Source organism: Bradyrhizobium sp. RD5-C2 (assembly GCF_019972155.1).
Classification (GTDB): Bacteria; Pseudomonadota; Alphaproteobacteria; order Rhizobiales; family Xanthobacteraceae; genus Bradyrhizobium.
Genome location: NZ_BOVL01000008.1, coordinates 358,958 through 411,467, shown reverse-complemented (window position 1 = coordinate 411,467; position 52,510 = coordinate 358,958). Strand labels below are relative to the sequence as shown.

Sequence of the window (52,510 nt, the reverse complement as noted above, 5' to 3'; positions counted from 1 at the left end):
TCACGGCGTCAAGCGCCAAGGACCCAACGGCTTCCCGCCCACCCCATCATGACAGACTTCCAAGACACAGGGACCCATAACCACAAATGCTGATTGCTGTGCACCGCTGGGACGACGAGTCCCGTCAACAAGATCTGCTGCGGCGTATGGGTCCCGGCCTTCGCCGGGACGACGGCGTGGTTGGGGTTCACGCCCGGAAAACATATCGATCACTTCAGCACGACCCACGCCGGCGCATGATCACTCGCGCCTTCCTCGCCACGAACATCCCGGTCGACGCCGGCTTTCGCGAGCCGCGTCGCCACGTCGGGGCTGAGCAGCAGATGATCGAGCCGGAGGCCTGCATCGCGCGGCCAGCGCTGGCGCTTGTAGTCCCAGAAGGTGAACATCTGACGATCCGGATGCAGCGTGCGGAGCGCATCGCACCAACCCTGATCGACCAGCGCCTTGAACGCGGCGCGGCTCTTCGGCTGGATCAGCGCATCCTTGTCCCAGGAGCGGGTCGGATAGATGTCGAGAGGCGTCGGCGCGACGTTGTAGTCGCCGGCCAGCACCACGGGCACCTGCTGCTTGAGCAGCTTGGCGGCATGGGCGCGCAGCCGCTTGAACCAGGCGAGCTTGTAATCGAATTTGGGCCCGGGCTGCGGATTGCCGTTCGGAAGGTAAAGGCTGGTGACGACGATGCCGCGCACCGCGGCCTCGATGTAGCGCGCCTCATGATCGTCGCGGTCGCCGGGCAGGGCGGTACGGATCAGGACCGGCTCGGCCTTGCGCGCGAGGATGGCAACGCCGTTCCAGGTCTTCTGGCCCTGCCACACCGCACCGTAACCGGCCTTATCGAGCGCGGCCGCGGGAAACTCGGCGTCGCTGGCCTTGAGCTCCTGCAGGCTGACGACGTCGGGCTTCGCGGTTTTCAGCCAGCGCAGCAGGTTCGGCAGCCGGCGGTTGACGTTGTTGATGTTGAAGGTCGCGATCTTCATCGGCAATCGCGAACCCCGATCGGGTCAGGTGGACGGTGCCGTTGGCGCGGCGGCAGGCAATGGCGGCGGCGCCGGCGCTGCCGATGGCAAAGCAGGAGGCGCTGCTTGCGCGGCGGCCGGCTCGCTCTTCTCGGCGACGGCCTCGCTCTTCTCGGCGGCTGAGTCGTTGCTCGCGGCGACCGCATCGCCGCCCTTGTAGATGCGCACGAAGCGGCGGCCGAGGCTGGTCAGCACCTCGTAGCCGATGGTGCCGAAATGATGCGCGACCTCGTCGACCGTGATGCCTTCGCCGATCAGCGTCACCATGTGGCCGCGCCGCACGGCATTCTTGTCGAGATCGGTGACGTCGACCGCGATCAGATCCATCGAGACGCGGCCGGCGATCGGGCAGCGCTTGCCGGCGACCACGACCTCGGCGCCGCGGGTGCCGTCATTGGCGCTGGCGGCGCGGAAATACCCGTCGGCATAGCCCGCGGAGACGATCGCAAGCCGGGTCGGCCGCCGCGCGGTCCAGGTGCCGCCATAGCCGACGGTCTCGCCGCGATCGATGTTGCGGATCTGCACGATGCGCGCCTTGAGGTCGACCACCTGCTGCATCGGGTTGTCGGCCTCCGGCGTCGGATTGACGCCATAGAGCGCGCAGCCCGGCCGCACCATCTCGAATTGGAATTGCGCGCCGAGGAACACGCCGGAGGAGTTCGCCAGCGAGGCCGGCACGCCGGTGAACAGGCTCGCGATCTCGCGGAAGCTCGCAAGCTGCCTGGCGTTGGCGGGATTGTTGAGCAATTCGGCAGAGACGAGGTGGCTCATGACCAGCGTGATGCCGTGGTCGCCGGCATTGATCCGCGGGATGATGCCTTGCGCTTCGCTGACCGTCAGCCCTAGCCGGTTCATGCCGGTGTCGATATGGATGGCGGCGCCGCCGGACCAGCCGGAGCGGCGGCAGAACACGTCCCATTCGGCGAGCTCGTTGAGATCGCCGATCACAGGCTTGCAGTCGATCTTGGCGTAGGCATCGCCGGTCTGCTGGAAGAAGCCGCCGAGCGCATAGACGGTCGCCTGCGGAACGGCCGCGCGCACCACGGCGGCCTCCTCGACGGTGGCGACGAAGAAGGTCTTGCAGCCGGCCTTGGCGAGCGCCCGCGACACCTGCTCGGCGCCGCAGCCATAGGCGTTGGCCTTGACCACGGCGGCGCATTCCGCCGGGACCGCGGTCTTCTCGAGCTTGCGCCAGTTGGCGATGATGGCGTCGAGGTCGACGGTGAGGATGCCGGTGGCTGCCGGATGGGCCGCAAGCAAACTGGCTTCGGGCGTCAGCTGCGATTTCGCGTCGGTCACGATGTTCATGGCTCAGTTGTACAAGCGGGACCAGCGGCCTTCAACCGTGCCTCTCCATTAGTAGGAGGGCGGGCGATCCGGGACCAGTCCGTCCGTTGCGAGATCGCCGAACCGGGTGACGCTGGCTTCGAAGTGCAGTTCGACGGTGCCGGTCGGACCGTGGCGCTGCTTGCCGATGATGACTTCGGCCTTGCCGAGCGCGCGCTCCATTTCGGCTTGCCAGGTCGCGTGCTCCGGGGTGCCGGGCCGTGGTTCCTTGTTCGCGAGATAGTATTCCTCGCGGTACACGAACATCACGACGTCGGCGTCCTGCTCGATCGAGCCGGATTCACGCAGGTCCGAAAGCTGCGGCCGCTTGTCCTCGCGGTTCTCGACCTGACGCGAGAGCTGCGACAGCGCGATCACGGGGACGTTGAGCTCCTTCGCCAGCGCCTTCAGATTGGTGGTGATCTCGGTGATTTCCTGCACCCGGTTGTCGTTGCCCTTCTTGCCCGAGCCCTGCAACAGCTGGATGTAGTCGATCACGATCAGGTCGAGGCCCTTCTGCCGCTTGAGGCGGCGGGCGCGCGCGGTGAGCTGCGAGATCGAGAGACCACCGGTTTCGTCGACGTAGAACGGCAGCGACTGCAACTCGATCGAGCAGTCGCGGATCTTCTCGAAATCGAGCTCGGTGATACCGCCGCGCCGGATGTGGCTGGAGGGAATGCCGGTGCGTTCGGCGAGAATACGGGTGGCGAGCTGTTCGCCGCTCATTTCGCAGGAGAAGAAGCCGACCGCGCCGCCGTTCACCGCCTTGGTGGTGCCGTCAGCCTGCACCTCGGGGACATAGGCCCTGGCAATGTTGTAGGCGATGTTGGTGGCGAGCGAGGTCTTGCCCATGCCGGGACGCCCGGCGAGCACGATCAGGTCGCTTGGTTGCAATCCGCCCATCTTGGCGTCGAGGTCGCGCAGCCCCGTCGAAATGCCGGACAGTTTGCCGTCGCGCTGGAACGCCTTTGCGGCCATGTCGACGGCGACCGTGAGCGCATCGGCAAAGCGCTGGAAACCACCATCGTAGCGGCCGGTTTCGGCGAGGCCGTAGAGCTGCCGTTCGGCGTCCTCGATCTGCGCGCGCGGGGCAAAATCGACCGGTGCGTCGTAGGCGACGTTGACGATCTCCTCGCCGATCTGGATCAGGTTGCGGCGCAGGCTGAGATCATAGACGGTACGCCCGTAGTCCTGCGCGTTGATGATGGTGGTGGCTTCGGCGGCGAGTCGGGCGAGGTATTGGCTGACCGTCATGCCGCCCAGGTCAAGCTCGGCAGGCAGGAACGTCTTCAAGGTCACGGGATTCGCGACCTTGCCCATCCGGATCAGACTGCCGGCCGTTTCAAAGATCTGCTGGTGGATGGCTTCGAAGAAGTGCTTCGACTCCAGGAAATCGGAGACCCGGTAGAAGGCGTCGTTGTTGACCAGGATCGCGCCGAGCAGCCCCTGTTCCGCTTCGATGTTGTGCGGCGCGCTCCGATAGGTCGCGGACGCGGCGTCGGGCGCGAGCTTGTGGACGTTCGAATCAATCAAGGCCATGGACGAGCTTATTCTTCTGATTTCGTCGTTACTGAGATTTTCGGCTGTGGGGCCGCGATCAAGCGCCAGCCCGGCACGAAGCGAAAGGACGGATGTTTCTTATGCACGATTCACACAACGCGATGTGTGAATCCACCACAGCCGGATGCATTCCGCTTGACGGGGTTTCGCTCGAAAATCGGCGGAGTCCGGCCGGTCAGCGATGGCGTTGGCAAAAATCCGACGCGGCCTGAACCTTTTGCCAGGCTGCCGCGCCCAACCAGCAGCGAGGTCGGTGCTGGCTTCGGTTCCTCAGACCAGGATGAGGAAAGCCAGCGCGATCAAGGCGGCCGCCACGCCGGTTGCGATCAGGGCGTAGTCGGTCACGAGGTCGCGTTGCGGGTCCAACATCGTCTGGTGCGGTTCTCGGGTCATTCCGGACCACTACGACAGCCCGGAACAGACCTCTGTGAAGCAGATCACACCTGGCGCATTTTCTTTGCGACAGGCTCGCGGAACGACCCGGCGGATTCCGGGTTGTCTTCGCTCAGGGGAAGATACGGCGACGATGGCTCGAGAGTTTCAGAAAGCGCGACTAAGGATCAGCCGGGCAGGCGGCACGGACCGCCGCTGGCTGGCGTCGCTTGTCGATGCCATGGAGCAGGCGGCGCGTCCGGAGGTCCGAAACGTTCCCTGCGACATCAACCTGATTTCGGCGGCCGCGGCCCACCTTGCGCGCCCGGCACCGACCTTCGCCCATTGCGGCTCGGCCTACAGCCTGCGCAACTAGCGGTATCCGCGCTTTCAGACCTATTCGCCGGCGAGTTGCAGCCGGGGTTTCGCGGCGCCGGCTTCCTTGTGCCGGAGGCGGCCTTCCTCGCGGCCGATATAGTCGCGGGTCATCGGCACGATGCCCTGGCGCTTGGTCAGCTGCAGCTGGAAGTTCATCATGTTCTGCACCCGGAACGACATCTCCGAGGCCGCCAGATAGAATTCCCACATCCGCGCAAAGGTCTCGTCGTAGAGCCGCACGGCCTCCTCGCGCCGCGCCATGAAGCGGTCGCGCCACGCCTTCAGGGTCTCGGCGTAGTGCAGGCGCAGGATCTCCATGTCGCAGATCAGCAATCCGGCCTTCTCGATCGCCGGCATGACCTCGGAGAGCGCCGGAATGTAGCCGCCCGGGAAGATGTATTTCCGGATCCAGGGGCTGGTGACGTCAGGACCGGTCGAGCGGCCGATCGAATGCAGCAGCATGACCCCGTCATCGCTGAGGAGCTCGGCGCAGCGCTTGAAGAAGGTTTCGTAAAACGCGACCCCGACATGCTCGAACATGCCGACCGAGACGATGCGGTCGAACGGGCCGGGGATGTCGCGGTAATCCTGCAGCAGGAAGCGCGCCGAATACGCCAGGTTCTTCTCCGCCGCCCGGGCGTTGGCGATCTGCAGCTGCTCGGTCGACAGCGTGACGCCGGTGACGTCGGCGCCGCTCATCTCGGCGAGATAGAGCCCGAGTCCGCCCCAGCCGGAACCGATGTCGAGGACGCGGTCGCCGGGCTTGATCAGGAGTTTTGCGGCGAGGTGGCGCTTCTTGGCGAGTTGGGCGTCGTCCAGCGTCGAGTCCGGCGTCTCGAAATAGGCGCAGCTGTATTGCTTGTCCGCGTCGAGGAAGAGGGAATAGAGGCGGCCGTCGAGGTCGTAATGGCGGGCGACATTGCTCCTGGAACGGCCGCGCACATTGAGCTGCTGGGCGCGCCGCCCGAGGAACCGCACCCAGGCTTGCAGCCTGGCAAAGTTCGGCAGCATGGCCGCTTGGCCCATCAGGACAGCCAGCACGTCGGCGATGCTGCCTTGCTCCACCACGAACGTGCCGTCCATGAAGGCTTCGCCGAGGTAAAGCTCGGGATCGACCAGAATGCGCAGTTCGGCGGCGCTGGTCATGAACCGTGCGGCGACGGGAGTGCCCGTGCCGTCACCACAGGTGAATTTGGCGCCGCTTGCGGTCGTGAACGTGATCGAACCGCGGCGGATGAAGCGCCCCAAGAAAAATCGCAACAATCGGTCCATCGAAGCACCAACGGAACGGCAAGCTGCACACTGACACCACCGGAGCTGATCACTCCAATGTGTCCCCGACCCAAAGATAGGCAGGGAATTGGATCGCGCTATTGCGTTGTGCTCAAAGCCGATATTCCAAAATGTGACAATTGCGTGGATGCGGCACGCGCGCGCTTCCATTCGCGCGATAATCGGATAAAAGGTGACCGCCGCGGCCGATCCATCAGGCGCAGGCGGCGATTTTTCCGGAATCTGGAGACTTAAGGAATGTTGAGCCGAGCCCTCAGTCTGGCGACGGTGGCGCTTCTGATTGGCTGTCTGTCAGCCGTATCGGCGCAAGCGCAAAACCTCGAGGCCGGCAAAAGCCCCTCCCAGATTTTCGCCAACACCTGCACGGCCTGCCACAAGAGCCCGCGGGGTCTCTTGAAGACCGTACCGGCCGGCTCGCTGCCGGGCTTCCTGCGCCAGCACTACACAACGTCGAGCGACATGGCCGGCGTGCTTTCGTCCTATCTGATCTCGAACGGCGCCAACGACCCGCGCTACCAGGCCAAGGATCAGCCCAAGGGGGCCAAGGGCGGCCGAGACGGCCGCCAGGAGGCGAACCAGTCCCCGGAGCAGCCGGCCGAGCGCCCGTCTCGCCGGCAGCACCAGGGTGCGGCGCCGCAGGAAGGGGCCAAGGAAGGTTCCAAGGAAGCCGCGAAGCCCGACGCCGACGGTTTGAATCCCGAGGCACGTCCTCATCACCGCGGCCGGCGCATGGCACGTCCGAGCGAGACGCCGGATGGTGCCAAGCCGGACGACGGCCAGATCCCGCAGGCCGCCGGCGAGGGCAGGCCATCGCGCCAGAAGCACGGTCGTCGCGGCAAGCCGGTCGAGGAGCCGAAGTCCGACGAGATGCCCAAGGGCGAGACGTCGGGCGACGAGCCCAAATCCCAGACGGCGATCAAGCCCGAAGACAAGGGTGAGGCCGAGAAGCCGGCGAAGCCTGCCAGCCAGCCCGATACGGCCAAGGTCGATGCGCCCAAAGCCAACACGGGCAGCGAGCCGGCTGCCGTGCGATCGGACCCGGTCCCGCAGGTCACTCCCGCGGCTCCCGCCGCTTCCCCTGCGCCCGAGCCAGCCGCTGCCGCATCTCCGGCGCCGGCGCCCGCCGCGCCGCCGGTAACCGCGGCCGCGCCGCCTCCGCCGCCACCCCCGACGACGCCAGGCTCCGGTCCGCCGGAAGCGCCGAGCTCGAAGTAATCGCCAACGCCGGGCCGTGAGGTCCGGCGTTATCATTTGACTGCGACTAGAGCAAAGCTCTAGAGTTTTGATCTAGTCAGCAGGGAGCAGAGGTGAGTACGGCGCGCGAAGACCTCTTGGCAGCGGGACTGGCGGTGTTCGACCGCGACGGTTTCGAGGGTGCGACGGTGGCCGAGATCCGCTCCCGCGCCCGCGCGTCCAACGGCAGCTTCTTCCACTTCTTCACCTCGAAGAAGGAGCTCGCTGGAACCCTGTTCCTGTAGATCCTGCAGACCTATCACGCCGCGATCATCACCGCGGTCAACGACACGCACGGCGCCGGCGAGGGCGTTGCGCGGCTGATCCGCGCCCATCTCGATTGGGTCGTGACCAACAGGCGCGAGGCGCGCTTCCTGTTCGAGATTTCGCGCAGCGAGTGGGGCGAGGAGGTGCGCGGCGCGCAACGCACCGAGAATTCGCGGCTCACTGACGGCATCGACCGCTGGCGCGCGCCGCTGCTCGCGCGCGGCGAGTTGCTGCCGATGAGCGCTGTGCTGTTCTTCAGCCAGATCATCGGGCCGGCGCAGATCTTTTGCCGCGCCTATCTGTCGGGCCGCCATCACGGCGACCCGCGCGAACAGGTCGAGACGCTGATCGCCTGCGCGATCCGCGCGGTGGTGGCGCCGGGTGCGCCGGAGCGAGCGGGAGGGACGTCATGAACGAGGCCGATCCGGACTTTGCGCCGATTGCGACGCGGATTCGCGACAATGTCGGCCGTCAGGGCTTCATGGGTCTTGTCGGTGCTGAGGTGGCCGAGCTGTCACGCGGCGCGTGCACGCTCGCGGTCGACCGCCGGCCTGAACTGTTGCAGCAGCACGGCTTGTTTCACGGCGGGGTGACGGCGTTTTTGGTCGACAACGCCACCACGATCGCGGCCGCGACGTCGCGTGGCCAGCCGGCGCTGACGGCCGAGTACAAGCTCAACCTGCTGTCGCCGGCGTCGGGCGATCGCCTGATCTGCCGGGCGCGCGTGATCAAGCCCGGGCGTCAGGTCGCCGTCGTCGCAGCCGACGTGTTCTGCATCATCGACGGCAAGGAGAAGCATACCGCGACGGCGCTCGCGTCGATCGCCATGCTCGATGATCAGGCGGCGGCACGAATCCAAAGCCCGGCCTGATGGGGCCGGGCTTCAGTCGGTGGAGCGAAGAAGAGAAGCTTACTTCTCTTCTTCGGCGGCCGGAGCCGGCGCGGCCTCGTCGTCGTGCTGCGCTTCTGGATCGAAGAATTCGCCGGCGGCGGCGAGCGCTTCGGCGGCAGCGTCCTGATCTTCCTGGCGGGTCGAGATGTCCTCGCCTCGCTTGATCCGCTCGGCCTCTTCGGCGGAGCGGGCGACCGTCACGGTGACGCTGGTCTCGACCTCGGGGTGAACTGCGATCGTCACCTTCTGCGCACCGATCACCTTGATCGGCGAGTCGAGCCAGACCTGCGGGCGCGCAACCGTGATGCCGTCGGCGGCCAGCGCAACGACGATGTCGCGCACCGTGACCGAGCCGAACAGCTGGCCGGACTCGGAAGCCTGTCGGATGATGATGATGTCGCGGCCGTCGATCTTCTCGGCGACCACGGAGGCTTCGCCCTTGGCCTTGATGTTGTTGGCCTCGAGCTCGGCCTTCATGCCGTCATACTTGGCGCGGTTCGCCTCGGTGGCGCGCAGCGCCTTGCCGCGCTTCAGCAAGAAGTTGCGGGCGAACCCGTCCTTGACGCGCACGACCTCGCCCATCTGACCAAGCTTGGCAACGCGTTCCAGCAGAATGACTTCCATTTTCGTTCTCCTTTAGAGGCTAAGTATCGGGTTGAGTGGTTGGATCGAATGTCAGGCCGCAGGCAAAGGCGGCGGTCTGGTTTGCAGATAGCGCTGGCGCAGTCCGAACACGGCGTCCGCAATGCCGAGCGCGAAGATTGCCACGATCGGCCAGCCGAACATGACGACGACGGCATAGATGCCGGCGAGCCAGAAGCCGCGATTGGCGAGCGACAGCGTCAGGGTGTGCAGCATGGCGAAGCCGACCAGCGCATAGGCGATCACGAGCGCTGTGGTGACGATCTGCGCCAGCAGCGCAAGCATGCCACCGACGAAGCTGAAGGCGACCGCCACCAGCAACGCGACCAGCGCCATGGCGGGGAGCGCGGTGCTGCGGAACTCCGGCCACGGCCGGTTCAGCCGCCCCGAGGTTTGTGTGATCTTGCCGGCGAGCCACAGGTTGAGCGTAAGCGTGACCATCGCGATGACCGTTGCCGCGAGTGGCGCGAAGATCACCAACGCGTCGACGAAGCGTTCGATGTCACTGCCGGGTTGCGTTTCGCCGGCGCTGAGCATCTTGAGCAGGCCGCGCCGCAACGTGCCGGTGATCGTGTCGGTATCCGTGCCGAGCGTCAGCAGCGCGGCGGTCGTGGTGATGATGGCGAAGGCCGCGATCCAGAGCAGGATACGGCCGACGGGATACCATTCGAGCGCGGGCGGCTGCTGGGCAGCGCTATCGCCGGCTGCGCCTGCGATCGGCCGTCCGAGCAAAGCGAGATGGCCGAGCCACCAGCCGGGCAGGGCGACCATCATGGCAAAGGCGATGCAATAGGGAAGTCCGAAGAGCGCGCCGAGCACGGACGCTGCAGCGGTACCGCCGATGGCGGCGGCGAGCGGGCCCCAGCCGAGCGCCGTCACCATCAGAGGCAGCGGCGCGAGATAGAACAGCAATATCGAGATTGCCGCGCCCGAGACGATCGAGGCGAACATCAGCGCCGATGCTGCGCCGGCGGCAAGTGCAATAATGAGGATCGCGATCATCAGCTGTCCCGCTCCTTTCGAGCGGTTAGAGGTACTCTGTCGAGAACCCCAACCATCGGCGACCGGACGACCCGGAAGCCTTATGAGAATTAGCGGCCGGCGGCGCGTGCCGCCGGCCAGAAACGGTTAGCGAATAACGTAGGGCAGCAGGCCGAGGAATCGCGCACGCTTGATGGCGCGGGCGAGCTCACGCTGCTTCTTGGCGGACACGGCCGTGATGCGGCTCGGCACGATCTTGCCGCGCTCGGAGACGTAACGCATCAGCAGCTTGGAATCCTTGTAGTCGATCTTCGGCGCATTCGCGCCCGTGAACGGGCAGGACTTGCGACGACGGAAAAACGGACGGCGGGCACCAGCATCAGCCATGATTCATTACTCCTCGGTCGCAGCTTCTTCTTCGCGCGGACGGCGCGGGCCACGATCGCCGCGGAAGCCGCCGCCATCGCGATCACCACGGAAGCCGCCTTCGCGGTCGCCGCGGAAGCCACCGCCACGGTCATCGCGCTCGCGGTCACGATCGGCCTTGCGCATCATCGCGGACGGGCCTTCCTCGTGCTCTTCGACGCGCACGGTGAGATAGCGGATGACGTCTTCGCTGATCCGCTCCTGGCGCTCGATCTCGGTGACGACAGCCGACGGTGCGTCGATGTTCATCAGCACGAAATGCGCCTTGCGATTCTTGTTCATGCGGTAGGTGAGGGAGCGCACGCCCCAGCTCTCGGTCTTGGTGACCTTGCCGCCGCCCTGTTCGACGATACCCGTCATCTGGGCCGTCAGTTCATCCACCTGCTGGGTGCTCGCATCCTGACGCGCGAGAAAAACATGCTCATAAAGAGGCATGGTTGTCCTTTCCTGTGTTGGCGTGGTTTCCGGCGACAAGCCCTTCGAGACCTTCGGAAAGGACTCGAGCTGCTCAGAAGGCGGAAGCACGGGACGACGGGCCGACTGGCCCTGCCACATCAAAATCAACGGGTGAATTTGCTGAGACCGTCCGTTCAGCTCCCGGCCGGAGCCCACGAATGGGGCGCGTTATACGGATTTTGGCCGCGAAGGCAAGGGTCCGCGGAGGGTTCTTGGCCCCCAGAGTGACGAGAGGTCGTAGCCGCGCCGGTCGCCCAGCGCAACTTTCGGCCGGTTCCTGTTGATTTCTTTGTTTGTATGTCATACAAATATGTTCCGGGAGGACGATCGATGGGTTCGGAGACCGCCAGCGGCATGCCTGCGCCCGATCCGAAGCACGCGGTCCGCGCGACGCGGTCGGCGGGGCGCAAGATGCGCTCGCTGCTGCTCGATGCCGCCAGCCGCCTGTTCAAGGAGCGCGGGCTCTCGGGCACGTCGATCTCCGACATTGCCGCCGCCGCAGACGCCTTTCCGAGCCAGATCACCTATTACTTCCGCACCAAGGAAGCGCTGTTCGTCGAAGCCGCCAGCCGCGACATGCTTTACCTCGCGCGCGCGACCGAGCAGGCCGCCCTGCACGCCCACACGCCGCGGGATTACACCCACGCCTTGGCCGAGACCGTGACCGCGACCGACACGGTCGCCTTCTTCGCCGAGGCCCTGACCTTGACACGGCGCCGGCAGGACCTCGCGCCTTTGGTCGAGCGCACCATCGAGCGACTGCACAGTGAAGGCGCACGCGCCTACGCCGGCCAGGTCGAGCGGCATGGCTGGCGCTCGCTGCGCGCGCCCGAAGAGAGCTCGCGGCGCTTCTGGGCGATTGCGATCGGCGTGATCGTCGAGGGTTTTGCGATGGGGCGCGGAGGCGAGGAGATGTGCCGCGAATTGCTGCGCGCACTCGGCGAGCAGGCGACATCGACGAATGATGGATCGCGGCTGCGCCTGGTCGGCGATCGCGACACTTCATCCTCAACGGACGGGGAGACCAGCTCATGACCGCACTACGCATGCGTGCCCGAGATTTCCTCACCGAGGATGAACTGGTCACGGTCCGGCAACGCACGACGTGGAAGGGCGCAGGCCTGATCGTCCACGCCTGGGCGCTGATCCTGGGCGCGATCGCGCTGGTCGCGTGCTGGCCCAATCCGCTGACCTATCTGCTCGCGGTCGCGATCATCGGCTCGCGCCAGCTTGGGCTCGCAATCCTGATGCACGACGGTGCGCATGGCTGTCTCTCCGCAAACGAGAACACCAATCTCACGCTGAGCCAGTGGTTCTGCGCCTATCCGATCTTCGCCGAGACCCGCGGCTATCGCCGCTATCATCTGCAGCACCATGCGCGGACGCAGCAGGAGGATGATCCGGATCTGGTGCTGTCGGCGCCGTTTCCGATCACGAAAATGAGCTACCGCCGGAAATTCCTCCGCGATATCACCGGACAGACCGGCTACCAGCAGCGCAAGGCGCAACTGCTCAATGCGATCGGACCGAAGGAATGGCCGCTATCGCAGCGCGCCGCCAACTTCTGGCAGAAGCTCGGGCCACAATGCGTCACCAACGCGTTGCTGTTCGCAGGGCTCGCCGCTGCGGGCGTGTGGTGGGCCTATCCGCTGTTGTGGCTGGTGCCGCTGCTGACCTGGATGATGGTGATCACGCGGATCCGCAACATCGCCGAACATGCCGTCGTGCCCGACAGCGCCGATCCCTTGCGCAACACGCGCACCACGCGCGCCAACGTGCTCGAGCGTCTCTTCATCGCGCCGTACTACGTGAACTACCACCTCGAGCATCATCTGCTGTTCTACGTGCCCTGCTACAACCTGCCGCGCGTCCACCGCATCCTGAGCGGAAGCCGCTACGCCGACCGGATGGAAGTCCAGCCGGGCTACGCCGCCGTGCTGCGGCTGGCGACCGCCAAGCCCAATCGGGAAGACCGCCCGGGCCAACTGGTCAACAGCGCGCGCCGGGCGAGGGCGGGCGCCGAGGTTAACGCCGACCAGAATGCCGGTGGATTCTAGGCCGGGCCGGCCCCGGCATCCCCAGGGTTCCGCGCGCGCGGCTTGACATCGCGCCCCCCATCAGTGTCTTACGGCCCGGTCCGAGGCCGGTTGCAAGATTTGGTTGCAGGGAATTGGTCCGGACCCGCTGTGGCGCGTTTCGCGCGACGGGATACCGTTTTCCCCTGCGGCAGGCGCGGCGCTTGCGCGGGGATCACGCGCAACAAGGTAGGGAGCGCCGATGACGGCAGCATTCACATTTCCCGGGCAGGGCTCGCAGGCGGTTGGCATGGGCAAGGCCCTGGCCGACGCCTTTCCAGTCGCGAAGGCCGTGTTCGATGAGGTCGATTCCGCGCTCGGCGAGAAGCTGACCGCGATCATCTGGGATGGTCCGGGCGAGACGTTGCAACTGACGGAAAATGCCCAGCCGGCGCTGATGGCGGTCTCGATCGCCACCTTGCGCGTGCTCGAGAGCGAGGCCGGCTTCTCGGTCGGCCGCAACGCGGCCTTCGTTGCCGGGCACTCGCTCGGCGAGTATTCGGCGCTGGCCGCTGCCGGCAGCCTGACCGTCAGCGACACCGCGCGGCTCTTACGCACCCGCGGGCTCGCCATGCAGAAGGCGGTGCCGGTCGGCGTCGGCGCGATGGCCGCGCTGCTCGGCCTCGACTACGAGGCGGCGGTCGCGGTCGCCAATGAGGCGGCGCAGGGCCAGGTCTGCCAGGCCGCCAACGACAATGGCGGCGGCCAGGTGGTGGTCTCCGGCGACAAGACCGCCGTCGATCGCGCGGTCGAGATCGCCAAGACCAAGGGCGCCAAGCGCGCCATGCTGCTGCCGGTGTCGGCACCGTTCCACTGCAAGCTGATGCAGCCGGCGGCCGATGCGATGGCGCAAGCGCTGGCCGGCGTCACCATCAAGGCGCCCGCCGCGCCGCTGGTGTCCAACGTGCTGGCGTGCGCCATCACCGATCCCGACGAGATCCGCCGCCGCCTGGTCGAGCAGGTCACGGGGACGGTTCGCTGGCGCGAGTCGGTTGCCTATATGGCAGGCCAGGGCGTGACGCGGTTCTTCGAGATCGGCGCCGGCAAGGTGCTGACCGGCCTCGTCAAGCGCATCGCCGACGGCGCGGTCGGCGTATCCGTCGGCGGCCCGAACGATATCGCTGCAGCCAAGGATGCGCTGGCAGCATCGGCCTGAAGCAGCCGGAAGGAGAATTCGATGTTTGATCTGACTGGCAAGACGGCGCTCGTGACGGGCGCAACCGGCGGCATCGGCGGCGCGATCGCGCAGTCGCTGCATGCGCAGGGCGCGACGGTCGCGATTTCGGGGACGCGGCGCGAGGTGTTGGACGGCTTCGCGGCCAAGCTCGGCGAGCGCGTTCATGTGCTGCCGTGCAATCTCTCCAGCAAGGATGACGTCGAGGCGCTGGTGCCGGCGGCGGAAGCTGCGATGGGGCAGGTCGACATCCTGATTGCGAACGCCGGCATCACCCGCGACAACCTGTTCGTGCAGCTGCGCGACGAGGATTGGGACGACGTGATCGCGGTCAACCTGACCGCGACATTCCGCCTGGCGCGCGCGGCGACCAAATTGATGATGCGAAAGCGCTTCGGCCGCATCATTGCGATCACCTCGATCGTCGGCGTCACCGGCAATCCGGGGCAGGGCAACTACACCGCGTCGAAGGCCGGCATCATCGGCCTGATCAAGACGCTGGGCGCCGAATACGCCAAGCGCGGCGTGACCGCGAACTGCATCGCACCGGGCTTCATCAAGACGCCGATGACCGATGCGCTCAACGACAAGCAGCGCGAAACCATCCTGGCGAAGGTTCCTGCGGCGCGGCTCGGAACGCCCGAGGATATCGCTGCGGCAGCCGTCTATCTGGCCTCGAACGAGGCCGCCTATGTCACCGGCCAGACGATTCACGTCAACGGCGGGATGGCTATGATTTGAGTTGGTTGCTGGCTCTCGCAATGCGGCGAAAAGCCGTTTTCGGGAGCCGGTTCAGGCGTGTAGTCAAGGCTTGGGAAGTATGATAGCTGAACCCCCTATGGATGGGCAAAGAACGCCATTGCAGGATTTTGAAACCCTGTATATTGGCGTGGCGACGCCTGCCGTTCGCCGGGGCTTTAATCGGCTACGACCGGGCCGAATCAAGACTATGCGCGACTGAGTAATCGAGACGACCACGATGGCTCGTATCGTCTTGGGGTCGGGTCCAATGGAACAACGAGGTTGAACGATGAGTGAGATTGGCGAGCGGGTTAAGAAGATTGTGGTCGAGCACCTTGGTGTCGAACCCGAGAAGGTGGTCGATGGCGCGAGCTTCATCGATGACCTCGGCGCCGACAGCCTCGACACGGTCGAGCTCGTGATGGCTTTCGAAGAAGAGTTCGGTTGCGAGATTCCCGACGACGCCGCGGAGACGATTTTGACCGTGGGCGACGCGACCAAGTTTCTTGAGAAGAACGCGAAGAGCTGACGCCGATCGCGAAGTTGACGGGGCCGGACGGACCGTGATCAAGCGGTCCCCCGGCTTCTTACTATCAGCCGCGCATTGCTGGCCGGAGACGTTGAAATGAGACGGGTTGTCGTCACGGGGCTGGGCATGGTTACTCCGCTCGGCTGCGGCGTTGACGCAACTTGGGCGCGTATCCTCGCCGGCGACAGCGGCGGCAAGAAGATCGACACCTTCGAAGTGTCCGACCTGCCGAGCCAGGTCGCCTGCTACATTCCGCGCGGCGACGGCTCCAACGGCACCTTCAATCCCGATCAGTGGATGGAGCCGAAGGACCAGCGCAAGGTCGACGACTTCATCCTCTATGCGATGTGCGCGGCCAGGCAGGCGCTCGACGATGCCGACTGGCATCCGAAGTCCGATGAAGACCAGTTCGCGACCGGCACGATGATCGGCTCCGGCATCGGCGGCCTCACCGGCATTGCCGAGACCGCGGTGCTGCTGAAGGAGCGTGGACCGCGCCGGATCTCTCCCTTCTTCATTCCGGGCCGCCTGATCAATCTGGCGTCCGGCTACGTCTCGATCGAGCACGGTCTGAAGGGGCCCAATCATGCGGTCGTCACGGCGTGCTCGACCGGCGCGCACGCGGTCGGTGACGCGGCGCGGCTGATCGCGCTCGGCGACGCCGAGGTGATGCTCGCAGGTGGCGCCGAATCGCCGATCTCCCGCATCGGCATTGCCGGCTTCTGTGCGGCGCGCGCACTGTCCACCGGCTTCAACGACACACCGGAAAAGGCATCGCGGCCTTACGACAAGGATCGCGACGGCTTCGTGATGGGTGAGGGCGCCGGCATTCTGGTGCTCGAGGAATACGAGCACGCCAAACAGCGTGGCGCGAAGATCTATGCCGAGGTCACCGGCTACGGCCTGTCGGGCGATGCCTTCCACATCACCTCGCCGCCGCCGGACGGCAATGGCGGCTTCCGCAGCATGAGCATGGCGCTGAAGCGCGCCGGCCTCGTTGCATCGGATCTCGACTACATCAATGCGCACGGCACCTCGACGCAGGTCGGCGACGAGATCGAGCTCGGCGCGGTCGAGCGTCTGCTCGGCAATGCGGCTTCGAAGGTCTCGATGTCGTCGACCAAGTCCGCGACCGGACATCTGCTCGGCGCTGCCGGTGCGATCGAGGCGATCTTCGCGGTGCTGGCGATTCGCGATAATGTGGTGCCGCCGACCATCAATCTCGACAATCCGTCGGTGCAGACGGCGATCGATCTTGTGCCGCACACGTCGCGCAAGCGTGACGTGAATGTGGCGCTGTCCAATTCCTTCGGTTTCGGCGGCACAAATGCCTCCGTGATCGTGCAGCGCGTGACCAATTAGTAGGTCGCTAGAGCGTTTTCGAGCGAAGTGGGTACTGGGTACCGGTTCGCGTGAAGAAAACGCGTCAATATAAGAATCTGAAGTCCCGTTCAGGTGCGATCGGAACGGGACTTTAGAACTAGTCCACCGTTTTGCCGTATTCCGCGGTGACTCCTAATAGCGGGCGTATGCTATTGGCAGGGCAGGGGTTTGTCCGGCCACGATTCAACCGGCAGGATATTGGTTTGCATCGATGAGTGAGAGGCCGCCCATTTCACCGAGGAGTCCACGTGCGGCGCTGGAGCCCGAACAGGTTCCGCCGCCGCCCAAACGTTCGGATCGCGCCCGCAATCCCTTCGTGATCGTCGGCAATGCCATCTTCACCATCCTGATCATCCTGATGATCGGTGCCGGGGCCACCTATTACTACGGCAAGCAGACGCTGGAATCGCCGGGGCCGCTGCAGGAAGACAAGATCGTCAACATCCCCGCGCGTGCCGGCAAGCGTGACATCGCCGACGTGCTGTCGCGCGAGGGCGTGATCAACGTCAATCCGTGGGTCTTCATCGGCAGCGTGTTTGCGCTGAAGGCGAGCTCCGACCTCAAGCCCGGTGAATACTCGTTCCAGAAGAATGCGAGTCTGCGCGACGTCATCGCCACCATCGTCGACGGCAAGGTGGTGCAGCACGCCATCACGATCCCTGAAGGTCTGACCTCGGAGCAGATCGTAACGCGGCTCACCGACAACGACATCTTCACCGGCTCGGTGCGCGAGATTCCGCGCGAGGGCACACTGTTGCCGGAGACCTACAAATTCCCGCGCGGCACCACACGCGACCAGGTGATCCAGCGCTTGCAGCAGGCGCAGAAGCGCGTGCTCGCCGAGATCTGGGAACGCCGCAACACCGACTCGCCGTTGAAATCGCCGGACCAGCTGGTGACGCTGGCCTCGATCGTCGAGAAGGAAACCGGCCGTGCCGACGAGCGCAGCCGTGTCGCCGCCGTGTTCGTCAACCGGATGCGGCAGAGGATGAAGCTGCAGTCCGACCCGACCATCATCTACGGACTGGTGGGCGGCAAGGGAACGCTGGGGCGTCCGATCAAGCGTAGCGAAATCACGCAGCCGTCGCCCTACAACACCTATGTGATCGACGGCCTGCCGCCGGGACCGATCGCTAATCCCGGCCGCGCCTCGCTGGAGGCGACCGCCAATCCGGCGCGCACCCGCGACCTGTTCTTCGTAGCCGACGGAACCGGCGGCCACGCCTTTACCGAAACCTACGACCAGCACGCGAAGAACGTCGCCAAGCTGCGCGCGTCGGAAAAGCAGATCCAGAACGACACCGTCGAGCCCGCGGATGATCCGGCGCCGGCCGCGGCAGTGCCTGGGGCGGCCGACACCAATCCCACGGCGGCCACGCCGGCGAAGCCCACCAATCAGAAGAAGCCGCCGCGCAGCGGTCGGCAGGGCGCAGCCCAGCAGACCGTTTCGCCGCCGGTTGTGCAGCGCTAAAGCGCGATGCGATCATCGCGCTTTAGCTTCTTGTTCGAGCATGGTCTTTCGGAAATCCGCTTCACGCTTTCCCGGACCTTGCCGTAGCTCTGCATTTCCCGAGGGATGACGTAATTCCACTTTCACGGAATCCGTTCTAAGGTCGCACCGGCTGCCCACGAGTCTCGTCGTCTCCGGGTGAGTCCCATATCCTTCTGTTGGAGAGTTTCACGCGATGGCGCTATCGAGCATGACTGGCTTTGCCCGAAGCCATGGCGCGAGCGGTCCCTATACGTTCGAGTGGGAGCTGAAGTCGGTCAACGCCAAGGGCTTTGACCTGCGCTTGCGGCTGCCGCCGGGCTGGGACGAACTGGAAGCCCTCGCCAAGAAGCGGGCCGGCGAGTTGCTGTCGCGCGGCACGGTCTACGCCAATTTCAGCGTCAAGCGCACCGATGCGGCGCAGACCATCCGGATCAACGAAGATGTGCTGGCCGCGGTCGTGAAGGTCGCAGGTGAGCTCGCGCAGCGGATCGACGCGGTGGCGCCGAGTATCGACGGGCTGCTCGGCATCAAGGGCGTCATCGAGGTGGTTGAGCCTGCGAGCGATGAGGACGAGGACAAGGCGGCACGCGAGGCGGCGGCGAAGGCGTTCGAGCAGGCGCTCGGCAGCCTCGTCGAGATGCGCCGCCGCGAGGGCGATGCGCTGGGCCAGATCCTGATGCAGCGGATGGACGAGATCGAGCGGCTCGCCAGGCGTGCCGAGACGGCTCCCGGCCGCAAGCCCGAGGCGATCAAGGCGCGGCTTGCCGAGCAGATCGCGGCGCTGCTGGAGACCTCCGATCGCTTCGATGCCGACCGGCTGAGCCAGGAGGCGATCCTGATCGCCACCAAGGCCGATATCCGCGAGGAGCTGGACCGCATCGCCTCCCACATCGGCCAGGCGCGCGAGATGATCGGCAAGGGCGGACCGGTCGGGCGGCGGCTCGACTTCCTCGCCCAGGAGTTCAATCGCGAGGTGAACACCTGCTGCTCGAAGTCGAACGACGTCGAGCTGACCAACACCGGGCTTGAAATGAAGAACGTGGTCGAGCAGTTCCGCGAACAGGTCCAGAATCTGGAGTGAACGATGACGGCGCAGGGTTTTGACGGCGTTGAGCGGCGCGGACTGATGTTCGTCCTGTCGTCGCCCTCGGGCGCCGGCAAGACGACGCTATCGCGCATGCTGATCGACAACATGCCGGGGTTGAAAATGTCGGTGTCAGCGACCACGCGGCCGAAGCGGCCGGGCGAGGTCGAGGGGCGCGATTATTTCTTTGTCGATAAGGCCAAGTTCGAGGCGATGGCCAAGCAGGGCGAACTGCTGGAATGGGCCACCGTGTTCGACAACCGCTACGGCACGCCGCGCGCGCCGGTCGAGGCTGCGCTTGCGGCCGGCGAGGACGTGCTGTTCGACATCGATTGGCAGGGTACCCAGCAGTTGCGCGAGAAGGCGCGCGCCGACGTGGTCAGCGTCTTCATCCTGCCGCCGTCGGCGGCCGATCTCGAGAAGCGGCTGCACACCCGTGCGCAGGATTCCGAGGAGGTCATCCGCGGGCGGATGAACCGCGCCACCCATGAGCTGAGCCACTGGGCGGAATACGACTATATCGTCGTCAACCAGGACGTCGACGACGCCTTTGCCGAGGTGCAGTCGATCCTGAAAGCCGAGCGGCTCAAGCGAGAGCGCCGCACCGGCCTCACCGAGTTCGTGCGCGGGCTGCAGCGCCAGCTCGAGAAGTAACCCGCCGGAACCATGATGCGATCCGGGGATCGCATCATGTCTCATCTGCTTTCTTGAGCGCTCTCTAGTTCGCCGCGCTGCGCGCCAGCCGCTGCAGCATCGCCGCGATCTGCTTGTTGTCCTGCTCGGTTTGATCCGGCTCGCGTGCCGTCTCGCGGCGAGCAACCGGCATCTCGGTGCGGCGCGGAACCGGTGTCTCCGACCGGCGCGGCGCAGCCTCCGCCAGGCGCAGCGGACGGTCGCGGCTGACCACGGCCATCGGCGGCGCCGGCTCGGTGTGGAGTGAATCCCAGGGCGCACGCCATTCGTCGCTGATCTCATAGGGCGGCGTACGGGTGCGGGTCACCCCGAACACCAGCGCGCTGACCAGGCCGGCCAGCGCCAACGCGCCGACCATCACGATGAGCAGCATCTGGGTCGAGGAGGACGACTTCTCGGTGGACGCCTCGGCCGTCACGGGGGCGGCGGGTGCCGGTGCGGCTGCCGGTTGCGGCGTCGCATCGGCCTGCGCGACCACGGTCGGCTGATCTGCGGGGTGCCGGGTTCCGTTGGTTCCGGCCATGCTCGATGCATCCAGCCATCTGGCGTTCACCTCCGATGCCTGGCCGTTCGGGCCGCTGGGCGCGGCGGATGCCGTCGGGGCGGTCGTTGCAGCGGTGCCGGCCTGACCGGCATCTGCGCTCGGCACCGGCGCGGTCGCCGCCTGCTGCGGCGAGGGCCACTCGGCATGCGCGTCCGCGACGGACTTGCGCATGGCCGGCTGGGGCGCTGGCTGGCTCCGTGGTGGCGTTGTATCGGCGGTCGTGGCGTCCGGCGCGGCGGCCGCTGGCTGCTGCTGCGTCGCCGCGGTCCTGGCGACGGTCTTGGTCTTGGCGTCACCGAGATACCAGCACTGCTTCTTGGTGCTGCGGTCGAGGTGGTAGAACCAGTGGCTCCCCGCAGGCGCGGTTCCCTTCGGCGCGGACTGACAGCTATCCGCGGTCTTCGCATTCGCCGTAGTGGTGCTCGCCGTGCTGGCGGCGGTCTGGGCCATGGCTGTGAAGTTGGCAGCGGCCAACATGCTGACAGCAAGCGCCGCAGCGAATTTCGCTGAACGATTTGACATACGCGTCCCCGGTATTCTTTTTTACGCAAACGCTGGTGCAGCCAATCTCGGTAAAGAGTTGGGTCGCAATGCGCCGCAAATTCGGAACGGGTAGGGCTTAATTGAGGCTCGTGGCGGACCGCAATTGCGGCGCGCCGGTGGCAGCGCGCATGCTGGCTCGCTCAGGGAGTGGACTACCGCTTTGACGCAGTCCAGTGGCCCTTGCATCCGTCAGATCGCACGAATGAGCCGGAACCGCTGCGGCCCGAGAAACGGCCCGAACTGGTCCAGCTCAAGCCGCCGGCGGATCCGCTTCCCGTCGTGGATCCGTTGGGGCTGACTTGCCCGGAGCTCAGCTCTCCCGAAATGCTGGCGCCGGAGATCACCAGTCGTTCAGTGCTGGAGCCGCAGGGCGAGCCCTCTGCGACAACCACCCACGCACCATCGAAATTGCCGCTGCCGCCACCGCCCTCGCTGCCGGTCTTCCGCGTGGCGCGGCGCGGCACCTCCGAGCTCTTGCTTCGCGCCGGCGTTGACGGCGCGACGGCGCGCGGCGACTGGCGCGTCCCGGACAGCGACTTCTCGTCATTGCCGATGCTGCCGCCGCTGCTACCGGACTGCGCGAACGCGGCCGTTGAACCCGCGAGGTAGAGCAGGGCAGAGAACAGGATCGTTCGGGCGTACGGTTGAAACATCGTTTGCATGGTGGGGCGTGTCCAAATTCTTGCTTTGCAAATTCAGGGTCCGAGCCTCGCTATTGTTTTGTGGCGGTCCAAGTCCCGCTGCAGCCGTCGGAGCGGCGGAACGTTCCCGAGCCACTGCGGCCGGACAGACGGCCCGAACCGATCGAGGTCACGCCGTTCGAGCGCAACACGGACCGCGCCGCGCCATTGGGGCTGACGGCCCCGGTGAGGCCTTCGCCGATGATCCTGTCGCTCGTGACCACGACCGCGCCGGAGGCGGTACCACCGCAGCCCACCGAGGTAACCACCCAGGCCCCGTCGGTGCTGCCACCGCCACCACCTCCGCCGCTCCTGCGCGCGGTGTGGCGAGGCTCCTCCGATTCCGGCTTGCTGCGCCGGACCGGCCGATCGGGTTCGACGGAGCGCGGCGCGGCGCGCGAGCCGGACAGTGATTTCTCATCATTGCCGATGCTGCCGCCGCTGCTGCCGGCTTGCGCAAGCGCGGCCGTCGGACCGAGAGCGGAAAGGAGCAGGGCGGAAAACAGGACGGTGCGAGGCAGTGAGCGAAACATGCTTTTCATTTTCAGCTCTATCCAATGTGATCAATCAATTCAGTGCCCGGAGCCGTCAGCGCAGACGGCATCGATAATGCGGCAGGATTTCCCGGCCTTGCCGCATTCGTCAAGCGCGGCGGTCTTGGCGCGATCGAGCGTGTCGCGCTGGATCAGCGACCAGGACTTGGCTGATATCGCGAACGCGCCGCAGCGCGAGCCGTAGAAGGAAAGCTCGAGGGTGCATTTGGCGCCGCCGCATTTGGTGCGCGCGTCGTCGACCGCGGCACGTCGTGACGCATGCTTCCACGAGATGCCCCATTTATCGATGTCCGGGCCGTAGACGATCGACCCCCAGGGTTGCAGGTCCTCCATCTTGCGCAGCCGCGTCAGGAGGCCCTCGGTCGCTTCGCCGGTCGGCGTCATCGCGACCTTCTCCTGGAATTTGCTGATCGCCGCACGCATACCGTTCCTGCTGTCGAGCGGCTCGGGATCGAAATTGTGCTCATAGAGCCGATCGCTCAATTCGCGCAGCAGCGCGACGTCCTTGATCGGGATGCGATCGGGATCGGGCCGCAACGTGCCGGGCAGTTGCGGCTCGGGCTGCGGCGCGACCGCAACCTTTTGCTCGGCGGCCACCGGGGGCACGAAATAGAACGTTCCGTCGATCGGCGATGACGAGACCCAGGGCTGTTGCGAGCCGCCGGTCTCGCGCTTCACCGCAAGTCCGACCTGGTTGAAGGTCTGGAAGATGTCGAGGCCGGCGAGCTTGATCGTGGCGGCCAGTGCCTTGGTGTAGGGGCTGTGGCCGCCGGTGCCGTCCTGCGCGACGTTGCCGGGCTGCGTGGCGTAGGAGATCAGGGTGCCTTCCGGGGCGCGCATTTGCGCCAGGCCGCCGTCTGCGGCGCGCAACCCGCGTCCACCGAACGGGTTGTTCCGGCAGGCATCGAGGATCACCATGTTGAGCCGTGTGCCGGAGCCTTGCATCTGCCTCAGCACCAGATTGACGTCGAGCATCTGGAAATCGACGTCGGCCTCGCGGGTGGCGTTGGCGCTGACCGGGACCAGGTAATTCGCGCCGGAGACCTGGACGCCATGGCCCGCATAGTAGAACAGCGCGACGTCGGCGCCCTGCACCTGCCGGCCGAAGCTCTGGACGGCGATGTCCATCGCCGGCTTGTCGAGATCGAGCTGGGCGCGGCCGCCGACCAGGGTGAAGCCGAGGCCTGCCAGCGTCTCGGCCATCAGGGCGGCATCGTTGCGGGGATTGTCGAGCCGCGTCACGTTCTGGTAGGCGGAATTGCCGACCACCAGCGCGACGCGCTTTTCGGTGGCGGCCTGCGCCGCGCCGACGAGTGCGTGCCATAGCAGCGCCAGCAGCGCCGCAGCCGCCAGGCTCCTGCCTTGCACTGCTCCGTGCATGCCCCGTCCCCTCTCAGCCTCGCCGGAAGATTACCAGCGCGCGCGGCAGGACAAAAGCAGCACTCAGGCCCGCAAGGCGCGACCAAATGGGCTCATAAGGGGGATGTCCCGCCGGCGGTCGCGCGGCCGGCGGGACGTCTTCGTCAGTTCTTCAGCACGATGCGTCCGACGACCTTGCCGGCGCGCAGCTCTTCGATCCATTTCTGGACGTCGGCCATCGGCTCTTCCTTCATCGGGGTCGGCTTGATCTTGCCGGCCCGGGCGAGCGCCATCAGCTCCTGGCCCTCGGCCAGCGTGCCCACCATGAAGCCTTCGATGGTCATGCGCTTGTAGACCCATTGCACCATCGGCAGCGTGAACTGGCCGCCCATCAGGCCGGACACCACGATCTTGCCGCCGCGTGCCACTGTCGACACCGCAAACGCCATCGACTTCTCGTTGCCGGCGAAGTCGACGACGCCGTCGAAGCCGCCGTCGCTCTCCTTCAGCATGCGCTTGACGACATCGGGCTCCGCGGGATCGTAGGCCGCCGCCGCACCGTTCTTCAGCGCGGTCTCACGCGCCGCCGGGCTGAGATCGGCAACCGCGATCGGCTGCTTGAACATCGCCTGCGCGAACGACAGGCCCATCATGCCGACGCCGCCGAGGCCGATCAGCAGCAGATTGCGCTGGCGTGGGCGATCGACCAGGCGCTTCAGCGCGCCGTACGCCGTGACGCCGGAGCACATCAGCGTGGCGGCCTGATTGACCGGCAGCGGATCGTAGTCGAGCAGGTATTTCGCGTCGGGCACCAGCACGTGGGTGGCGAAGCCGCCGTCGATCGAGACGCCGAGGAAGCGCTGCTTGGCGCAGAGATTCTCGTCGCCGGCGAGGCAGTCGCGGCACTGGCCGCAGCCGATCCAGGGGAAGACCGCTTTCTTCGTTCCGACCAGATCCTTCGACGCATCGGGACCGACCTCGTCGACGACGCCTGCGATCTCATGGCCGAGCGTGAAGGGCAGCGTCATGCCGCGGGTGGTGTCGAGCTTCTTGCCGCCGCCGAGATCGGCGTAGCCGTCCTGGATGTGGAGATCGGAATGGCACAGGCCGCAGCGCTCGATGCGCACCAGCACTTCGCGTCCCTGCGGCTTGGGCGTGTCCACGACGGTTTCGCACAGCGGTGCGTCGAATTTCACGAGGGATTGGCGAACCATACGCGCCATTACGTTTTCTCCTGATGTTCTATTTTGTGGACCGTATATCGGCCAATTCCCTCGCCATGGCAACAAAGCCCGCGACCGGAATGGTTTCGGCGCGCCGCGTCGTGTCGATCTGGGCTGCGGCAGCAAGCCGCGCCGGATCGACCGACAGCGATTTCAGGCTTTGGCGCAGCATTTTGCGGCGCTGGCCGAAGGCGGCAGCCGCGACCTGCTCGAGCATGCGGCGGTCGCACGGCTCCGGCGCGGCGCGCGGTATCAATCGTACCACCGAGGACGTCACCTTCGGCTGCGGCACGAAGGCTGCGGGCGAAATGTCGAACAGGATCTTGGTCTCGGCGCGCCAGTTGGCGAGCACCGCGAGCCGGCCATAGGCTTCCTCGTCCTCATGCGCGACGATGCGCTCGGCGACCTCGCGCTGGAACATCAGCACCATGGTGTCGTACCAGGGCGGCCACGGCTCGATCGACAGCCAGTCGACCAGGAGCTGGGTTGCGATGTTGTAGGGCAGGTTGGCGACGATCTTGGCCTTGCCGCCATCGAGCAGGGGACGCGGATCGAAGTGCTGCGCGTCGCCATGCACGATCTCGATGCGGCCGGGATAGCGCTTGACGATGTAGTCGAGCGCATCGATCGCGCGCTCGTCGCGCTCGATGGCGATGACGCGCTTGGCGCCCATCGCAAGCAGTGCGCGCGTCAGTCCGCCGGGGCCGGGCCCGACCTCGATCACGGTTGAATCTTCCAGCGGGCCCGCGGCACGGGCAATGCGCGCAGTAAGATTGAGATCGAGCAGGAAATTCTGGCCGAGCGATTTGCGCGCCGACAGCGAATGCTCGCGAATGATGTCGCGCAGCGGGGGCAGATCGTCGATCGCGCTCACTTAGCTTGATGCCGCGGCCATGCGCGCGGCGAGCCGGAGTGCGGCGATCAGGCTCGACGGATTGGCCTTGCCGGTGCCGGCGATATCGAAGGCCGTGCCGTGATCGGGTGATGTCCGGATGAAGGGCAGCCCCAGCGTGACGTTGACGGCGTCCTCGAACGCGACGGTCTTGATCGGGATCAGCGCCTGGTCGTGATACATGCAGAGCGCGCAGTCATAGGTCTTGCGCGCGGCTGCGTGGAACATGGTGTCGGCCGGCAGCGGGCCGCGGGCGGCAATGCCGTCGCGGCGCAGGATCTCGACCGCAGGCGCGACGATCTCGACGTCTTCCATGCCGAGCGTGCCGTCTTCGCCGGCATGCGGATTGAGGCCGGCGATCGCAAGCCGCGGCGAGGCGAGGCCAAACCGCGCCTTCATGTCGGCGACCACGATTCGCGCGGTCGAGACGATCAGGTCGGTCGTCAATTGCGCCAGCGCCTCGCGGACCGACACATGGATCGTCACCGGGACCACGGCGAGCGACGGCGACCACAGCATCATCACCGGCTGCGGCGCGGGCCCGTGGCGGGCGGCAAGCTCGGCGAGGAATTCGGTGTGGCCGGGATGGCGGAAACCGGCGCGGTACAGCACGTTCTTGGCGATCGGATTGGTGACGACCGCGCTGGCCTTGCCCGACGCAACATCGGCGACGGCCTGACGGATCGACGCCAGCGCGGCATCCGCGCTCGTTCCGTCCGGCTTGCCCGGTTGCGCCGTCGCCGCCTTGCCGGTCGCAACGACGGGCAGGGCCCGCGCAAATGCCACGGATGCCTCCTCGGCGCTGACCTCGGCAAACTCTACGGCGAGCCCGAGCGTCCTGGCGCGCTCGGCCAGGGGCGCGCGGTCACCGAGCAGATAGAACGGCGGAAGGTCGAGTTCGCGTCGGCGCAGCCACGCGGCGAGCGTGATGTCGGGGCCGATGCCTGCGGGCTCGCCGCATGTCAGTGCGAGAGGTTGAGCCATGCGTCAACGATAGTCGATCATCGTCCGCCTGGATATTCGATCATCGCGGCTTTCCGGACTTCTTGCAGGTAGGCTTTCGACTTCGCCTCGTACTTCTGCACGTACATCTTGTCTCGCATCTCACGCTTCTTCGGCGTGTCCACGGTGGTTGCCTTCCGGCCGCAGAGAGCGACCATTTCGACGCCCTGCTTGGTGAGCTCGGGAGGGGTGAGGTGGCCGACCGGGGTCTTGTCCAGGATGTCGCGCAGCGACTGCGGCAGGTCTGCCGACGTCTTCACGACGATCTCGCGGATCGCGGCGTTGCGCATCGACTTGAAGAAGGTGTTGGCTTCCTCGCAGCTGGTGACGCGCTCGCGCAGGGTGTCGGCTTCCTTGCGGCGGTTCTCGAATTCGGATTGCGGAGAGCCGCGGGGCACAATCAGCACGACCGGCTGCATCCGGTATTCGAACGCCTCGGCGTCGGGCGCTTCGCCGGCCCCCTTGACCGCGGTGTCGACGTCCTTCTCGCCGACCTGCAGGCTTTCCTTGAAGCGGCCGCGGACCAGGCTGGTCCAGACCATATCGGCCCTGATGCGTTGCTTGAGCGTATCGGGGCGGATGCCCTTGCTCTCGAGGACCTTGGTCAGCTGGTCGTTGTTCAGCCGCATCCGCTGCGCCATCCCGCCATAGGACTGCTCGATATCGTTGGCGGTGGGATCGACGCCGAATTTCTTGGCTTCCTTGATCTTCAGCTTCTCGTCGATCAAGTCGTCGAGGACGGTTTTGCGATCGGGGGTCTTGCCGCCGGTCAGCGCGTTCAGCTTGGCGCGCTGCTCGATGTCGAAATTGGTGATGGGTTCGCCATTGACCATCACGGCGATGGTCTGGGCGTGCAGTCGCGCACCGCCTCCCAACAGGAGGAAAAGAGCCAGCAGGGAACTCAACACTAGCTGATTGCAGCGCCTTGGCAGGCTAGCGGTCGTCATTGTGGTCATGTCAGCCGTTTAAACCAATTCAAGCCGGGGCCACAGGCCCGCGGGCAATACAAGCCCCCAATTCAAGCCCCCAATACATGGTCCTTGGCAGGCTCCTCGCTCGCTACTGCATGCCAGCGGAGCTGCTGGTCGTGGAGGTCTGGGCGATCGTCCGCAGCCCGATCTGGAACATGAACGCATGGCTGAGGACGGGCGGCTGCGAGCCTGCCTGATAGGTATAGGACGTGATGTAGTTGGCAGCCAGCACGAAGCAGTCGTCCACATAGCCCGCGCCGACGGCATACTGGTTGATCTTGTTCGCTTCAAGGTCCCAGCGCGCCGCACCCTGAACCACCCAGTTCGACGCCACCTTGACCGATCCGCTGGTGAGGATGCCCTCGCGGCGCGTCAGGTAGCCGAGTTCCGGTTGCGCTGCATAGTCGCCGTAGGTCACGGCGATCGACCAGCGGTCGAAGTTCGCGCTCGCCGTAGCCTCGAACCGGTTGATGTTCCAGGTCGCTTCATCCATCCGCGAGCGGACGCTGAAAGTGTAGGTGCGGTTGGGCGAATAGGCGAGGCTCGCGACATAGTCCGAGCGCGGGTTCTGCAGCCCGGAGTCGATGCCGGTATTGGTCATATCAGCGACCGCGAACGAGTTCAGCCCGAACATCTGGTAGGACTGCCCGAACATCCCCTTGACGCTGCCGCCGTGATCGAACTGCGTGGTGGCCTGCACGCCGACATTGGCGCGGCTGCCGCCTTCGACACGGTCGTAGCCGGAGAACTTGTCGACCGCGAACAGGTTGCTGGTGTCGAACACCAGGCTCTGCGCGTCCTCGTTCGGAAGCTTGCCGGCATTCGGCTCGTTGGGCCGGATGATGACCTGCGCAATCGGCTCGACGGTGGTCGTGCCCCACGGCTGCACATTGATGAAGGGGTAGCGGTATTCGAGGCCGACGGTCGGCATGAAGCGGACCGTCTGGGTGTCGCCGACCGGCAGGAAGTTGGAAACGCCCGGCTGGTTCGAGATGTCGGCGTTGATGGCATCGGCGCGGACGCTGGCGAACGGCGTCCAGATCTGGCCGAGCGGGTCGGTATAGGACTTGCGCCACTGCGCCTCGGCCGTCAGCCTTGTGTAGGTGCCCGGCATGCCGCGCAGCAGGCACTGCGACGGCGTCCGAGCCAGCGGATCGGCGGACGTCAAACTGCACAGGCCGGCGGTGTTGGCGATCGTCGTGATCGGATCGAACACCGCGGTTTCGCGGGTCAGGTTGACGAAGTTCATCTTGTAGCTGAACTCGCCGCCCAGAATGTTGTTGTTGATCACGTTGTTGTAGTCGATGACGGGCGCGACCACCGGGACCTGGTTCTGGTTGCCCGAGTAGCTGAGATAGTAGATCGCCCGCGCATCGAAGAAGCTGCGGTTGCCGACGCCGGTCAGATAGAGCTGCGAGATCGCTTCCGTCGGCAGCGACAGGAACGATCCGAACGGATCCTTGTACTGGGCGAGCCGGTAGTCGGACATGAAGAAGTAGTCGGACAGCACGACGCCGTCCCAGCCCCAGACCCATTTGTCGTTCAGCGCGAACTGGCCCTTGGTGTCGACGCCCCAGCGGAAGTCGCGGTCGCCCGGCTGGCCGGTAAACTGACCCCGATCGAGCTGGTCGATGCCGTAAAGCCTGATCTGATAGGAGCCGTCCACGAAGCGCTGGCGGAATTCGGTCTGCAGCAGCACGCCCTGCTTCGAGGTGATGCGCGGACTGAAGGTCGCGTCCATGTCAGGCGCGATCGCCCAATAATACGGAATTTCGACGCCGTAGCCGAACGCCGTGTAGGTGGTGAAGCCCGGCATCAGGAAGCCGCTCTTGCGCTTCACGGTCGGATCGGGCGTCGAGAAATAGGGCATGTAGGCCATCGGAACGCCGAAGAACTCGAGCTGGGCGTTCTCGAAATAGAGCATCTTCTCGGTCTGGTCATGGATGATGCGCGCGCCCTTGACCTGCCAGAGCGGCGGCTTCTTCGGATCATCCTTACAGGGGGCGCAGGCGGTATAAACGCCGTTGTCGAACACCGTGTAATTGCCGCTGGACCGATCGGCGCGGGTCGCCGCCATGCGGGTCTGGTCTTCAGTATCGACGCGCAGCGAATCGACGAACCCGTCGCGGTAGTCGTCGCTGAGATCCAGGATGTTGGCGTAGGTGATCTTGCCTTCCGCATCGGTCATGCGGATGTTGCCTTCGGCATGAAGACGCTTGGTCTTCTGGTCGTAGATGACCTTGTCGGCCTCGACGCTGGTGCCGTTGTAGAACATCTGGACGTTGCCGACGGCCGAGATGCGGCTGTTGTTGTAGTCGTAATCGACCTCGGTCGCCTGAACGAGCATCTGCCCGTCGTTCTTGGCCGGCGGGCGGACCGGCTTCGGCGGACGCGGATTGTAGGTAAACGACTGCGCGGCAGCCGGCGTCGACGTGACGACGTCGAGCGCGCTGACCACGACGAACGCGGCAAGCAGAGCAGAAATCGAAACGCCAAACGCGGCCATGCGGCTCCGTTGACGGCGCAGGGCACTGCGCCGCCCGAATGCAGGCGACATCAACTGGCGGGCGGCGACAGTAGCCACTACCCGTCCTCCTGGTACAGCAAGGCTAAGAAACCGGTGAGGCTACCCACAACGACAGGCAACCACGCCGCAGCGATGGGATGCATCAACTCAGCCTTGCTCAAATCTTCAGTTACTTTCGACAGGACGTAGAGCAGAAAGCCTGCGCCCACGCCACTCAAAACCATCTTCTGCACGCCGCCCATCCGGAAGAAGCGGAGGCTCACAGAAGCCGCCAACATCACCATCGCAGCCAGCAAAAACGGCTGCGCGATAAGCTTGTGATACTGCAAGCGATAGCCGGCCGTCGCGAACCCTGAGCTCTCCGACGAACGGATGTAGTTCGGCAGTTGCCAAAAGGACACAGTTTCGGGGGTGGAGAAACTGTTGCGCACCTGTGCCGGGGTCAAGGTGGTGGTCAGGTAGAAGGTGTCCTGGTCCACCGGAGCCTTGTCGAGGGTGTATCGGCGTACTCCCGTGAACGCCCAGCGGCCTTCTTCGAGCGTCGCTTCGCGGGCCTCGATTCGTTCTTTGAACTGCAGCGCCGTATCGAATCGGAACACCGTGAGGCCGGTCAGCCGGATGCCCTGCTGCTCGCTGCGAGCCGCATTGATGATCGCCTGACCTTCGTCGTTGATCTGATTGAGCCAGAAGCCGGACGCATCCTGGATGCCGCCGCCGGGCGCCGAGCCGAACAGCTCGGCCTCCATCCGTTTGGAGAGCTCGCGCAGATTGGCCGACACCGGATTGTAGGCGGTGGTGGCGAAGATGCCGAGCACGATCGCACTGACCAGCGCCGGCGAGATGAATTGCCAGGCCGAGACGCCGGCGGCGCGTGCCACGACGAGCTCCAGCCGCCGCGACAGCGCGAGATAGCAGGTCATCGCGCCGATCAGCACGCAGAACGGCATCAGTTTCTCGAGCAGCTGCGGCACGCGGAACAGCGAGGTTTCCGCGACCGTGATCGCGGAGGCCCCGACCAGGCTCGACGTCTTGCGCACCATCTCGATGTAGTCGACCAGTACGAGCAGCACGAAGATGCCCGCGAACACGCCCACCGCCGCGACCACGAAGCGGCCGGCGAAATAACGCCCGAGCGTATTTGTGACCATGCTCATGCGGTGGCCGGCCTCCGGAAGAGGCGCGCAATGCGTTCGTTGTTCCTGTTGATGACTTCCATCAATGCTGCCGGCGGTTCGACGACCACGCCGCCGACGATCATCCAGATCCCGACGCCGATGCCGGCGAACAGCATCAGATATTGCACGAGGGCCGCCAGCGGCGTCTTCACCGCCATGACGGAGCAGGCGAATCCGACCATGCGCAGGCCGAACACCGCGAACACCGAGCCGCCGATCGAGAAATTGCGGCTCTGCCGCGTGGTGCGTGGCGCGCCGAGGAAGGCGAAGGTGAGGGCCGCGAACGCGAACGGATAGATCGGCGCCATGAAGCGATCATGCAGCTCCGCGAAGAACTGGCCCGACAGCTGCTGATAGGTCTGGTCGTTCTCGTCCGGCCACATCAGCTCCCACAGGTAGCGCTCGCGGATTCCGAGCGTGACGTCGCGGCCCTGCGAGAATTTCGACATGTCGAACGCGTAGCGCTGAAACACCACCAGCGTCGGATCGCGCTTGCCGACCTCGAATCGCTCGAGATTGCCGTCCTCCAGCACGAGATATGAGCCGCTCTCGTTCTTCAGCACGGTGCCGTGGTCGGCGACGATGGTGACGCGCTGCTGCGGATCGCGGCGATCGTCGACGAAAACCCCGCCGAGCACGCCGGCGGGCAGGCGCTCGCGGATCCGAATCGTCAGGTTCTGATCGAGCTGGGCAAAGCGGCCGGGCTGCAGGATGTTGGTCAGCACGTCGGCGGTGATCTCGGCATCCCATTGCTTGATTCGGCGCATGCCGTCGGGGGCGAGATAGGCGCCGATGAAGGCGACCAGCGCCGCCACCACGCAGGTGGCGAAGAAGAACGGCCGGAACAGCCGGAACGGCGAGAAGCCCGCCGCGTTCATCACGATGATCTCGGAATCGGTCGCGAGCTTGTTCAGCGTGTGCGAGATCGCGATCATCAGCGCGATCGGGGCGATGATCAGGATCAGGGCGGGGATCACGAGGCTGGTGATGCCGAGGAAGGTGAGGATGGTCTGACCCTGGCTGGTCATCAGGTCGATGCCGCGCAACGCCTGCGTAATCCAGATCACGCCGGTAAGGCTGACCAGGACAAGCGCAAACGACGCCAGCGTCGTTTTGAAGATGTACTTGTCGATCGACCCCATCGCTACCGCACGGCCCCCAAGACCCCCTTCACGCAACCAGACGCACGGCTTTCGACCAATCCCGTCAACCCGGGTTCCCCTATGGTCGAGCCGCGGACTCGTCCGGCTCACTCTCTGTTCACAATCTCACTACCATCCCTTTGATCCGTCAACAAAATGGCCGGGCCAAGGCACGCTTAATTTATGGTTAATTAATCGCTTTTGTGGCCTTCCGGCCACTCCGGCGCTTGGCAGCGGCGCAGCCGGCAGGTCATAGTGTGCGACAAGCCCGGTCCGGGCCGCTTACGGACCGCCATCGCAATGCTCACCCCCGCGTGCCGGAAGGGCCGCCTCAGGCCCGAGCAACACCCTGAGTCCTGGAGGATTTTCCTATGTCCGACGCCGTCAAGGTCGGCTTTGTCCCGTTCTCCGCGTCCGCCCGCGGCATTCTGGTCGCCTTTTGCGACGAGCAATTGAAGCTCGGAGCCGCCACCCGGAAGGCGCTCGGAGCTGCCGCCGAGACGGTCAAGCGGGCCGCGGCCGCCAACCAGTTCAAGGGCAAGAGCGGGGCGGCCCTGGACATCCTGGCGCCGGAGGGAATCAAGGTCGACCGGCTGATCGTGATCGGCACCGGCAAGGTGGCCGACCTCAAGGAGAAGGATCTTCTTAAGTTCGGCGGCGTGGTGGCCGGCAAGCTCAACGCCGGCAGCGGTGCGATGACCGTCCTTGCGGAACTGCCAGATTCAGCAATGACGGCCGACCAGGCCGCGACGATCACGACCGGCATCCGCCTGCGTGCCTACAAGTTCGATCGCTACAAGACCAAGAAGAAGGACGGTGAGGACGGCGCCGTGCGCGCCGACGTCTCGATCGCGGTCGACGACGTCGCGTCTGCCAGGAAGGCGTTTGCGCCCGATTCGTCCATCGTCGACGGCGTGAACCTGGCGCGTGAGCTCGTCAACGAGCCGCCGAACGTGCTGTATCCCGAGGAGTTCGCGCGCCGCGCAAGCCAGCTGCGCAAGCTCGGCGTCACCGTCGAGGTCCTCGACGTCAAGGCGATGACAAAGCTCGGCATGGGCGCGCTGCTCGGCGTCGGGCAGGGCTCGGTACGGCCCAGCCGCACCGTGATCATGCGCTGGAACGGCGGCAAGAAGAGCGAGGCGCCGGTCGCATTCGTCGGCAAGGGCGTCTGCTTCGACACCGGCGGTATCTCCATCAAGTCGGCCGGCGGCATGGAGGATATGAAGGGTGACATGGGCGGCGCGGCCTGCGTGGTCGGGCTGATGCACGCGCTCGCGGCGCGCAAGGCCCGCGTCAATGCGGTCGGCGCCATCGGCCTCGTCGAGAACATGCCCGACGGCAACGCGCAGCGTCCGGGCGACATCGTCACCTCGATGTCCGGCCAGACCATCGAAATCATCAACACCGACGCCGAAGGGCGCCTCGTGCTCGCAGACGTGCTCTGGTACGTCGCCAAGAAGTGCAAGCCGAAATTCATGGTCGATCTCGCAACGCTGACCGGCGCGATCATGGTCGCGCTCGGCACCGATTACGCCGGCCTGTTCTCCAACAATGACGAGCTCGCCGAGCGCCTCGCCAAGGTTGGTCTCGAGACCGGCGAGAAGGTGTGGCGGATGCCGCTCGGTCCCGAATACGACAAGCAGATCGACTCGCAATTCGCCGACATGAAGAACACCGGCGGGCGCAATGGCGGCTCGATCACGGCAGCGCAATTCCTGCAGCGCTTCGTCGACGGCACGCCCTGGGCGCATCTCGACATCGCCGGCACCGCGATGGGCGCGCCGAAGACCGAGATCAATCAGAGCTGGGGCTCAGGTTACGGCGTCCGGCTGCTCGAGCGGCTCGTCTCCGAATATTATGAAGCCAAGAAGTAATAGAGTGTCAGCCGACGCATGACCGAGGTTCTGTTCTACCATCTGCAGAACATGACGCTGGAAAGCGTACTGCCGCCGCTGCTCGAGAAGTCACTCGAGCGCGGCTGGCGGGTGGTCGTGCAATCGACGTCGCAGGAGCGCGCCGAGACGCTCGACGCGCATCTGTGGACCTACAGCGACGATTCGTTCCTGCCGCATGCGAGCGCGCGGGTTGCCGACGCGCAGGATCAGCCGATCATCCTGTCGGTCGAGGAGGGTAATCCGAACCGGGCCAATGTCCGGTTCCTGGTCGACAACGCGGCGCTCCCGGCCGACTGCGACAGCTACGAGCGCCTGGTCCTCGTGTTCAACGGCGACGACCCCGACGCGGTGGCTTCGGCGCGGGAGAGCTGGACCGCTTGCAAGGCCCGCGGCTTCGAGGTCACCTATTGGCAGGCCGACGAGCGCGGACGCTGGCAGCGGCGCCAATAGCGATATCGACTAATTAATGATAATTCGACGTTTCCTCGGGCGGGTCACGGTCATGCCGCAAAGTGATGTTCGGACAAGCCCTTAGTAGAGGGGTTAGGAGCCTTGTCGATCGTGCGTGATGGAACATTCAGTCGGAAGTCGCTGCTGGCGTTGCTGGTACTTGCACCTGGCCTTGCCGGCTGCTCGGGCGCGTCCGACATCTTTTCGCGTGACGCGGATTGGTTCTCGCGGCCCGGCCGGGTGTTCATCCGCAACATCTCGATCGAATCGCCGCCGCTGACGCCGGACAAGCCGGTGACCAACGATGATCTCGTCAGTGCTGACGGAAGCTGCCCCGGCATGGCGCCGCCGGCGGGTGCCACCGACGCGAACGCGCAGGCTCCCGGTGCGCCGCGGCCGACCGGCGGCAGTGTCGCACTCGGCCACACCGAATGCGATGTCGTGCGCGGCATCGGCGCCCCCGACAGCGTGAACCTGTCGAGCGGGCCGGGCGGCGAGCGCGTCGCGGTCGTGACCTGGTCGCGCGGCGCGCGCGCCGGTATCTATACGTTCTCCTCAGGACGTCTGACGTCGGTCGAGCGCGGCCCGGATGCTGCGCCGGAGCCGAAGCCCGCGAAGCCGAAGAAGAAAAAGTCTGCGCACAGCTAAACCCCGGGCGCTTCCTCGCAAATCTAGCTCGCGGCTTCGTCGAGTTCGGCGCTGGCTTCCAGCCATTCTTCCTCGGCGCGTTGCAGCGCGCTCTCGGCGCCGGCGCGCGCCTTGGTCAGCTGCGCGGCCTGCTTGGGATCGCGCGTGAAAATATCGGGCAGAGCGAGCGCGGTATCGATCTTTGCGATGATGCCGTTGATGCGCTCGATCTCGCTCTCGGCCTGCGCGACCCGTTGTCTCGGTGAAGTGCGCTTCTCATTGCGGATGCGTTCCGGCTTGGCCGGCTCCCTGACGCGTTCACGCGACACGGTCCGTCCGTCATTGGCCGACAGGATCATGCGGCGATATTCGTCGAGATCGCCGTCATAGGCCGTCACCGTCTGATTGGCGACGACCCACAGACGATCGGCACAGGCCTCGATCAGATAGCGATCGTGCGAGACCATCATGATGGCGCCGGGGAATTCGTTGATCGCCTCCGCCAGCGCCGCGCGGCTGTCGATGTCGAGATGGTTGGTCGGCTCGTCCAGGATGATCATGTTGGGGGCGTAGAACGTCGCAAGCCCGAGCAGCAGTCGCGCCTTCTCGCCGCCCGACAGGCTCTTCACCAGCGTGTCGCCGGCCTTGCCGGAGAAGCCGATCGCGCCGACACGGCCGCGCACCTTGCTCTCCGGAGCCTCGGGCATCAGCTTGCGGATGTGATCATAGGGCGAGCCGTCGAGATTGAGCTCGTCGACCTGGTGCTGTGCGAAATAGCCGACCGATAATTTATCGGCCCGCGTGATCCTGCCCGCGAACGGCGCGAGCTTGCCCGCCAGCAGCTTGACCAGCGTCGACTTGCCGTTGCCGTTGGAACCGAGCAGCGCGATGCGATCGTCTGGATCGACGCGCAACGTCACGCGATTGAGCACGGGCTTGCCCGGCTCGTAGCCGACCGAAACGTCATCGACCGCGATGATCGGCGGCGACAGCAGCTTCTCCGGTGCCGGAAAGGAGATCTCGCGAACGTCCTGGGTTACAAGTGCGGTGATCGGCTTCATCCGCTCCAGCATCTTGACGCGCGACTGCGCCTGCCGCGCCTTGGAGGCCTTGGCCTTGAAGCGGTCGACGAAGTCCTGCAGGCGCTTGCGCTCATCGGCCTGCCGCTTGGCGTGCTTGGCGTCGAGCAATTCGCGCGCGGCGCGCTGCTCCTCGAAGGAGGAATAGGTGCCCTTGTAGAGCGTCAGCTTGCCGCGATCGAGGTGCAGGATCTGATCGACCGAGGTGTCGAGCAGATCGCGGTCGTGGCTGATCACGATCACCGTGCGCGGGTAGTTGGCAAGGTGGTTCTCGAGCCACAACGTGCCCTCGAGATCGAGGTAGTTGGTCGGTTCGTCCAGCAGCAGCAGATCGGGTGCGGAGAACAGCGTCGCCGCCAGCGCCACGCGCATGCGCCAGCCGCCGGAGAATTCCGCGCACGGCCGCGCCTGGTCTGATGTCGAGAAGCCGAGGCCGGAGAGGATCGCGGCGGCGCGGGCCGGGGCGGAGTGAGCGTCGATGTCGACCAGCCGGGTCTGGATATCGGCGATCCGGTGCGGGTCGTGCGCCGTCTCGGCCTCGTGCAGCAGCGCGTCGCGCTCGAGGTCGGCCTTCAGCACGACGTTGATCAGGCTTTCGGGTCCGTCGGGCGCTTCCTGCGCGAGGCTGCCGATTCGCCAGCGCGGAGGAAGCGCGATGCTGCCGCTCTCGGTCGGAAGCTCGCCCCGGATGGCATGAAACAGCGTCGACTTGCCGACACCGTTACGGCCGACAAATCCGACGCGCGCGCCGGGCACGATTTGCACAGAACTGTGATCAATCAACAGCCGCCCGGCGATCCGGACTGAAATGTCAGTGATGGAGAGCATGCAGCGTTGTCACCGGACCCGCTGCCAAACGCAACCCGTCTGTCGGTAAAATCTCTCCGGACGGCTGTTGCAAAAACGCAATTGGGCTGCCGGTGAGCCCGCACTATCTAGTGGCGCTCGTTTTCCCGGCGTTGCATTTCCTCGAGCAGCTGTTGCAAGCGGGACGAAAGTGCGGGTTCTGGCCGCATGCTTTGCTGGAGTCGTTCACCCACGGCATCGCAGATGTAACGGCAGGTCTTGCGATCAATCTGATCGGGATCGTTGTCGGTCTGGGTCATTGTCATCGTCATGGCTCTCGGCATGTGCCTTGGAATGTTTCTTGGCGAGTTCCATCTCGCGTGCTTCGTAAATCCTGCCATGACAAGTCGCGACCTCCGAATTTGGTTTCGGTTCCGCCTTACTGTCGCCTTGAGGTAGTGAGGCGGGTTCCCTGGCGGGCACAAAAAAGCCCCGGCGCGAGGCCGGGGCGATGCAAGTCAGGGGAGCAGTCGACAGAACAGATGGATCAGTAGCAGCGGTTGACCAGACGCCAGCGGGGACCCCACGGGGTCGGCACGACGCGGCGCACATAGCAACCGCCACCGTAGCCATAGCCGCCGTAGTAGGCCGGCCCACCGACGATGACGCGCGGGCCGCCCCACCAGCCGTGGTGCCATCCGCCGTGCCAGCCGCCATGCCAACCACCCCAGGCCGAGGCGGAGGTCGGGGCGAGTGCGGCGGCACCGAGCGAAATTGCGGCAACGGTAGCGAGCGATAATTTGCGTAACATGATCGTCTCCTCGAGGTATGGGCGCGCGTGACGCGCCCGCGGTGACATCGTTTCCCGAGACGTCCTGTGAGGCTTGCGGATGGGGGGCCAGCAAGGCGTCCGATCGGTGTAGAGCCTAGGCGACTGCAGCTGAACGGCAGCGGCACGGCGCTGTCAGAATGGGTTCACCTAAGTGAAATCGCGGTAAGTTGGCCGAGCCTGTCGCTGTCCACAGACCGCCCGGACGACGGTTTCTGTCGTGAAAATCCATCAAAACTAAAGGCTAACGCGTCACAGGGTCGCTTGCCGTTACCCCACTGCGCCGATATAAGCCCCGGCAACTCCCAGCCACCGTTTACAAGGACGAAATCATGGCGATTGAACGCACCTTTTCGATCATCAAGCCCGATGCCACCGAGCGCAACCTGACCGGCGCGGTCAATGCGGTGATCGAGAAGGCGGGCCTGCGGGTCGTGGCGCAGAAGCGCATCCAGATGACCCGCGGCCAGGCCGAAACCTTCTATGCCGTCCACAAGGCACGCCCGTTCTTCGGCGAACTGGTCGACTTCATGACCTCCGGCCCGGTCGTGGTCCAGGTGCTGGAAGGAGAGGGCGCCATCCTGAAGTATCGCGACGTGATGGGTGCGACCGATCCGTCGAAGGCCGCCGAAGGCACCATCCGCAAGCTCTATGCGAAGTCGATCGGCGAGAATTCGGTGCACGGTTCGGATGCTCCGGAGACCGCGGTGATCGAGATCGCGCAGTTCTTCGCCGGCAACGAGATCGTCGGCTGACGCCGCACAACTGAAGTGACGCGGTCTCCTGGGGAGACCGCGTCGAAATGAACTGGGAGCGGCGGACCACCGCCGCCAGGGGCGGCCATAAGGCCGAATAGGACTCGCTGTGGACTGGCTGTGGCAGATCTTTGATCCGGCGTACATCGGCGCGTTCTTCACCGAGTTCAAGAACGAGATGGCGACCCCGACCTTCTGGGTCGCCGTCGGCAAGATCATCTGGATCAACGTCCTGCTGTCGGGCGACAACGCGCTCGTGATCGCGCTCGCGTGCCGCGGGCTCGCGCCGCGCCAGCGCCTGTGGGGCATGATTCTCGGTGCCGCCGCGGCGGTGCTGCTGCGCGTCATCTTCACCGGCATCGTCGCCAGCCTGATGGAGCTTCCCTACCTGAAGCTGGTCGGTGGACTGGCGCTGATCGTGATCGCCGCCAAGCTCCTGGTGCCGGAGCAGGAGGACGAGGACAGCGTGCACGCGGCCTCACATCTGTGGGCCGCGGTTCAGATCGTCGTGGTCGCGGACATCGTGATGAGCCTCGACAATGTGATCGCGGTCGCCGCTGCCGCCAATGGCAGCGTACCGCTGCTGGTGCTCGGACTTGCGATCAGCGTTCCCCTGATCGTGGCCGGTGCGGCGCTGATCATGGCGCTGCTCACCAAGCTGCCGGTCCTGGTCTGGGCCGGCGCCGCGCTGCTCGGCTGGATCGCGGGCGACGTCATTGCGACCGATCCGGCCGTGCATCCCAAGCTGAATGCGCTGTTCGCCGGACCGCTCGGTGCCAGGCTCGATTCCTGGCTGACTTCGATCGGGATGTCGCCGCAATTCGCCCATGGCGGCAACGGCGGCGAGATCACGCTCGCCGTGCTCGGCATCGTCGTGGTGCTGGTCATGGGATCGATCTGGCGCCGTCACACGCTCCGCAAGGCCAAGCACGCCGCCAAGGCGGCGTGACGGGCACCTGCGATGTCCCGCTTCAGGCGGGCCGTCCGATCGTCAACGGAACGCATCGATCCCGGTCAGCGCGCGTCCGACGGCAAGCGTATGAATTTCATGCGTGCCTTCGTACGTCGAGACAGCCTCGAGATTGATCATGTGGCGGATCGGCGAAAATTCCAACGTGATGCCGTCCCCGCCGTGCAGGGCGCGAGCTTCACGTGCGACTTCAAGACCTGCCTGAACGTTCTGAAGCTTGCCGAGGCTGAGCTGCGCGGCGGTCACGCAGCCCTGTTCTCTCAGGCGGCCCAGATGAATGGCGAGCATCGTGGCGTGGCCAACCTTTGAACACATCACCGCAAGGCGCTGCTGCGTAAGCTGGAAGCTCGCCAGCGGACGGCCGAATTGTGTTCGCGCGAGCGACCGCTCCAGCGCAGCAAGGAAGCAGTCGCGCGCCGCTCCCGCCGCACCCCACAGAATCCCGTAGCGCGCTTCGCTGGTGCAGGACAGCGGCGCGCGCGAGCCGGAGGCGAGGGGAAGCAATGCCGATGCCGGCAGCCGAACGTTGCGGAGGCCAAGCTCCGTGGAGGAGGAATGGCGCATCGCCACCTTGTCGCCGATGTCCACGGCGCTGAAGCCGGCCGTTTGGGTCGGGACGACGAAGCCGCGAATGCCCTCGTCGGTCTTCGCCCAGACGATTGCAACGTCGGCATCCACACCGTTGGTGATCCAGCGCTTCTTGCCGTTAAGTACCCAATCGGGACCATCTCGTCGGGCCACCGTCTGCATGCCGGCGACATCGCTGCCGGCAGTGGGCTCAGTCATCGCGAAGCAGCCGACGGCCTCGCCTGTGGCAAGCTGCGGCAACCATTCCGCGCGTTGGTCCGGCGAACCGTACTCGGCCAATGCAAACATCACGAGGTTGTCCTGCGTTGAGACGAGCTGGCGAAAGGCCGTGTCACCAGCTTCGAGCTCGAGCATCTGCAGGCCGAAAGAGACCGCGGGCGGAATCCGGGCCGCAGTCTCCCCGATCAATCTGCCGAACATTCGGTGCTGGCCGAACAATCTCGTCAGTTCGCGAAGCGGCGGCCTTGTCTTGAACCAATCCCGCGTATGCGGCTTCAGTTCTCTTTCGACGAATTGTCTCACGGCATCGCGTTCACCACGCTCCGCGGGTGTGAGCATCGAGTCGAGCGCGAGAAAGTCAGCCGGGCTCGAAGTGTCCTTGCCATGAAGCACTTCCGGTAGCAGCCATACGTGCTCAGCAGCGTCATGTTCCACCAGCGATACGTTTGCCATTTCGAATCGTCCTCCTTTGCGCGACGGGCATTTGCCTGCCAGCGACCTGTGCATCGCGATGGTGCGGAGGAGAACTGCCGATCTTTGCGCAGTTCGTGTGCGCAAACGCGCAGAAGGGTTGCTACGGGGTGTCCCGGCTCACCTCAGGCATTGGGTGATCGCCACGAGGTGATCGATCACGACGCGGATGCGCGCCGAGCGACCGATGTCGGGGTGATAGACGAGCCACAATTGACGCGTGGCTTCCTCGCTTTCAGCCACGCAACGGAGCTCCTCGCAGTCCTCCGCGAGCACGTGGGGTACGGCGGCGAGCCCCATCCCGGCGCGAGCACCCGAAATCAAGAACACCAGGTCGTTGGCAAGCATCACAATGGGCCGGTCTCCGGCAAATTTGCGTAGCCAACGCTGCTGCGGGGAAGCGTCAAGCGCTTCGTCATAGGCCAGAAAGACCCGCTCTTCCTCAGCGACCTCGTCGAGATAGGTGCGCGCACCATAGATCCCGTATCGCAAGCGACCCAGGTTCCGGATCGTCAAGCCGCCGTCTTCGGGGCGTGACAGCCGCAACGCAATGTCGGCCTCCCGGCGTGCGAGGCTTGCTGCCGCAGTCGCGCCGAGGACGTCGAGAACGAGACCCGGATGATTGCGGCCCAAGGCCGCAAGCCGCGGGACCAGCCAGAGACTCGCGAACGCTGGCGGCGCGCTGATTCTGACCCGGCCATTGACCGCCGCTTCACCGCCTTCAAGGCGCTGAATCGAGAAGACGGCTTCTTCAAGCGCGCCGACGCGCTCGGCGATGCGTTCGCCTTCGGCCGTCAGCACGTATCCGCGTGGCAGGCGATCGAACAGCTTGATCTTGAGCGCGCGCTCCAGGCTGTCGACGCGCCGGGCGACCGTCGAATGGTCGGCACGAAGCCGGCGGGCGGTGGCCGAGAGATTGCCCTGGCGGACCAGTTCGGCAAAGAAACGGAGGTCATCCCAATCCATATGCGAATTTTTGCACAGAAACTGCGCGCGGATAAGGAATTCTTGCGCGCAGGCGCTCCCCCTAGGTTGGTCTTATCACTGGAGACCACCAATGACCCTGAGCATTGCCATGACCGCGCCCGGCGGCGTCGACGTCCTCAAGCCGGTTCGCGCGGACCTTCCGCGTCCGGCGGCCGATGAGGTGCGGCTGCGTCAAACCGCGATCGGAGTTAACTTTGTCGATATCTACCAGCGCATGGGGCTCTATCCCGTACCCGGCATGCCGGCCGTGCTCGGAGTGGAGGGTGCCGGCGTCGTGGAAGCGGCGGGACCGAGGTCAAAGCGTTCCGCATCGGAGACCGTGTCGCCTATGCCGGCCTGCCGCTCGGCGGCTATGCCGAAGCCCGCAACCTGCCGGCCAGCAGGTTGGTGCGCATTCCCGACGGCATCGACGATCAGACCGCAGCGGCCGCCATGTTGCGCGGCATCACCGCGCACATGCTGCTCGATCGCGTGTGCCCGGTTCGCCAGGGCATGGTGGTGCTCGTGCACGCCGCCGCGGGCGGACTTGGATTGATCCTTACGCAGTGGGCAAAGCGCCTCGGCGCAACCGTGATCGGTACTCCCTCGACAAGGCGGAGCTTGCGCGCAGCCATGGCCTCGATCACGCGATCCTGTATCGCGAGACTGATTTTGTTGCGGAGGTGCGTCGTCTGACCGACGGTACCGGCGTCGACATCGCCTATGACGGTGTTGGCGGAGAGACGCTGACTCGGACGCTCGATGCGATGAAGCCGTTCGGTACGGTCATCAGCGTCGGCCAAGCCGGCGGATCCTTGCCGGCAATCGCGCTCGGCGAGTTGGGACCCCGTCGGTCATTGTCACTCGCGCGGCCCAGCTTCTTTGCCTATGCCGGCGATCCGAGATCCTACGCCCGTGCGACGGCGGCCCTGTTTGAGCAAATCGGACGCGGTCTGAAGATCAAGATTGGCGCCGAGTTTGCGCTGAGCGATGCGGCGAAAGCCCATCTCCGTCTCGAGCAAGGCGCAACCGTCGGGTCGATTCTGCTCCGGCCGTAACGGCCGGTGGAGTTCTCAAATCGAATCCCCCGGGAAGGAAAGTCCGGTTCGATCCAGCGGTGCCGGAAACGCTGCTAGCGCCGCACGATCGAGCCGGCACGCCCGACGAGCCGCGCCAATTGCTTGAAGCGGCTGCCGACGCGGTCGGCGACCAGATCCACCATCCGGTGTTCGAACACCAGCATCAGCTTGCGGCCCTGGGTGCGGAAATGCGTCGCCGGCAGCACGCCGGTGCGCGCCGCGGTGATCAGGTGCGCGACACGGAACGCGGCGCCGAGCACACGCGCGCGCTCGTCCATCGCCGGCGTCACCAGCGCGCGGATCTGCGGCGGCGGCTCGTTCTCCTCGCTGAGGCCGGCGTAGCGATAGAACACCGACAGCGCGACGAAGGCGCGGCCCTGATGGGTGATCGAGCCGAAATTGCCGTTCATGATCAGGCTGAGGGTTTCCTCGCCGCGATGATCGGGATGCACGCGCCAGCCAATGTCGGAGAGCAGGCAGGCGACGTGGCGCAGCCTGCGGTCTTCCTCGGTCTCGCGCAGCCGGACGACGCGCACCAGCCGGTCGGTCCACGCCGTCAGCTCCTGGGCGTGGCGGGCAGAGCGCGACAGCAATTCGTTGAGGTTCTGCGCAGCGCAGACTAGCCCGTCCTTGGCGCGTTCGGCTTGCGGCAGCATCTCGTAGAGCAGGCCCTCGCGCACGCCGAAGGTCGAGAACACGATGGTCTTCGGCTGGGCCACGCGGATGATGTATTCGAGCACGAGCGCGGCATAGGCCAATAGTGGCCGCCGCGCATCTGCGATGGATTCGATATTGGCGAGCATGTTGGTGGCGGCGAGCCGCCGCAGCCGCTGCGCGAAGTCGAGCGCGTCCGCCGCCGGAATCGAATAGCCGTGCATCACCTTGAGCGGGTAGCCGCTCTGGATGATGTGGATGCGCGCCAGCGCGCGCCAGGTGCCGCCGACCGCGTAGAAGGTGCGGCCGCGGCCGGTCTTGAGCTGGGCGACGCCGAGCAGTTCGTTCTTGACGATGCGTTCGGCGCGCTTGAGCGATTTGTTCGAGAGGTCCTGCAGCGCGAGGCTGCCGAGCGGCAGCGTCACGCCGCTGCGCACGCGGTTGCCCTTGACGTCGATCAATTCGAGCGAGCCGCCGCCGAGGTCGCCGACGATGCCGTTCGGATTGTGCACGCCAGAGACGACGCCGAGCGCAGACAGCTTCGCTTCACGTGGCCCGGTGAGGATCTCTATCTTGGCGCCGCAGATGCGCTCGGCCTGGGCGATGAAGTCCGGACCGTTCTTGGCGTCGCGGCAGGCCGCGGTCGCGATCGCGTAGACGCGGCCGACCTGCTGGATCCGGCACAGCGCGCGAAAGCGGCGCAGCGCCGTGAGCGCCTTGTTGACCGCGTCGGTTGCGAGCAAGCCGGTGCTCTGCACCTCGCGTCCGAGCCCGCACAGCGCCTTCTCGTTGAAGATGGTGATGAGGCTGCGCGCCATCGCCTCGTAAACCACGAGACGAACCGAGTTCGAGCCGATATCGATCACAGCGACGCTGGAAGCGCGCTTCCGCGGCCGCTTCACCGTAAGGCCCCCTTAAGACGATGGCTGCTGACGCTCGTTACGACGCGTGAGACGGCGCGGTGAAGATTCCTTGAGAGACTTACCACGGCCGGACAGACTCGGATTTGTCATAAAATAGTCATGCAGATTGAAAGGCTCTTCGCCTTTCGCGGCCTTCATACGCGTTGACGATCCGTCCGGCAACAATTGCCAGCTCTGCTCGGTGTCCTTCAGGTTCGCGACCATGATCTGTTCGAGAACCTGCTGATGCACCGTGGGATTTTGCAGCGGACAGAGCACCTCGACGCGGCGGTCGAGGTTCCGCGGCATCATGTCGGCGGACGAGATATACACAGCAGCTTTTGCGCTCGGCAGGCCCTGGCCCATGCCGAAGCAATAGATTCGGCCGTGTTCCAGGAACCGGCCGATCACCGATTTGACGCGGATGTTCTCGGACAATCCGGGCAGTCCGGGCCGCAGGCAGCAGATGCCGCGCACCACGAGTTCGATCGAGACGCCGGCCTGCGAGGCCTCATACAGCGCGTCGATGATGTCAGGGTCGACGAGCGCGTTCATCTTCATCCAGATCGCGCCGGACCGGCCATGCTTGACGTGGGCGATTTCGCCGTGGATGTGCTCGATGATCCGCTTGCGCAATGTCAGCGGCGACACCGCCATCTTCTCGATGTCGCTCGGCTCGGCATAACCGGTGATGTAGTTGAACACCCGCGCGACGTCGCGGCCGATGATCGGGTCCGAGGTGAAGTAGGAGACGTCGGTGTAGATGCGGGCGGTGACCGGATGGTAGTTGCCGGTGCCGGTGTGCACATAGGTCGTGAGATTGCCGCCCTCGCGGCGGACCACCATCGACAGCTTGGCGTGGGTCTTCAGTTCGATGAAGCCGTAGACGACCTGCACGCCGGCGCGTTCGAGGTCGCGCGCCCAGCGGATATTGGCCTCCTCGTCGAACCGCGCCTTCAATTCAATCAGCGCGGTCACCGACTTGCCGGCTTCGGCGGCATCCGCCAGCGCGCGCACGATCGGCGAGTTGTTCGAGGTGCGATAGAGCGTCTGCTTGATCGCGACCACGTCGGGATCGCGCGCCGCCTGTTGCAGGAACTGCACGACGACGTCGAAGGATTCGTAGGGGTGGTGAACCACGAGGTCCTTCTGGCGGATCGCGGCGAAGATATCGCCGCCATGGTCGCGCACGCGCTCGGGATGGCGCGGCACGTAGGGCGGGAATTCGAGGTCGGGGCGATTGAGGCGGGTGAGCTGCGACAGCTCGTTCATCGCGAGCACGCCGTCGACCAGAATCACTTCATCGTCTGCGGCCGACAAGGCGTGCTGCACGAAGACGCGCAGCTCTTCGGGCATCGTGGCCTCGATCTCGAGACGGATCACTGATCCGCGCCGACGGCGCTTGAGCGCGGTCTCGAACAGGCGCACGAGGTCTTCGGCCTCTTCCTCGATTTCGAGTTCGGAGTCCCTGATGATGCGAAACGCGCCCTGGCCCTTGACGGTGTAGCCGGGGAACAGGCGGCCGATGAACAGGCCGGTGGCCTGCTCGAGCGTGATCAGGCGGGCCGGCGCGCCTTCCTTGGTCGAGGGAATGCGGATGAAGCGGTCGATCTTGCCGGGCATGCGGATCAGCGCGTTCATCGCCTTGCCGTCGGCGATCCGCGACAATTGCAGCGCGACCGTGAAGCCGAGGTTCGGGATGAACGGGAACGGATGCGCCGGGTCGATCGCCAGCGGCGTCAGCAGCGGGAAGATGTTGTGGAGGAAGTGATCCTCGATCCAGGTGCGTTCGGACTTGGTGACGTCGCGCCCGTCGACCAGCTGGATGCCGACCTTGGACAGGAGCTCGCGCAGGTCGCTCCAGATCGCCTGCTGGTCGGAGGCGAGTTGCGAGACGGTCTTGTTGATCATCACGAGCTGCTCGGCCGGCAGCAAGCCGTCCGGGCTGCGCTCCGCAATGCCTTCGCGGACCTGCGCCTTGATGCCGGCGACGCGGACCATGAAGAACTCGTCGAGGTTATTCGCCGAAATCGACAGGAAGCGGACCCGCTCCAGCAGGGGATGGCCGAGATTGACCGATTCCTCGAGCACCCGGCGGTTGAAGTGCAGCCAGGACAGCTCCCGGTTGATGAACCGCTCGGGGCTGCTCGCGATCGCGGGGACGGGCGGGAGCTCCGCCTCTTTCTCTTTGATTTCAGGTGCTTGTGCCGAGTCCATCAAGTGCTGGTCCAATTCCGGGCAGGGGGCTGGGGCGGTCTAGCCGAGGGCCGCGCAGACCATGTGATATTGCGATGACGTTTCGATGACATTGATGTTCCGCTGGCCTGCGCCGTCAAGCCGCGGGACTGCTCAGGCATCGCGCAACAGCTCCGCCGCCAGCGCCCGGGTCACCGGCCGGCCGAGCCGCAGCGCCTCGGTATCCAGGAGCTCGACCGCCTGGCGGACGGCGGCATAGGACCGCTCGATCCGGTTGGTCAGGTAGCTGACGAGCGGCTCGTCCACGCTCATCTGGCGGTCGGCGCAGAACTTGACGATCAGGCCGCGGAACAGCTGGTCATCGGGCGGCAGCAGCGTCACCGTCGGCACAGCGCGGAGCCGCGACCGCAGATCGCGCAGCTCGATCTCGAACGCCGACGGCGGGACGCGCGCCGTGATCAGCACGAAGGCGTCGTCCTGGCGCGCGAGATTCATCAGATGGAACATCGTGCGCTCGTCGAAATCCGCCGGCCTCAGATCCTCGACCACAAGCGCGCCGGTAGCGAGAGCAGTGGGCACCGCGTCGGCGGTCAGGGCATGTGCCGCGGTCGAGCGCGCGCCGGCGATCTCGGCCCAGATCGCGGCGAGGTGGCTCTTGCCGGAGCCGTCAGGCCCCACCAGCAGCATGATTCGGTTCGGCCAGTCGGGCCAGCCGTCGATCAGCGCCAGCGCTGCCTCATTGGCGGGCCCCTCGAGGAAATCGTCGCGGGTCAGCTTCTCCTCGTGCGGCAGGGCCAAGGCCAATTGACGAGGTTGAACGCTACCGGCCACGCAAATCTCCAAACCACTTTATTTTAGCATGATCCCTGCGCAAACGCTTCGCGTTTGTCGCGGGAAAACCGGTTTCCACTTTTCCGGGATCGTGCGCTACCGAGCCTCGATCGTGCTCATGTGCCGCACCCACTCCACGAGATAGAGGGACACCGAACCCAAAGTAAAGATTGTGACCAGTCCCATCAGGATCACGTCGTAGGGATGCGGCTGAAAGCCGAAGCCGAGCGAGGCCAGCACCAAAGCCGCGAACGCAACCTGTGCCACCGTGTTCAACTTCGACACCATCAACGGCTTCATCTCCACCGGCTTGTCGAACAACCATGACACAATCACGGCGGAGACGATCATGATGTCGCGCGACACCACGAGAATCACGATCCAGCGCGGCACCGCGCCCCAGATTCCGAGCGCGACATAGATCGACACCAGCAGCGCCTTGTCGGCGAGCGGGTCGAGCAGGGCGCCGAGCTCGCTGGCCATGTTGAAGCGCTTGGCGAGGAAACCGTCGACCGCATCCGAGACGCCGGCGATCACGAAGATCGCGAACGCGATCTCCATCTGGCTCGACACGATGGCCCAGACGATCACCGGCACCAGGATGATGCGGGCGAGGGTGATGATATTCGGAATGCTCAACTTGAATCGCTTCCCGGCTAGAAGCCTGATTTTACTCGATATCCGGCTCTTTTGCGCAGTGGCCGGGTGTTATCTACATAGTATCGCGGCAGCATTGCCGCGAGCCATTGCGCGGGGGCGGAATTCCTCGTAACCAGCCCCTTATCATCTGGAATTGGGCATGACCGAGCGCAAAAACGGGCTCACTTACGCGGATTCGGGTGTCGATATCGACGCCGGCAATCGTCTGGTCGATCTGATCAAGCCGATGGTGCGGGCCACCGCACGGCCCGGCGCGGACGCCGAGATCGGCGGATTCGGCGGGCTGTTCGACCTCAAGGCCGCGGGCTTCAAGGATCCGGTCCTGGTGGCCGCGACCGATGGCGTCGGCACCAAGCTGAAGATCGCGATCGAGACCGGCATCCATGGCGGCATCGGCATCGACCTGGTCGCGATGTCGGTCAACGACCTCGTCGTGCAGGGCGCGGAACCGCTGTTCTTCCTCGACTATTTCGCCTGCGGCAAGCTGCATCCGGAGGCCACCGCGCAGATCGTCGCGGGGATCGCCGAGGGCTGCCGCGAATCCGGCTGCGCGCTGATCGGCGGTGAGACCGCCGAGATGCCCGGCCTCTACAAGGACGGCGATTACGACCTCGGCGGCTTTGCGGTCGGCGCGGCCGAACGCGGCACCCTGCTGCCGACCGGGGACATCGCGGCCGGCGATGCCGTGATCGGCCTGGCGTCCTCGGGCGTGCACTCCAACGGCTATTCGCTGGTGCGCAAGCTCGTCGAGCTGTCCGGCGTGGCCTATGATGCGCCGGCGCCGTTCGCACCGGTGATGACGCTCGGTGCGGCGTTGCTGACGCCGACCAAGCTCTATGTGAAGTCCTGCTTGCGCGCGATCCGCGAGACCGGCGCGGTGAAGGGGCTCGCCCACATCACCGGTGGCGGCTTCACCGACAACATTCCGCGCGTGCTGCCCAAGCATCTCGGCGTCGGCATCGATCTGGCGCGGCTGCCGGTGCTGCCGGTGTTCAAATGGCTGGCCGAGCAGGGCGGTATCGCCGAGCTCGAGCTGCTGCGCACCTTCAACTGCGGCATCGGCATGATCGCGATCGTCAAGGCTGACGCGGTCGATGCGGTGACCGAGGCCTTCACCGCCGGCGGCGAGACCGTGACGCTGCTCGGTGAAGTGATCGAGGCCAAGGACGAGCATCGCGTGGTCTATCACGGTCATCTCGATCTTTCGCGATGAAGCGCCGCACAGCCATCCTCATCTCCGGCCGCGGCTCCAACATGGCCGCGCTGATCGAGGCTGCGAAAGCTGCGGATTTTCCGGCCGAGATCGTCGCCGTGATCTCCAACCGCGCCAACGCTCCCGGGCTCGAGAAGGCGGCAGCGAGCGGCATTCCGACTGTCGTCATCGAGAGCAAGCCGTTCGGCAAGGACCGCGCGGGTTTCGAGGCGGCGCTGCAGCGGGTGCTCGACGACAGCCAGGTTGAGCTGATCTGCCTCGGCGGCTTCATGCGGCTGTTCACCGCCGAATTCGTCCGGCACTGGTACGGGCGGATGCTCAACATCCATCCGTCGCTGCTGCCCTGCTTCCCCGGCCTCGATCCGCATGGCCAGGCTCTGCGTGCAGGGGTCAAGCTGTCCGGCGCGACGGTGCATTTCGTGATCCCGGAGACCGATGCCGGACCGATCGTGATGCAGGGCGCGGTCACCGTGGCTGACGACGACACGCCGGAGACGCTCGCCGCGCGCGTGATCACCATCGAGCATCGGATCTATCCGGAGGCGCTGCGGTTGCTGGCGAGCGGCCGGCTCAAGCTCGAAGGCGATCTCTGCAGGACGCAAGGCAGCGCCGCAACCGGCAGCACGCTGATCGCGCCGGCGCCTGAGCGCGTGGTTGCGCAAGAGATCCCCGAGAGCAATCCCCCGGGTGATGCGGCCGGGGGAGGCATCAGGATGAATTCCGCCAGCAGCGGCGTTCAGTGAACCTTGAGGTTCTCTGCCGACGCCTTGCCGCGGTTCTCCACCAGCTCGTACTCGACGGTCTGGTTCTCGTTCAATGTGCTGAGACCTGCGCGTTCGACCGCCGAGATGTGAACGAACACATCCTTGTCGCCGACGGCCGGCTTGATGAACCCGTAGCCTTTGGTCGGGTTGAACCATTTGACGGTACCCTTCGGCATCGTCTCTCTCCCAGTCTAGACATAAAAAAGACGCGGCCACGTTTTCCACGTGCCACGCCACAAGCGGGCTTTCCGCTGTCTGTTCAATTCCCGGGTCTCTATATCCAAGGTCTTCAAGTCCGAAGTTTCGCCTGTCGAAGCCTTGGCTATCAACGTCGTGAAACGCACAGTCGAACGGCCGCAATCCGATTGTGAAGGGATTGCAACACGAAATCTGCGCCTTAGCAAGCGCGCTGGTTTCGCCTGACGCAACCTCAGCCTGTGCCGGTCGAACTTGGGCGCCGAGCGTTCGGCCACTGGGCGACGGCCGGACGTGCCGGAACCTGGTTTGCTAGCCCCGATCCACCCGCACCACGCGGCCCTTGTCGATCGCAAGCGCGAGCTGCCCGCGCTTGAGCTTGAGCGCCGCCTCGCCGAACAGTTCGCGCCGCCAGCCGTGCAGGGCGCCGACCTCGGCCTCATCGCTGGCGGCGATCTGCTCGAGGTCGTCGACGGTGGCGATCACCTTGCTGGCGACGCCGTGGCGCTCCGAGGTCATGCGGAGCAGCACCTTCAACAGCTCGACGGTCGCCGCGCCGTTGGAATTGTTTCTCGGCTTTTCCAGCTTGGGGAGCGTCGCCGGGTCGCGGGCCAGTCCGCGCTGCACCGCGGCGATGATGTCGGCACCCCATTTCGAGCGTTCGAAACCCTTCGGCAGCGAACGCAGATTGCCGAGCTTGTCCAGCGAGGTCGGCGCATGGGTGGCGATGTCGCCGACCGCGTCGTCCTTGAGCACGCGCGAGCGCGGCACGTCGCGGCTCTGGGCCTCCTGCTCGCGCCATGCGGCAACCTCGATCAGCACCGCGAGCTCGCGCGGCTTGCGGACGCGGGTCTTGAGCCGCTCCCAGGCACGCTCGGGATGGAAGTCGTAGGTCTTGGGCGAGGTCAGGATTTCCATTTCCTCGCTGACCCAGTCGCTGCGGTCGCGCTTCTTCAGATCGGCGTCGAGCGCCGCGAACACTTCGCGCAGATGGGTGACGTCGGAGACGGCGTAATGCAGCTGCTCCTCGCTCAGCGGGCGGCGCGACCAGTCGGTGAAGCGGTGGGTCTTGTCGGGGCGGTGGCCGGTGACGCGATCGACCAGCTGGTCATAGGCGATGCTGTCGCCATAGCCGAGCACCATGGCGGCGACCTGGGTGTCGAAGATCGGATGCGGGATCGTGCCGGAGAGGTGCCAGACGATTTCGATGTCTTGCCGTGCGGCATGAAACACCTTCAGCACGGCTTCGTTCGACATCAGTTCGAACAGCGGCTTGAGGTCGATGCCGGGCGCCAGCGCGTCGACCACGACGGCTTCATCCGCGCTCGCCATCTGCACGACGCAGAGCAGGGGATAGTAGGTCGTCTCCCGCAGGAACTCGGTGTCGACGGTGATGACCTTGTGTTGGGCGAGCCGGTCGCAGGCGGCGGCGAGGTCGGAGGTCGTGCTAATCAGATCCATGAACAGTCCATGACGGCTTGACCACACGCGTTCTGCCGAAAGGGCAGCTATGTCAAGGGTCTTGCAGGGATTTTGGCTCTGCACCGGGTGAGGGACAGGACATTTTTGAAGTGATTGGGCGCGATTCGCGGGCATTTTCGGCCCGGTTGTGCCCCGAATCCGTCCGTCGTCCTGGCGAAAGCCAGGGCCCATAACCACCGGAATTCGCTGGTCGGGGGATCGCGGCCCCGGCCGCGTATGGCAACGCACCGTCATTGGCGAACCCCATCTTCGGTGTCATCGCCCGGCTCGA

At 65.3% G+C, this 52,510-nt stretch carries 52 protein-coding genes and 1 pseudogene; 22 read left to right on the top strand and 31 right to left on the bottom strand.

Annotated elements, in window-relative coordinates; translation table 11 throughout:
* Window positions 1-209 precede the first annotated feature (209 nt).
* The 4 genes from xth to BraRD5C2_RS39380 form a co-directional block, all read right to left on the bottom strand.
* Window positions 210-980, bottom strand: a complete 771-nt coding sequence (xth, locus tag BraRD5C2_RS09705; RefSeq protein ID WP_223968049.1) for an exodeoxyribonuclease III — start codon at window positions 978-980, stop codon at window positions 210-212.
* 24 nt (window positions 981-1,004) lie between these two features.
* Window positions 1,005-2,327: an alanine racemase gene (alr, locus tag BraRD5C2_RS09700; protein WP_223968048.1), complete on the bottom strand. Its 1,323-nt coding sequence runs from the start codon at window positions 2,325-2,327 to the stop codon at window positions 1,005-1,007.
* A gap of 48 nt (window positions 2,328-2,375) precedes the next feature.
* On the bottom strand, window positions 2,376-3,884 hold the full coding sequence (locus BraRD5C2_RS09695; protein ID WP_223968047.1) for a replicative DNA helicase: 1,509 nt from the start codon (window positions 3,882-3,884) through the stop codon (window positions 2,376-2,378).
* Between the two features lie 291 nt (window positions 3,885-4,175).
* Window positions 4,176-4,298 (bottom strand): hypothetical protein, encoded by a 123-nt coding sequence (locus BraRD5C2_RS39380; protein ID WP_256437482.1) that lies wholly within the window; start codon window positions 4,296-4,298, stop codon window positions 4,176-4,178.
* A 133-nt stretch (window positions 4,299-4,431) separates the two neighbouring features.
* Between BraRD5C2_RS39380 and BraRD5C2_RS09690 the strand changes: the two genes are divergently transcribed.
* Window positions 4,432-4,653, top strand: a complete 222-nt coding sequence (locus tag BraRD5C2_RS09690) for a hypothetical protein (protein WP_223968046.1) — start codon at window positions 4,432-4,434, stop codon at window positions 4,651-4,653.
* Between the two features lie 20 nt (window positions 4,654-4,673).
* Here BraRD5C2_RS09690 and BraRD5C2_RS09685 read toward each other — a convergent pair whose 3' ends face one another.
* A complete protein-coding gene (locus BraRD5C2_RS09685) occupies window positions 4,674-5,927 on the bottom strand; it encodes an SAM-dependent methyltransferase (protein WP_223968045.1) in 1,254 nt (417 codons plus the stop codon).
* Window positions 5,928-6,185: 258 nt separating this feature from the next.
* Between BraRD5C2_RS09685 and BraRD5C2_RS09680 the strand changes: the two genes are divergently transcribed.
* The 3 genes and pseudogenes from BraRD5C2_RS09680 to BraRD5C2_RS09670 all read left to right on the top strand — a co-directional run bounded on the left by BraRD5C2_RS09680 (window position 6,186) and on the right by BraRD5C2_RS09670 (window position 8,319).
* Complete coding sequence (locus BraRD5C2_RS09680) at window positions 6,186-7,163, top strand: hypothetical protein (RefSeq protein ID WP_223968044.1); 978 nt, start codon at window positions 6,186-6,188, stop codon at window positions 7,161-7,163.
* A gap of 92 nt (window positions 7,164-7,255) precedes the next feature.
* Window positions 7,256-7,861: pseudogene (locus BraRD5C2_RS09675) on the top strand (TetR/AcrR family transcriptional regulator).
* A complete protein-coding gene (locus BraRD5C2_RS09670; protein WP_223968043.1) occupies window positions 7,858-8,319 on the top strand; it encodes a PaaI family thioesterase in 462 nt (153 codons plus the stop codon). Before BraRD5C2_RS09675 ends, BraRD5C2_RS09670 begins: the two are co-directional and overlap by 4 nt.
* A 39-nt stretch (window positions 8,320-8,358) precedes the next feature.
* Here the strand turns inward: BraRD5C2_RS09670 and rplI are convergent, their stop codons facing one another.
* From rplI to rpsF, 4 genes are all read right to left on the bottom strand, one after another.
* Window positions 8,359-8,964 (bottom strand): 50S ribosomal protein L9, encoded by a 606-nt coding sequence (gene rplI / locus BraRD5C2_RS09665; protein WP_223968042.1) that lies wholly within the window; start codon window positions 8,962-8,964, stop codon window positions 8,359-8,361.
* Between the two features lie 51 nt (window positions 8,965-9,015).
* The gene (locus tag BraRD5C2_RS09660; protein WP_223968041.1) at window positions 9,016-9,984 is read right to left on the bottom strand and encodes a DUF2232 domain-containing protein; all 969 of its coding nucleotides are present in this window, start codon (window positions 9,982-9,984) and stop codon (window positions 9,016-9,018) included.
* A 126-nt stretch (window positions 9,985-10,110) separates the two neighbouring features.
* The gene (rpsR, locus tag BraRD5C2_RS09655) at window positions 10,111-10,350 is read right to left on the bottom strand and encodes a 30S ribosomal protein S18 (RefSeq protein WP_016844287.1); all 240 of its coding nucleotides are present in this window, start codon (window positions 10,348-10,350) and stop codon (window positions 10,111-10,113) included.
* A gap of 6 nt (window positions 10,351-10,356) precedes the next feature.
* Window positions 10,357-10,824 carry a 30S ribosomal protein S6 gene (gene rpsF, locus BraRD5C2_RS09650; RefSeq protein WP_092113431.1) on the bottom strand — a complete coding sequence of 156 codons (468 nt, stop codon included), beginning with the start codon at window positions 10,822-10,824 and terminating at the stop codon, window positions 10,357-10,359.
* 351 nt (window positions 10,825-11,175) lie between these two features.
* Between rpsF and BraRD5C2_RS09645 the strand changes: the two genes are divergently transcribed.
* From BraRD5C2_RS09645 to gmk, 9 genes are all read left to right on the top strand, one after another.
* A complete protein-coding gene (locus tag BraRD5C2_RS09645) occupies window positions 11,176-11,880 on the top strand; it encodes a TetR/AcrR family transcriptional regulator C-terminal domain-containing protein (RefSeq protein ID WP_223968040.1) in 705 nt (234 codons plus the stop codon).
* Window positions 11,877-12,902: a fatty acid desaturase family protein gene (locus BraRD5C2_RS09640; RefSeq protein WP_223968039.1), complete on the top strand. Its 1,026-nt coding sequence runs from the start codon at window positions 11,877-11,879 to the stop codon at window positions 12,900-12,902. Before BraRD5C2_RS09645 ends, BraRD5C2_RS09640 begins: the two co-directional genes overlap by 4 nt.
* Before the next feature lie 220 nt (window positions 12,903-13,122).
* Complete coding sequence (gene fabD / locus BraRD5C2_RS09635; RefSeq protein WP_223968038.1) at window positions 13,123-14,076, top strand: ACP S-malonyltransferase; 954 nt, start codon at window positions 13,123-13,125, stop codon at window positions 14,074-14,076.
* 21 nt (window positions 14,077-14,097) lie between these two features.
* Window positions 14,098-14,835: a 3-oxoacyl-[acyl-carrier-protein] reductase gene (fabG, locus tag BraRD5C2_RS09630; RefSeq protein ID WP_223968037.1), complete on the top strand. Its 738-nt coding sequence runs from the start codon at window positions 14,098-14,100 to the stop codon at window positions 14,833-14,835.
* 289 nt (window positions 14,836-15,124) lie between these two features.
* Window positions 15,125-15,364, top strand: a complete 240-nt coding sequence (locus BraRD5C2_RS09625; RefSeq protein WP_011441358.1) for an acyl carrier protein — start codon at window positions 15,125-15,127, stop codon at window positions 15,362-15,364.
* 96 nt (window positions 15,365-15,460) lie between these two features.
* Window positions 15,461-16,726 carry a beta-ketoacyl-ACP synthase II gene (gene fabF, locus BraRD5C2_RS09620; RefSeq protein WP_223968036.1) on the top strand — a complete coding sequence of 422 codons (1,266 nt, stop codon included), beginning with the start codon at window positions 15,461-15,463 and terminating at the stop codon, window positions 16,724-16,726.
* 232 nt (window positions 16,727-16,958) lie between these two features.
* Window positions 16,959-18,218, top strand: a complete 1,260-nt coding sequence (gene mltG / locus BraRD5C2_RS09615; protein WP_223968035.1) for an endolytic transglycosylase MltG — start codon at window positions 16,959-16,961, stop codon at window positions 18,216-18,218.
* Window positions 18,219-18,432: 214 nt separating this feature from the next.
* Complete coding sequence (locus BraRD5C2_RS09610) at window positions 18,433-19,320, top strand: YicC/YloC family endoribonuclease (RefSeq protein ID WP_223968034.1); 888 nt, start codon at window positions 18,433-18,435, stop codon at window positions 19,318-19,320.
* Between the two features lie 3 nt (window positions 19,321-19,323).
* The gene (gene gmk / locus BraRD5C2_RS09605; protein WP_223968033.1) at window positions 19,324-19,977 is read left to right on the top strand and encodes a guanylate kinase; all 654 of its coding nucleotides are present in this window, start codon (window positions 19,324-19,326) and stop codon (window positions 19,975-19,977) included.
* Between the two features lie 64 nt (window positions 19,978-20,041).
* Here gmk and BraRD5C2_RS09600 read toward each other — a convergent pair whose 3' ends face one another.
* From BraRD5C2_RS09600 to lptF, 11 genes are all read right to left on the bottom strand, one after another.
* Window positions 20,042-21,082: a hypothetical protein gene (locus BraRD5C2_RS09600; RefSeq protein ID WP_223968032.1), complete on the bottom strand. Its 1,041-nt coding sequence runs from the start codon at window positions 21,080-21,082 to the stop codon at window positions 20,042-20,044.
* 173 nt (window positions 21,083-21,255) lie between these two features.
* Complete coding sequence (locus tag BraRD5C2_RS09595; protein WP_223968031.1) at window positions 21,256-21,765, bottom strand: hypothetical protein; 510 nt, start codon at window positions 21,763-21,765, stop codon at window positions 21,256-21,258.
* Window positions 21,766-21,815: 50 nt separating this feature from the next.
* Window positions 21,816-22,325, bottom strand: coding sequence for a hypothetical protein (locus BraRD5C2_RS09590; protein ID WP_374707971.1), 510 nt, complete (start codon window positions 22,323-22,325; stop codon window positions 21,816-21,818).
* Between the two features lie 30 nt (window positions 22,326-22,355).
* Window positions 22,356-23,717: a caspase family protein gene (locus BraRD5C2_RS09585; protein WP_223968030.1), complete on the bottom strand. Its 1,362-nt coding sequence runs from the start codon at window positions 23,715-23,717 to the stop codon at window positions 22,356-22,358.
* Between the two features lie 143 nt (window positions 23,718-23,860).
* The gene (locus BraRD5C2_RS09580; protein ID WP_223968029.1) at window positions 23,861-24,919 is read right to left on the bottom strand and encodes an alcohol dehydrogenase; all 1,059 of its coding nucleotides are present in this window, start codon (window positions 24,917-24,919) and stop codon (window positions 23,861-23,863) included.
* A 19-nt stretch (window positions 24,920-24,938) separates the two neighbouring features.
* Window positions 24,939-25,793: a 16S rRNA (adenine(1518)-N(6)/adenine(1519)-N(6))-dimethyltransferase RsmA gene (rsmA, locus tag BraRD5C2_RS09575; protein WP_223968028.1), complete on the bottom strand. Its 855-nt coding sequence runs from the start codon at window positions 25,791-25,793 to the stop codon at window positions 24,939-24,941.
* On the bottom strand, window positions 25,794-26,795 hold the full coding sequence (gene pdxA, locus BraRD5C2_RS09570) for a 4-hydroxythreonine-4-phosphate dehydrogenase PdxA (protein ID WP_223968027.1): 1,002 nt from the start codon (window positions 26,793-26,795) through the stop codon (window positions 25,794-25,796). It lies immediately after the preceding gene.
* Between the two features lie 17 nt (window positions 26,796-26,812).
* Entirely contained in the window at window positions 26,813-27,760 is a 948-nt protein-coding gene (locus BraRD5C2_RS09565) for a SurA N-terminal domain-containing protein (protein ID WP_223968026.1), read from the bottom strand.
* Between the two features lie 112 nt (window positions 27,761-27,872).
* Window positions 27,873-30,290: an LPS-assembly protein LptD gene (locus BraRD5C2_RS09560; RefSeq protein WP_223968025.1), complete on the bottom strand. Its 2,418-nt coding sequence runs from the start codon at window positions 30,288-30,290 to the stop codon at window positions 27,873-27,875.
* A 77-nt stretch (window positions 30,291-30,367) separates the two neighbouring features.
* A complete protein-coding gene (lptG, locus tag BraRD5C2_RS09555; protein WP_092113464.1) occupies window positions 30,368-31,465 on the bottom strand; it encodes an LPS export ABC transporter permease LptG in 1,098 nt (365 codons plus the stop codon).
* A complete protein-coding gene (gene lptF / locus BraRD5C2_RS09550; RefSeq protein WP_223968024.1) occupies window positions 31,462-32,628 on the bottom strand; it encodes an LPS export ABC transporter permease LptF in 1,167 nt (388 codons plus the stop codon). The genes lptG and lptF overlap by 4 nt, the downstream gene beginning before the upstream one ends.
* Window positions 32,629-32,999: 371 nt before the next feature.
* Here lptF and BraRD5C2_RS09545 point away from each other — a divergent pair, with 371 nt between their 5' ends.
* The 3 genes from BraRD5C2_RS09545 (at window position 33,000) to BraRD5C2_RS09535 (ending at window position 35,621) form a co-directional block, all read left to right on the top strand.
* Window positions 33,000-34,502, top strand: a complete 1,503-nt coding sequence (locus tag BraRD5C2_RS09545; RefSeq protein WP_223968023.1) for a leucyl aminopeptidase — start codon at window positions 33,000-33,002, stop codon at window positions 34,500-34,502.
* 18 nt (window positions 34,503-34,520) lie between these two features.
* Window positions 34,521-34,973, top strand: a complete 453-nt coding sequence (locus BraRD5C2_RS09540; protein ID WP_223968022.1) for a DNA polymerase III subunit chi — start codon at window positions 34,521-34,523, stop codon at window positions 34,971-34,973.
* Between the two features lie 102 nt (window positions 34,974-35,075).
* Window positions 35,076-35,621: a hypothetical protein gene (locus tag BraRD5C2_RS09535; RefSeq protein ID WP_223968021.1), complete on the top strand. Its 546-nt coding sequence runs from the start codon at window positions 35,076-35,078 to the stop codon at window positions 35,619-35,621.
* A gap of 23 nt (window positions 35,622-35,644) precedes the next feature.
* Here BraRD5C2_RS09535 and BraRD5C2_RS09530 read toward each other — a convergent pair whose 3' ends face one another.
* The 3 genes from BraRD5C2_RS09530 to BraRD5C2_RS09520 all read right to left on the bottom strand — a co-directional run bounded on the left by BraRD5C2_RS09530 (window position 35,645) and on the right by BraRD5C2_RS09520 (window position 38,276).
* Entirely contained in the window at window positions 35,645-37,507 is a 1,863-nt protein-coding gene (locus BraRD5C2_RS09530) for an ABC-F family ATP-binding cassette domain-containing protein (RefSeq protein ID WP_223968020.1), read from the bottom strand.
* A 107-nt stretch (window positions 37,508-37,614) separates the two neighbouring features.
* Entirely contained in the window at window positions 37,615-37,785 is a 171-nt protein-coding gene (locus BraRD5C2_RS09525; RefSeq protein WP_223968019.1) for a hypothetical protein, read from the bottom strand.
* Window positions 37,786-38,012: 227 nt separating this feature from the next.
* The gene (locus BraRD5C2_RS09520; RefSeq protein ID WP_223968018.1) at window positions 38,013-38,276 is read right to left on the bottom strand and encodes a sulfur globule protein precursor; all 264 of its coding nucleotides are present in this window, start codon (window positions 38,274-38,276) and stop codon (window positions 38,013-38,015) included.
* A 350-nt stretch (window positions 38,277-38,626) separates the two neighbouring features.
* Between BraRD5C2_RS09520 and ndk the strand changes: the two genes are divergently transcribed.
* Both ndk and BraRD5C2_RS09510 read left to right on the top strand, forming a co-directional pair.
* Window positions 38,627-39,049 (top strand): nucleoside-diphosphate kinase, encoded by a 423-nt coding sequence (ndk, locus tag BraRD5C2_RS09515; protein WP_050425938.1) that lies wholly within the window; start codon window positions 38,627-38,629, stop codon window positions 39,047-39,049.
* A 109-nt stretch (window positions 39,050-39,158) separates the two neighbouring features.
* Entirely contained in the window at window positions 39,159-39,998 is an 840-nt protein-coding gene (locus BraRD5C2_RS09510) for a TerC family protein (RefSeq protein ID WP_223968017.1), read from the top strand.
* A 42-nt stretch (window positions 39,999-40,040) separates the two neighbouring features.
* On the opposite strand, the gene BraRD5C2_RS09505 is transcribed toward BraRD5C2_RS09510, so the two are convergent.
* Both BraRD5C2_RS09505 and BraRD5C2_RS09500 read right to left on the bottom strand, forming a co-directional pair.
* On the bottom strand, window positions 40,041-41,279 hold the full coding sequence (locus tag BraRD5C2_RS09505; RefSeq protein WP_223968016.1) for an acyl-CoA dehydrogenase family protein: 1,239 nt from the start codon (window positions 41,277-41,279) through the stop codon (window positions 40,041-40,043).
* Between the two features lie 138 nt (window positions 41,280-41,417).
* Window positions 41,418-42,263, bottom strand: coding sequence for a LysR family transcriptional regulator (locus BraRD5C2_RS09500; RefSeq protein WP_223968015.1), 846 nt, complete (start codon window positions 42,261-42,263; stop codon window positions 41,418-41,420).
* Window positions 42,264-42,354: 91 nt separating this feature from the next.
* On the opposite strand from BraRD5C2_RS09500, the gene BraRD5C2_RS39515 reads away from it, so the two are divergent.
* Both BraRD5C2_RS39515 and BraRD5C2_RS39510 read left to right on the top strand, forming a co-directional pair.
* Window positions 42,355-42,819: an alcohol dehydrogenase catalytic domain-containing protein gene (locus BraRD5C2_RS39515; RefSeq protein WP_308444401.1), complete on the top strand. Its 465-nt coding sequence runs from the start codon at window positions 42,355-42,357 to the stop codon at window positions 42,817-42,819.
* Between the two features lie 10 nt (window positions 42,820-42,829).
* A complete protein-coding gene (locus tag BraRD5C2_RS39510; protein ID WP_308444400.1) occupies window positions 42,830-43,321 on the top strand; it encodes a zinc-binding dehydrogenase in 492 nt (163 codons plus the stop codon).
* A 74-nt stretch (window positions 43,322-43,395) separates the two neighbouring features.
* On the opposite strand, the gene ppx is transcribed toward BraRD5C2_RS39510, so the two are convergent.
* The 4 genes from ppx to BraRD5C2_RS09475 form a co-directional block, all read right to left on the bottom strand.
* A complete protein-coding gene (gene ppx, locus BraRD5C2_RS09490; RefSeq protein ID WP_223968014.1) occupies window positions 43,396-44,898 on the bottom strand; it encodes an exopolyphosphatase in 1,503 nt (500 codons plus the stop codon).
* A 12-nt stretch (window positions 44,899-44,910) separates the two neighbouring features.
* Window positions 44,911-47,115 (bottom strand): RNA degradosome polyphosphate kinase, encoded by a 2,205-nt coding sequence (locus tag BraRD5C2_RS09485; protein ID WP_223968013.1) that lies wholly within the window; start codon window positions 47,113-47,115, stop codon window positions 44,911-44,913.
* A 132-nt stretch (window positions 47,116-47,247) separates the two neighbouring features.
* Entirely contained in the window at window positions 47,248-47,925 is a 678-nt protein-coding gene (locus BraRD5C2_RS09480; RefSeq protein WP_223968012.1) for a P-loop NTPase family protein, read from the bottom strand.
* 96 nt (window positions 47,926-48,021) lie between these two features.
* Complete coding sequence (locus BraRD5C2_RS09475; protein ID WP_223968011.1) at window positions 48,022-48,564, bottom strand: CDP-alcohol phosphatidyltransferase family protein; 543 nt, start codon at window positions 48,562-48,564, stop codon at window positions 48,022-48,024.
* 160 nt (window positions 48,565-48,724) lie between these two features.
* Here BraRD5C2_RS09475 and purM point away from each other — a divergent pair, with 160 nt between their 5' ends.
* Window positions 48,725-49,798, top strand: a complete 1,074-nt coding sequence (gene purM, locus BraRD5C2_RS09470; protein WP_223968010.1) for a phosphoribosylformylglycinamidine cyclo-ligase — start codon at window positions 48,725-48,727, stop codon at window positions 49,796-49,798.
* Window positions 49,795-50,541 (top strand): phosphoribosylglycinamide formyltransferase, encoded by a 747-nt coding sequence (gene purN, locus BraRD5C2_RS09465; protein WP_223968009.1) that lies wholly within the window; start codon window positions 49,795-49,797, stop codon window positions 50,539-50,541. The genes purM and purN overlap by 4 nt, the downstream gene beginning before the upstream one ends.
* Here purN and BraRD5C2_RS09460 read toward each other — a convergent pair.
* Together BraRD5C2_RS09460 and rnd are read right to left on the bottom strand one after the other, a co-directional pair.
* Window positions 50,535-50,738, bottom strand: coding sequence for a cold-shock protein (locus BraRD5C2_RS09460; RefSeq protein WP_021079877.1), 204 nt, complete (start codon window positions 50,736-50,738; stop codon window positions 50,535-50,537). The genes purN and BraRD5C2_RS09460 overlap by 7 nt on opposite strands.
* A 331-nt stretch (window positions 50,739-51,069) precedes the next feature.
* Window positions 51,070-52,218, bottom strand: a complete 1,149-nt coding sequence (gene rnd, locus BraRD5C2_RS09455; protein ID WP_223968008.1) for a ribonuclease D — start codon at window positions 52,216-52,218, stop codon at window positions 51,070-51,072.
* Between the last annotated feature and the right edge of the window lie 292 nt (window positions 52,219-52,510).

Coding starts and splice junctions, on each gene's coding strand:
- xth (WP_223968049.1), bottom strand. CDS start 980: ATGAAGATCGCGACCTTCAACATCAACAACGTCAACCGCCGGCTGCCG.
- alr (WP_223968048.1), bottom strand. CDS start 2,327: ATGAACATCGTGACCGACGCGAAATCGCAGCTGACGCCCGAAGCCAGT.
- BraRD5C2_RS09695 (WP_223968047.1), bottom strand. CDS start 3,884: ATGGCCTTGATTGATTCGAACGTCCACAAGCTCGCGCCCGACGCCGCG.
- BraRD5C2_RS39380 (WP_256437482.1), bottom strand. CDS start 4,298: ATGACCCGAGAACCGCACCAGACGATGTTGGACCCGCAACGCGACCTC.
- BraRD5C2_RS09690 (WP_223968046.1), top strand. CDS start 4,432: ATGGCTCGAGAGTTTCAGAAAGCGCGACTAAGGATCAGCCGGGCAGGC.
- BraRD5C2_RS09685 (WP_223968045.1), bottom strand. CDS start 5,927: ATGGACCGATTGTTGCGATTTTTCTTGGGGCGCTTCATCCGCCGCGGT.
- BraRD5C2_RS09680 (WP_223968044.1), top strand. CDS start 6,186: ATGTTGAGCCGAGCCCTCAGTCTGGCGACGGTGGCGCTTCTGATTGGC.
- BraRD5C2_RS09670 (WP_223968043.1), top strand. CDS start 7,858: ATGAACGAGGCCGATCCGGACTTTGCGCCGATTGCGACGCGGATTCGC.
- rplI (WP_223968042.1), bottom strand. CDS start 8,964: ATGGAAGTCATTCTGCTGGAACGCGTTGCCAAGCTTGGTCAGATGGGC.
- BraRD5C2_RS09660 (WP_223968041.1), bottom strand. CDS start 9,984: ATGATCGCGATCCTCATTATTGCACTTGCCGCCGGCGCAGCATCGGCG.
- rpsR (WP_016844287.1), bottom strand. CDS start 10,350: ATGGCTGATGCTGGTGCCCGCCGTCCGTTTTTCCGTCGTCGCAAGTCC.
- rpsF (WP_092113431.1), bottom strand. CDS start 10,824: ATGCCTCTTTATGAGCATGTTTTTCTCGCGCGTCAGGATGCGAGCACC.
- BraRD5C2_RS09645 (WP_223968040.1), top strand. CDS start 11,176: ATGGGTTCGGAGACCGCCAGCGGCATGCCTGCGCCCGATCCGAAGCAC.
- BraRD5C2_RS09640 (WP_223968039.1), top strand. CDS start 11,877: ATGACCGCACTACGCATGCGTGCCCGAGATTTCCTCACCGAGGATGAA.
- fabD (WP_223968038.1), top strand. CDS start 13,123: ATGACGGCAGCATTCACATTTCCCGGGCAGGGCTCGCAGGCGGTTGGC.
- fabG (WP_223968037.1), top strand. CDS start 14,098: ATGTTTGATCTGACTGGCAAGACGGCGCTCGTGACGGGCGCAACCGGC.
- BraRD5C2_RS09625 (WP_011441358.1), top strand. CDS start 15,125: ATGAGTGAGATTGGCGAGCGGGTTAAGAAGATTGTGGTCGAGCACCTT.
- fabF (WP_223968036.1), top strand. CDS start 15,461: ATGAGACGGGTTGTCGTCACGGGGCTGGGCATGGTTACTCCGCTCGGC.
- mltG (WP_223968035.1), top strand. CDS start 16,959: ATGAGTGAGAGGCCGCCCATTTCACCGAGGAGTCCACGTGCGGCGCTG.
- BraRD5C2_RS09610 (WP_223968034.1), top strand. CDS start 18,433: ATGGCGCTATCGAGCATGACTGGCTTTGCCCGAAGCCATGGCGCGAGC.
- gmk (WP_223968033.1), top strand. CDS start 19,324: ATGACGGCGCAGGGTTTTGACGGCGTTGAGCGGCGCGGACTGATGTTC.
- BraRD5C2_RS09600 (WP_223968032.1), bottom strand. CDS start 21,082: ATGTCAAATCGTTCAGCGAAATTCGCTGCGGCGCTTGCTGTCAGCATG.
- BraRD5C2_RS09595 (WP_223968031.1), bottom strand. CDS start 21,765: ATGCAAACGATGTTTCAACCGTACGCCCGAACGATCCTGTTCTCTGCC.
- BraRD5C2_RS09590 (WP_374707971.1), bottom strand. CDS start 22,325: ATGAAAAGCATGTTTCGCTCACTGCCTCGCACCGTCCTGTTTTCCGCC.
- BraRD5C2_RS09585 (WP_223968030.1), bottom strand. CDS start 23,717: ATGCACGGAGCAGTGCAAGGCAGGAGCCTGGCGGCTGCGGCGCTGCTG.
- BraRD5C2_RS09580 (WP_223968029.1), bottom strand. CDS start 24,919: ATGGCGCGTATGGTTCGCCAATCCCTCGTGAAATTCGACGCACCGCTG.
- pdxA (WP_223968027.1), bottom strand. CDS start 26,795: ATGGCTCAACCTCTCGCACTGACATGCGGCGAGCCCGCAGGCATCGGC.
- BraRD5C2_RS09565 (WP_223968026.1), bottom strand. CDS start 27,760: ATGACGACCGCTAGCCTGCCAAGGCGCTGCAATCAGCTAGTGTTGAGT.
- BraRD5C2_RS09560 (WP_223968025.1), bottom strand. CDS start 30,290: ATGGCCGCGTTTGGCGTTTCGATTTCTGCTCTGCTTGCCGCGTTCGTC.
- lptG (WP_092113464.1), bottom strand. CDS start 31,465: ATGAGCATGGTCACAAATACGCTCGGGCGTTATTTCGCCGGCCGCTTC.
- lptF (WP_223968024.1), bottom strand. CDS start 32,628: ATGGGGTCGATCGACAAGTACATCTTCAAAACGACGCTGGCGTCGTTT.
- BraRD5C2_RS09545 (WP_223968023.1), top strand. CDS start 33,000: ATGTCCGACGCCGTCAAGGTCGGCTTTGTCCCGTTCTCCGCGTCCGCC.
- BraRD5C2_RS09540 (WP_223968022.1), top strand. CDS start 34,521: ATGACCGAGGTTCTGTTCTACCATCTGCAGAACATGACGCTGGAAAGC.
- BraRD5C2_RS09530 (WP_223968020.1), bottom strand. CDS start 37,507: ATGCTCTCCATCACTGACATTTCAGTCCGGATCGCCGGGCGGCTGTTG.
- BraRD5C2_RS09525 (WP_223968019.1), bottom strand. CDS start 37,785: ATGACCCAGACCGACAACGATCCCGATCAGATTGATCGCAAGACCTGC.
- BraRD5C2_RS09520 (WP_223968018.1), bottom strand. CDS start 38,276: ATGTTACGCAAATTATCGCTCGCTACCGTTGCCGCAATTTCGCTCGGT.
- ndk (WP_050425938.1), top strand. CDS start 38,627: ATGGCGATTGAACGCACCTTTTCGATCATCAAGCCCGATGCCACCGAG.
- BraRD5C2_RS09505 (WP_223968016.1), bottom strand. CDS start 41,279: ATGGCAAACGTATCGCTGGTGGAACATGACGCTGCTGAGCACGTATGG.
- BraRD5C2_RS09500 (WP_223968015.1), bottom strand. CDS start 42,263: ATGGATTGGGATGACCTCCGTTTCTTTGCCGAACTGGTCCGCCAGGGC.
- BraRD5C2_RS39515 (WP_308444401.1), top strand. CDS start 42,355: ATGACCCTGAGCATTGCCATGACCGCGCCCGGCGGCGTCGACGTCCTC.
- BraRD5C2_RS09485 (WP_223968013.1), bottom strand. CDS start 47,115: ATGGACTCGGCACAAGCACCTGAAATCAAAGAGAAAGAGGCGGAGCTC.
- purM (WP_223968010.1), top strand. CDS start 48,725: ATGACCGAGCGCAAAAACGGGCTCACTTACGCGGATTCGGGTGTCGAT.
- purN (WP_223968009.1), top strand. CDS start 49,795: ATGAAGCGCCGCACAGCCATCCTCATCTCCGGCCGCGGCTCCAACATG.
- BraRD5C2_RS09460 (WP_021079877.1), bottom strand. CDS start 50,738: ATGCCGAAGGGTACCGTCAAATGGTTCAACCCGACCAAAGGCTACGGG.
- rnd (WP_223968008.1), bottom strand. CDS start 52,218: ATGGATCTGATTAGCACGACCTCCGACCTCGCCGCCGCCTGCGACCGG.